The organism is Actinomadura sp. WAC 06369 (assembly GCF_003947565.1).
Lineage (GTDB): Bacteria > Actinomycetota > Actinomycetes > Streptosporangiales > Streptosporangiaceae > Spirillospora > Spirillospora rifamycini.
The window spans coordinates 57672-102220 of the sequence record NZ_QHJN01000011.1; the positions used below are offsets into that span (position 1 = coordinate 57672).

At 74.4% G+C, this 44549-nt stretch carries 39 protein-coding genes (1 of these 39 only partly in view); 22 read left to right on the forward strand and 17 right to left on the reverse strand.

All coding sequences use genetic code 11. From position 1 onward, the window contains the following. Both DMH08_RS05060 and DMH08_RS05065 read right to left on the reverse strand, forming a co-directional pair. Positions 1-1160, reverse strand: the 5' portion of a protein-coding gene (locus DMH08_RS05060) for a vWA domain-containing protein (protein WP_125612015.1). The gene continues 901 nt to the left of window position 1, outside the view; only the first 1160 of its 2061 coding nucleotides appear in the window; its start codon is at positions 1158-1160; the stop codon falls past the left edge of the window. Between the two features lie 42 nt (positions 1161-1202). After that, the gene (locus DMH08_RS05065) at positions 1203-2612 is read right to left on the reverse strand and encodes a sigma 54-interacting transcriptional regulator (RefSeq protein ID WP_125612017.1); all 1410 of its coding nucleotides are present in this window, start codon (positions 2610-2612) and stop codon (positions 1203-1205) included. A gap of 358 nt (positions 2613-2970) precedes the next feature. Between DMH08_RS05065 and DMH08_RS05070 the strand changes: the two genes are divergently transcribed. From DMH08_RS05070 to ilvA, 3 genes are read left to right on the forward strand one after another with little or no spacing between them, the layout of a single operon-like run. Further along, entirely contained in the window at positions 2971-4134 is a 1164-nt protein-coding gene (locus tag DMH08_RS05070) for an FIST signal transduction protein (protein ID WP_026402193.1), read from the forward strand. Further along, positions 4131-5096: an ROK family protein gene (locus DMH08_RS05075; protein ID WP_026402192.1), complete on the forward strand. Its 966-nt coding sequence runs from the start codon at positions 4131-4133 to the stop codon at positions 5094-5096. Before DMH08_RS05070 ends, DMH08_RS05075 begins: the two co-directional genes overlap by 4 nt. 30 nt (positions 5097-5126) lie before the next feature. Further along, a complete protein-coding gene (gene ilvA, locus DMH08_RS05080) occupies positions 5127-6335 on the forward strand; it encodes a threonine ammonia-lyase (protein WP_026402191.1) in 1209 nt (402 codons plus the stop codon). Between the two features lies 1 nt (position 6336). Here ilvA and DMH08_RS05085 read toward each other — a convergent pair whose 3' ends face one another. From DMH08_RS05085 to hppD, 5 genes are all read right to left on the reverse strand, one after another. Beyond that, on the reverse strand, positions 6337-7758 hold the full coding sequence (locus tag DMH08_RS05085; RefSeq protein ID WP_125612019.1) for a M1 family metallopeptidase: 1422 nt from the start codon (positions 7756-7758) through the stop codon (positions 6337-6339). A 152-nt stretch (positions 7759-7910) separates the two neighbouring features. After that, positions 7911-9491, reverse strand: coding sequence for a M1 family metallopeptidase (locus DMH08_RS05090; protein WP_125612064.1), 1581 nt, complete (start codon positions 9489-9491; stop codon positions 7911-7913). Positions 9492-9558: 67 nt separating this feature from the next. Continuing rightward, positions 9559-10464 carry an RDD family protein gene (locus DMH08_RS05095; RefSeq protein WP_125612021.1) on the reverse strand — a complete coding sequence of 302 codons (906 nt, stop codon included), beginning with the start codon at positions 10462-10464 and terminating at the stop codon, positions 9559-9561. Positions 10465-10567: 103 nt separating this feature from the next. Next, on the reverse strand, positions 10568-11440 hold the full coding sequence (locus tag DMH08_RS39955) for an RDD family protein (RefSeq protein ID WP_158642251.1): 873 nt from the start codon (positions 11438-11440) through the stop codon (positions 10568-10570). A 108-nt stretch (positions 11441-11548) separates the two neighbouring features. After that, a complete protein-coding gene (gene hppD, locus DMH08_RS05105; RefSeq protein WP_051300579.1) occupies positions 11549-12640 on the reverse strand; it encodes a 4-hydroxyphenylpyruvate dioxygenase in 1092 nt (363 codons plus the stop codon). Positions 12641-12777: 137 nt separating this feature from the next. On the opposite strand from hppD, the gene DMH08_RS05110 reads away from it, so the two are divergent. Further along, entirely contained in the window at positions 12778-13293 is a 516-nt protein-coding gene (locus tag DMH08_RS05110) for an Lrp/AsnC family transcriptional regulator (RefSeq protein WP_125612025.1), read from the forward strand. 126 nt (positions 13294-13419) lie between these two features. Here DMH08_RS05110 and greA read toward each other — a convergent pair whose 3' ends face one another. Together greA and DMH08_RS05120 are read right to left on the reverse strand one after the other, a co-directional pair. Beyond that, a complete protein-coding gene (gene greA / locus DMH08_RS05115; protein WP_026402186.1) occupies positions 13420-13923 on the reverse strand; it encodes a transcription elongation factor GreA in 504 nt (167 codons plus the stop codon). A gap of 305 nt (positions 13924-14228) precedes the next feature. After that, entirely contained in the window at positions 14229-14642 is a 414-nt protein-coding gene (locus tag DMH08_RS05120; protein WP_051300577.1) for a DUF4307 domain-containing protein, read from the reverse strand. Positions 14643-14829: 187 nt separating this feature from the next. Here DMH08_RS05120 and mca point away from each other — a divergent pair, with 187 nt between their 5' ends. The 3 genes from mca to DMH08_RS05135 are packed head-to-tail and all read left to right on the forward strand — an operon-like array spanning position 14830 to position 16769. After that, positions 14830-15684 (forward strand): mycothiol conjugate amidase Mca, encoded by an 855-nt coding sequence (gene mca / locus DMH08_RS05125; RefSeq protein WP_026402184.1) that lies wholly within the window; start codon positions 14830-14832, stop codon positions 15682-15684. Then, on the forward strand, positions 15684-15908 hold the full coding sequence (locus DMH08_RS05130) for a hypothetical protein (RefSeq protein ID WP_233617401.1): 225 nt from the start codon (positions 15684-15686) through the stop codon (positions 15906-15908). Before mca ends, DMH08_RS05130 begins: the two co-directional genes overlap by 1 nt. Before the next feature lie 42 nt (positions 15909-15950). Beyond that, complete coding sequence (locus DMH08_RS05135) at positions 15951-16769, forward strand: tetratricopeptide repeat protein (protein WP_125612031.1); 819 nt, start codon at positions 15951-15953, stop codon at positions 16767-16769. 25 nt (positions 16770-16794) lie between these two features. On the opposite strand, the gene DMH08_RS05140 is transcribed toward DMH08_RS05135, so the two are convergent. After that, the gene (locus DMH08_RS05140; protein WP_125612033.1) at positions 16795-17271 is read right to left on the reverse strand and encodes a pyridoxamine 5'-phosphate oxidase family protein; all 477 of its coding nucleotides are present in this window, start codon (positions 17269-17271) and stop codon (positions 16795-16797) included. An 88-nt stretch (positions 17272-17359) separates the two neighbouring features. Between DMH08_RS05140 and DMH08_RS05145 the strand changes: the two genes are divergently transcribed. The 5 genes from DMH08_RS05145 to DMH08_RS05165 all read left to right on the forward strand — a co-directional run bounded on the left by DMH08_RS05145 (position 17360) and on the right by DMH08_RS05165 (position 25279). Beyond that, positions 17360-18292, forward strand: coding sequence for a ribonuclease Z (locus tag DMH08_RS05145; RefSeq protein ID WP_125612034.1), 933 nt, complete (start codon positions 17360-17362; stop codon positions 18290-18292). 37 nt (positions 18293-18329) lie between these two features. Continuing rightward, complete coding sequence (locus tag DMH08_RS05150; RefSeq protein ID WP_125612036.1) at positions 18330-19691, forward strand: dihydrolipoyl dehydrogenase family protein; 1362 nt, start codon at positions 18330-18332, stop codon at positions 19689-19691. Between the two features lie 31 nt (positions 19692-19722). Further along, positions 19723-21708, forward strand: a complete 1986-nt coding sequence (locus tag DMH08_RS05155) for a thioredoxin domain-containing protein (protein WP_125612038.1) — start codon at positions 19723-19725, stop codon at positions 21706-21708. Positions 21709-21923: 215 nt separating this feature from the next. Beyond that, complete coding sequence (locus DMH08_RS05160; protein ID WP_026402178.1) at positions 21924-23123, forward strand: C40 family peptidase; 1200 nt, start codon at positions 21924-21926, stop codon at positions 23121-23123. Between the two features lie 161 nt (positions 23124-23284). Next, the gene (locus DMH08_RS05165; RefSeq protein ID WP_199747627.1) at positions 23285-25279 is read left to right on the forward strand and encodes a sensor histidine kinase; all 1995 of its coding nucleotides are present in this window, start codon (positions 23285-23287) and stop codon (positions 25277-25279) included. Positions 25280-25301: 22 nt separating this feature from the next. Here DMH08_RS05165 and DMH08_RS05170 read toward each other — a convergent pair whose 3' ends face one another. Beyond that, positions 25302-25907, reverse strand: a complete 606-nt coding sequence (locus DMH08_RS05170) for a response regulator transcription factor (protein ID WP_026402176.1) — start codon at positions 25905-25907, stop codon at positions 25302-25304. A gap of 111 nt (positions 25908-26018) precedes the next feature. Between DMH08_RS05170 and DMH08_RS05175 the strand changes: the two genes are divergently transcribed. From DMH08_RS05175 to DMH08_RS05205, 7 genes are all read left to right on the forward strand, one after another. Beyond that, on the forward strand, positions 26019-26750 hold the full coding sequence (locus DMH08_RS05175; RefSeq protein WP_199747628.1) for an ABC transporter ATP-binding protein: 732 nt from the start codon (positions 26019-26021) through the stop codon (positions 26748-26750). Further along, a complete protein-coding gene (locus DMH08_RS05180; RefSeq protein ID WP_125612070.1) occupies positions 26750-29167 on the forward strand; it encodes an ABC transporter permease in 2418 nt (805 codons plus the stop codon). Before DMH08_RS05175 ends, DMH08_RS05180 begins: the two co-directional genes overlap by 1 nt. Positions 29168-29218: 51 nt before the next feature. Beyond that, positions 29219-29740: a hypothetical protein gene (locus tag DMH08_RS05185; RefSeq protein ID WP_026402175.1), complete on the forward strand. Its 522-nt coding sequence runs from the start codon at positions 29219-29221 to the stop codon at positions 29738-29740. A gap of 135 nt (positions 29741-29875) precedes the next feature. Beyond that, positions 29876-30499 carry a hypothetical protein gene (locus DMH08_RS05190; RefSeq protein WP_233617402.1) on the forward strand — a complete coding sequence of 208 codons (624 nt, stop codon included), beginning with the start codon at positions 29876-29878 and terminating at the stop codon, positions 30497-30499. Positions 30500-30742: 243 nt separating this feature from the next. After that, complete coding sequence (locus DMH08_RS05195; protein WP_051300606.1) at positions 30743-31537, forward strand: isoprenyl transferase; 795 nt, start codon at positions 30743-30745, stop codon at positions 31535-31537. 111 nt (positions 31538-31648) lie between these two features. Then, complete coding sequence (locus DMH08_RS05200; protein ID WP_125612040.1) at positions 31649-33019, forward strand: PhoH family protein; 1371 nt, start codon at positions 31649-31651, stop codon at positions 33017-33019. A 441-nt stretch (positions 33020-33460) separates the two neighbouring features. Further along, the gene (locus tag DMH08_RS05205) at positions 33461-34429 is read left to right on the forward strand and encodes a lytic transglycosylase domain-containing protein (protein ID WP_233617403.1); all 969 of its coding nucleotides are present in this window, start codon (positions 33461-33463) and stop codon (positions 34427-34429) included. Positions 34430-34447: 18 nt separating this feature from the next. Here DMH08_RS05205 and DMH08_RS05210 read toward each other — a convergent pair whose 3' ends face one another. From DMH08_RS05210 to DMH08_RS05220, 3 genes are all read right to left on the reverse strand, one after another. Continuing rightward, on the reverse strand, positions 34448-35839 hold the full coding sequence (locus DMH08_RS05210) for a class II fumarate hydratase (protein WP_125612042.1): 1392 nt from the start codon (positions 35837-35839) through the stop codon (positions 34448-34450). Between the two features lie 87 nt (positions 35840-35926). Next, on the reverse strand, positions 35927-37195 hold the full coding sequence (locus tag DMH08_RS05215; protein WP_084550150.1) for a serine/threonine-protein kinase: 1269 nt from the start codon (positions 37193-37195) through the stop codon (positions 35927-35929). A gap of 156 nt (positions 37196-37351) precedes the next feature. Next, complete coding sequence (locus tag DMH08_RS05220) at positions 37352-38992, reverse strand: fumarate hydratase (RefSeq protein WP_026402170.1); 1641 nt, start codon at positions 38990-38992, stop codon at positions 37352-37354. Positions 38993-39165: 173 nt separating this feature from the next. On the opposite strand from DMH08_RS05220, the gene pdxR reads away from it, so the two are divergent. Continuing rightward, on the forward strand, positions 39166-40581 hold the full coding sequence (pdxR, locus tag DMH08_RS05225) for a MocR-like pyridoxine biosynthesis transcription factor PdxR (RefSeq protein WP_125612044.1): 1416 nt from the start codon (positions 39166-39168) through the stop codon (positions 40579-40581). A 29-nt stretch (positions 40582-40610) separates the two neighbouring features. Next, entirely contained in the window at positions 40611-40841 is a 231-nt protein-coding gene (locus DMH08_RS05230) for a hypothetical protein (protein ID WP_026402168.1), read from the forward strand. Between the two features lie 94 nt (positions 40842-40935). Here DMH08_RS05230 and DMH08_RS05235 read toward each other — a convergent pair whose 3' ends face one another. Genes DMH08_RS05235 through DMH08_RS05245 form a run of 3 tightly spaced genes read right to left on the reverse strand, consistent with a single transcriptional unit; the run spans position 40936 to position 43952 of the window. Continuing rightward, positions 40936-42162 carry an MFS transporter gene (locus DMH08_RS05235; protein ID WP_125612046.1) on the reverse strand — a complete coding sequence of 409 codons (1227 nt, stop codon included), beginning with the start codon at positions 42160-42162 and terminating at the stop codon, positions 40936-40938. A 54-nt stretch (positions 42163-42216) separates the two neighbouring features. Then, on the reverse strand, positions 42217-43008 hold the full coding sequence (locus DMH08_RS05240; protein ID WP_125612048.1) for an ABC transporter permease: 792 nt from the start codon (positions 43006-43008) through the stop codon (positions 42217-42219). Then, positions 43005-43952, reverse strand: coding sequence for an ABC transporter ATP-binding protein (locus tag DMH08_RS05245; RefSeq protein WP_084550147.1), 948 nt, complete (start codon positions 43950-43952; stop codon positions 43005-43007). Before DMH08_RS05245 ends, DMH08_RS05240 begins: the two co-directional genes overlap by 4 nt. Before the next feature lie 81 nt (positions 43953-44033). Here DMH08_RS05245 and DMH08_RS05250 point away from each other — a divergent pair. After that, a partial coding sequence (locus DMH08_RS05250; protein WP_148108579.1) for a DUF1707 SHOCT-like domain-containing protein occupies positions 44034-44549 on the forward strand: 516 nt, incomplete at its 3' end.

Here is a 44549-nt window from a genome sequence, read left to right on the forward strand (position 1 = left end):
AACACCCGCCGCAGCGCCGTCTCGCCGAGCCGCCGCACCGCCTTCGGCGTCAGTTCGAGCTTGCCGCGGTTGCGGCGCAGGTAGCCCTGCCGCTCCAGCTCCGCCTCGATCCGCCGGAGCGCCTGCAGGTCGTCGACGGCGCGGCGGCCCAGCGCGCGCCGCACGGCGTCCTCGTCGATGTCGTCCAGCCGCGCGCCCGGGTACTCCTGCCCCAGCGCGGCCTCCAGCTCGGCGAGGTCGGCGAGTTCCGCCAGCGCGGACGTCGCGTCGCCCATGCCCAGCGGGTCGTCGCCGGTCATCGGCTCGGCGCCGCCCCAGCCGAGGTCGGGGCGGCGGGTGCGCAGCGCGTCGCCCAGCCGCGTCATCTCCATCGCGAGGCCCGCGTCCTTCATGGCCTCGTCCATCAGCCCGGCCAGCTCCGCCCGCTGCTCGGGGCTGAGCGACGCCATCAGCCGGTCCATCGCGGCGGCGCGCCGGGCCAGCGCGTCCACCAGCTCCTCGAGGTTCTCCGGACGGTCGGGGAAGAACTCCCCGTACTCGTCCATGAAGCGGTCGAAGTCCTCCTGGGTGTGCTCGCCCCGGGCGTCCTTCTCGAGCATCCCGTTCAGCGCGGCCATCATGTCCTTGACGCGCCGCATCTGCGCGGGGTCCTGGCTCTGCAGGGCCTGCTTCATCCCCTGGAACTGCGCGTCGAGCACCTCGCTGCGCAGCAGGTCCTTCAGCTTCTCGAACGTCGCCCGCGCCGCGTCCGACGCCCACTCGTAGTTCGCCAGCCGCCGCACGGCCTGCGACGTGTCGTCCGGCAGCGTGTCCAGCTCGGCCTCGCGCAGCCGCGCGTCGTCGCTCGGGTCGGGGAACAGCTCGGCGCGCTCCTGCCCGACGGCGGTGTCGAGCAGCGCCCGCGCCTGCTCCAGGGTGCCGTCCAGCCGGCCCCGGTCGCGCAGCGCGCGCCGCCGCTCCCGGACCTCGCGGAGCAGGTCGTCCAGCCCGCGCCCGTCGCGGCCCGGCAGCCCGCGGCGCAGCAGGTCGCGCAGTGCGTCGCCCGCCCGCGTCCCGTCCAGGACCGCGTCGCCCACGGCGTCGAGGGCGCCGCGGACGTCGTAGGGCGGGGCCAGCGGGTCGGGCCCGTCCTCGTACGCGCCGTACCGGTATCGGCTCACAGTCGCGCCCCCAATCGGTGGCCCTCAGGTGCGGTAGGTGCCTCAGGTGCGGTAGGTGGACGTCCCGTCGGCGGCGTCCTTCGACAGCCGCCGGGTGAGGAACAGCCCCTCCAGGGCGAACTCCAGCGCGGCCGCCGCCTGCCCGGGGGAGTCCCCGGACATGCCGAGCCGCTCCATCATCCGCGCCAGGCCCGGGATCTGCCCGACGCGGCGCAGCAGCTCCGACGCCGGCACCAGCTCGCCCGACTCCACGCTGTCGCCCGCGTCGAACTTGTCCAGCAGCCCGCTCAGGTCGGCGGCGCCGAGCGTCCGCCGGTAGGTCTCGGCGACGGCCCGCCGCAGCAGGTGCTCCAGCACCTCCTGCTCGCGGCCCTCCTCGCTGACCTCGAACTCCACCTTGCCGAGCAGCGCGGGCACGACCGCGGGCAGGTCGCACACCCGCGCGACCGCGCGCTCCTCGCCGGTCAGCGCCGCCCGCCGCACCGCGCCCGCCGCGACCGTCTCGGCGCCCGCCAGCGCGAACCGCGCCGACACGCCGGACCGCGCGTCGACCGCCGTCGACTCGCGGACCAGCCGGGTGAACCGGCCGATCACCTCGACCAGGTGGTCGGGCACCTCGGCGGGCACCCCGCCGAGGTCGGCGAAGTCGGACTCCTGCCGGATGAGCTCCAGCTCGGCGTCCAGCTCCAGCGGGTAGTGGGTGCGGATCTCCGCGCCGAACCGGTCCTTCAGCGGCGTGATGATCCGGCCGCGGTTGGTGTAGTCCTCGGGGTTGGCGCTCGCGACGAGCAGGACGTCCAGCGGCAGCCGCAGCGCGTAGCCGCGGATCTGGACGTCGCGCTCCTCGAGCACGTTGAGCAGCGCGACCTGGATCCGCTCGGCGAGGTCGGGCAGCTCGTTGATGGAGAAGACGCCCCGGTTCGTCCGCGGGACGAGCCCGAAGTGCACGGTCTCGGGATCGCCGAGCGTCCGGCCCTCGGCGACCTTGATCGGGTCGACGTCGCCGATGAGGTCGCCGACGCTGGTGTCGGGCGTCGCGAGCTTCTCCCCGTACCGCTCGTCCCGGTGCTTCCACGCCACCGGCAGCCCGTCCCCGAGCTCCTCGGCGAGCCTGCGGCAGCGCACGCACACCGGCGCGTACGGATGGTCGTTGATCTCGCACCCGGCGACGACCGGCGTCCACTCGTCCAGCAGGCCGGCCAGGGTGCGGATCAGCCGCGTCTTGCCCTGCCCGCGCTCGCCCAGCAGCACCAGGTCGTGCCCGGCGATCAGCGCCCGTTCCAGGTGGGGGAGGACGGTCTCGTCGAATCCGAGGATCCCGGGGAAGCGCGGCTCGCCCGATCTCAGGCGGTCGAGCAGGTTGTGCCGGATCTCGGCCTTCACCGAACGCTGGACGTGACCGCTGTTGCGCAGCTCGCCCACCGTGGTCTCGCGGGGTGTGGATGCACGCACGAGATCGACACTACGTGATGAATCGGGGGGGCGCCCCCCCAAACTTTCCCGGGTGCAAGGGGCCGCGTGGTGTGCCGTGCAGGCCGTCGTGTCCGGCGGCCACGTGGGATCGGTGTCCAACGTCGCGACGCCCGGATTTCTCGAGGCGACGGTTTACGGCGGCTTGCGTGATCGTCGCCGAGGGAGAGACCCTGAACCGGGCCACACGTCGCGCGAAGCGCCGGGGGCTTCGAGACAGCACGTGAGGATCGTCGTCCCCGTGCCGGGGGTTCCAGGGGGTCGGCCCGCTGGGCTAACACCCCCGTTCGGGGGGAGACTGGAAGGGTGAACCGAGCCCGATACACGAGGAGGCGGCGCCATGGCTCGATTCGGTGACGGGCTGGCTGTCGGCCCGGATCTGTCCAGTGCCGCCGTGACGGCGGTGGAGGAGGCGCTCGCGCCGCTGAGCGCTGCGCCCGACCTGGTCTGCGTGTTCATCAGCGGGGACGATCCGGACGAGATCGAGGCGGCGGCGCACGGGGCGGCGCTGGCCGCGGGGCCCGCGGTGATGATCGGGTGCAGCGGCGCCGGGGTCATCGGCGCCGGGCGCGGGGTGGAGGAGACGGGCGCGGTGAGCGCGTGGGCGGCGGTGCTGCCCGGCGCGCGGATCGACCCGTTCCGCCTCGAGACGCTGCGGTCCGACGACCGGTTGATCGTCGTCGGGATGCCCGAGGGGCAGGACGACGACGTGGTGGGCGTGCTGCTCACCGACCCCTACAGCTTCCCCGTGGACGCGTTCGTCGAGCGTTCGGACGACGCCCTGCCGGGGCTGCCGCTGGTCGGCGGGCTCGCGGAGGGCACCGGGCCGGGGACGGTGCGGCTGTTCGTCGACGGCGAGGTCCACTCCGACGGGGCCGTCGGCGTGGTGATCGGCGGGTCGGTGGCGGCGGCGACGCTGGTCAGCCAGGGGGCGCGGCCGATCGGGCCCGACATGGTCGTGACCCGCGCCGAGGAGAACGTCCTCTACGAGCTGGCGGGCACCCCGGCGCTGGAGAAGCTCGAGGAGATCGTCATCGGGCTGCCCGAGGACGAGCAGGAGATGGCGGGACGCGGACTGCTGATCGGTGTCGCGATGGACGAGTACGCCGACGAGCACGAGCACGGCGACTTCCTCGTGCGCGGCGTCGTCGGGGCCGACACCGAGAACGGCGCGATCGCGATCGGGGACGTCGTCGACGTGGGCCGCACGGTCCGGTTCCAGGTGCGGGACGCGGGCGCCGCCGAGGAGGACCTCGCGGCGCTGCTGGAGCGGTTCGACATGGCGCCGGTCGAGGGCGCGCTGCTGTTCTCCTGCAACGGGCGCGGGAAGGCGATGTTCGCCGACTCCGACCACGACGCGAAGGTGCTGGACCGCGCGTTCGGGCCGGCGGGCGTCGGCGGGTTCTTCGCGGCCGGGGAGATCGGGCCGGTGTCGGGGCGCAACCACGTGCACGGGTTCACGGCGTCGATCCTGGCGTTCGGCCGCGCGGGGGACCACGCGTGACCGACACCGCTCCCGCGACCCGTCCGGTCCTCGCGATCGACATCGGCGGGACGAAGCTCGCCGCGGCGCTCGTCGAGGAGAGCGGGCGCATCGTCGCCTACGACCGGGCCCCGACGCCGAACGCGCCGGACCGCGACGCCGAGGACCTGTGGCGGGCGCTCGACGCCCTCCTCGACAAGGTCGTCGCGGAGGGCGGCGCGCCCGACCTCGCGGGCGTCGGGGTGGGCTGCGGCGGCCCGATGACGTGGCCCGCGGCGGAGGTGTCGCCGCTGAACATCCCCGCGTGGCGGGGGTTCCCGCTGCGCGGGCGGCTCCGCGAGCGGCACCCGGGCCTGCCCGTCCGGGTGCACAACGACGCGATCTGCGTCGCGATCGGGGAGCACTGGCGCGGCGCGGGCCGCGGCCGCGCGAACGTGCTGGGCATGGTGGTGTCCACGGGCGTCGGCGGCGGGCTCGTCCTCGGCGGGCGGCTCGTCGACGGCGCCAGCGGCAACGCCGGGCACGTCGGGCACGTGGTCGTCGACCCGGACGGGCCGCGGTGCGGCTGCGGCGGCCGCGGGTGCCTGGAGGCGGTCGCGCGGGGCCCCGGCCTCGTGGCGTGGGCCCGCGAGCACGGCTGGCGGGCGGACGAGCCCGGCGGGACCGGCGTCGAGCTGGCCGCGGACGCGCGGGACGGCGAGCCGGTCGCGGTCGCGGCGATGCGGCGCGCCGGGCGGGCCCTCGGCATCGCGATCGCGTCCGCGACGCACCTGTGCGACCTGGAGGTCGTGGCGATCGGCGGCGGGGTCTCGCAGGCGGGGCCGCTGCTGTTCGACCCGCTGCGGGAGGCGTTCGACGCGCACGCCCGGATGGAGTTCGCGCGCCGCCTGGAGATCGTCCCGGCGGCGCTCGGGCAGCCCGCGGGCCTCATCGGCGCCGCCGCGCTGATCTTCGCTCCCGGCCGTTACTGGAACGCGGACTGAGCCGTTACCGGGCCGTGGGAAGATCGGCGCATGGCTCCCGTGACCCTCGACGACGTCCGCGCCGCCCGGGATCTGCTCACCGACGTGATCGTCCCGACGCCGCTGATCCGGTCCCGGGCGCTGTCCGAGGCGATCGGCGGCCCGGTGCTGCTGAAGTGCGAGAACGTGCAGCGCACCGGCTCGTTCAAGATCCGCGGGGCGTTCGTGCGGATCGCGCGGCTCAGCGACGCCGAGCGGGCCCGCGGCGTCGTCGCGGCCAGCGCGGGCAACCACGCGCAGGGCGTGGCGCTCGCGGCGTCCATCCTCGGCTGCCGGGCGACGGTGTTCATGCCGGCGGGGGCGCCGCTGCCGAAGGTCGCGGCGACCCGCGGCTACGGCGCCGAGGTGATCTTCCCGGGCCCGACCGTGGACGACTGCCTCGTCGCGGCCGACACCTACGCCAAGGAGCAGGGCGCGATCCTGATCCACCCGTTCGACCACCAGGACGTCGTCGCCGGCCAGGCCACGATCGGCCTGGAGATCCTGGAGCAGTGCCCGGACGTCCGGACGGTCGTCGGGCCGGTCGGCGGCGGCGGGCTGATGGCGGGCGTCGCAGCCGCCATCAAGGGCGTCGAGAAGGACGTCAAGGTGGTGGGGGCGCAGGCGAAGCGCGCGGCGGCGTTCCCGCCGTCGCTGGCCGCCGGGCGCCCCATGCGGATCGAGACGCAGGCGACGATGGCGGACGGCATCGCCGTGGGCCGTCCGGGCGACCTCACCTACGAGCTGTTCACCGAGCTGGTCGACGCGGTCGTGACCGTGTCGGAGGAGTCGATCTCGCAGGCGCTGCTGCTGTGCCTGGAGCGGGCGAAGCAGGTCGTGGAACCCGCCGGGGCGGCGGGCGTCGCGGCGCTGCTCGAACACTCCTACGCCGTCCGGACGCCGGTGGTGGTGCTGCTGTCGGGCGGCAACATCGACCCGCTGCTGCTGTCGAAGGTGCTGCGGCACGGCCTCGCCGGCGCGGGCCGCTACCTGGTCGTGCGGTGCCGCCTCAAGGACCGTCCCGGCGCCCTGGTGACGCTGCTGGGCGAGCTGGCGGAGCTGGGCGTCAACGTGCTGGACGTGATGCACGAGCGGATGGCCGCGCGTCTCCACGTGGAGGAGGCCGAGGTCCTCATGCACCTGGAGACGCGCGGCGCCGACCATTCCGAGGACGTGATCGGCCGCCTCCGCGAGAAGGGCTACACCCTCACGCTGAGCTGACCTACAGCGCGGGCTTGCCCGGCGAGTACAGCCAGGTCTTCGCCCACGCGCCGAGGTCCTCGCCGGAGACCCGCTCGGCGAACCGGACGAAGTCCTCGGTGGAGGCGTTGCGGCCCTCGTAGGCGGACGGCCACGCCTTCAGGAACCGGAAGAAGTCGCGGTCGCCGATCTCCGCGCGCAGCATGTGGACGGCCATCGCGCCCCGGTCGTACACGGCGCCGTGGAAGATGTTGTCGCGGCCCGGGTCGGACACGACCGGCGTCCACAGGCCGTCGTCGGCGGGGGCGGCGTACACCTCGTCGAACGACGCCTGGACGGGCTTGCCCTCGAACTTCTCCGCGTACAGCCACTCGGAGTACGTCGCGAGGCCCTCGTTCATCCAGATGTCGGCCCAGCGCTCCGGCGTCACCGAGTCGCCGAACCACTGGTGGGCCTGCTCGTGCGCGACGAGCCCGGCGCTCGGGATCGCGCCCGGACGGTGCCCGAGGTCGTACACGGGCCGTCCCTGCGTCTCCAGCGCGTACCCGAAGCCGCCCTTGACGACGATCCCGCCGGTCGACCGGAACGGGTACCGCCCGTACATCGCCGACTGGAAGTCGAGGACGTCACCGGTCAGCTCGTGGAACTTCTTCGCGTTCTCCGGCGAGACGCCCTGCCGCTCGTCGGTCGCCGTCAGGTTCGGGACGCCCCGGTCCGTGCGGCCCTCGAGCACGTCGTACCGCCCGATGGCGATCATCGACAGCTCGCTCGCCATCGGCGCGCGCATGTCCCAGCGGGTCGTGGTCTTCCCGCGGCTCGTCCAGACGCCGCGCAGGTCGCCGTTCGACAGGGTCGTGAGGCCCTTCGGCGCCGTCAGCGTGAAGGTGTAGGTCGCCTTGTCGGTCGGGTGGTCGTTCACCGGATAGACCGTCGCGGCGCCGAACGGCTGGTTCACCATCACCGCGCCGTCCGTCGTGGGGATCCAGCCGGACGTGCCGAGCGCCGGGTCGTCGACCGTCTGCGGGACGCCCGCGTACGCGACCGTCACCGTGAAGGCCCGGTTGCGCCGCAGGCCCCGGTCCGGGGTGATCTCGAGTTCCTGCGCGCCGGTCCGCGCGAACCTCGCCTTCCGCCCGTCCACCTTCAGCGAGGAGATCTTCAGCGGGCCGAGGAAGTCGAGGTTGAACCGGGACAGGTTCTGCGTGGCCTTCGCCCGGATCCGGGTGACCGCCTCGATCCCCTTGGTCTTCGGGTCGTACTCCAGCCGCACGTCGTAGTGCCGGACGTCGTAGCCGCCGTTGCCCATGTCGGGGAAGTACGGGTCGCCCGCGCCGGGCGCGCCGGGGGTGAACCGGGCGGCGGCGCCCGCGGGCGCCGCCGTCACCAGGACCGCCGCCGCGGCGCCCAGCGCCACCGCCGTCACGGCTCTGTGCGCTCTGCTCATGGACCTCGCCTTCCTTCGACGCCTCTGTCGCGATCAAGAATTTCCTCGCCGGGGCGCCGGATCAAGCGCGGGACGATCTCATCTTGCGATCATCACGGCCGGGAAAGGCCAAGGTCGGGTCAAGGGCGGGCGCCCGGAGGGCGTCCGCCGGGTCAGCGCGGCGGGCGGCCGCGCTCGTAGAGCCACGCCCGGAAGAGGGAGTCGAGCCGCTTCCCGGAGACCCGCTCCGCCGTCTCGACGAACTGCGGCGTCGTGGCGTTCGTGTTCTTCTTCTCCTTCGTCCACGTCTTGAGGATCTCGAAGAACGCCGCGTCGCCGACCTCGGTGCGCAGCGCGTGCAGCGTCATCGCGCCCCGGTCGTACACGGACCGGTGGAACATGTCCTTGCGGCCGGGGTCGCCGGGCGGGACGTCCCACAGCTCGTCCCCGCCGGTCTCGTACAGCCGGTCGAACTGCTCCTGCGGTGCCGGGCCGCCGGACCGCTCGCCCCAGATCCACTCCGCGTAGGACGCGAAGCCCTCGTTCAGCCAGATGTCCTTCCACCGCGTGACGCTGACGCTGTCGCCGAACCACTGGTGCGCCAGCTCGTGCGCGATGAGCGTCGGCGTCACGCCGTACGACCCGTACACCGGCCGGGTCTGCGTCTCCAGCGCGAACCCGACGGCCGCGTTGTCGACGATCCCGCCCGACGACGCGAACGGGTACGGCCCGAACAGCTTCGAGAACTCCTCGGTGACCCGGATGTTCTCGCGGTGGAAGCCGTCCAGGCTCGTCGACGAGGACGGGTCGGCGGCGGAGATCACCGGGACGCCCGACGCGGTGGTGCCGTTGCGGAACGCGAACTCGCCGACCGTCACCGTCGCCAGGTAGGTCGCCATCGGGTTCGCGACGTGCCACTTCGAGGTCGTGGTGGCGCGCGCGCCGATCGGGCTGACCGCCGGTCCCGGCGCGCCGCCGGGCTCGCCGGGCGTCCCGCCGGGGGTCCCGGGGGTCCCGGGGTCCGGCTCCTGCGGCGCGCCGGGCGGCCCGCCGCCGGGGGACCCGCCGCCCGGCAGCGACTCGGGGGTCCCGTTCGCGACCGCCGTCAGGCCCGCCGGCACGGTGATCTCGAAGTCGAACAGGGCCTTGTCGGACGGGTGGTCGTTGCTCGGGAACCAGGTCTGCGCGCCGCTCGGCTGGCACGCGACGAACACGCCGTCGGGCGTGCGGATCCACCCGTAGGTGCCGAGGACCGGGTCGTTCACCGGCTCCGGCGTCCCCGAGTACGCGACGACCGCGGTGAACTCCGCGCCCTTCTCCAGCGGCTCGGCCGGCGTGATTTCCAGCTCCCCCTGGGCCCGCTGCGTCCGCGCGGGCGCGCCGTTCACCGTGACCTCCGCGACCTTCAGGTCGGTGAGGTCGAGGTTGAACCGGGCGAGCCGCGCGGTCGCCTTCGCGGTGATCGTCGCGGTCCCGGACAGCTGCTCGGCGGCGTCCGGCATGATCGTCAGCTTCAGCCCGTAGTGCTGGACGTCGTACCCGCCGTTCCCGTCGCCCGGGACGTACGGGTCCCCGGCGCTGGTGGGCCCCGCCGGGCCGGTCGCGGCGGCGCCCGGCGCCCGCTCGGGGGCGTCCCCGCCCGGGAGCTGGCACGCGGTCAGCGTCCCGGCGGCGGCCAGGGCGGCCACCCCCGCGACGCCCCGGAGTGCGGCGCGCGCGCCTGGACGACGGGGGCTGCGGTCGTGTCCGGCCATGTTCACGCCGTCAAGCCTGCCCGGACGGGGACGCGCCCGGCAACTCGGATACCCGGCGGAACCGCCGTCAGCGCATGGCGTAGGGGTTCGGCGCCCGCGGATCGGCCTTGACCACGACCGTCCGGGCGATCTTGTCGTGCAGCGCCTGCCTGCGCCGGTCCCACAGGATCCACAGGACGTCGATGAACCCGATGCACCCGCAGATCCCCCCGAGCACGCTGTAGAACGCCGACCGCGCCGCCGCCTGGCTCGTCGCGATCGGCCCGCCGTCCTCCTCCCGCACCACCCGGATCCGCAGGAGCATCTTCCCGAGCGTCTGCCCCCACTTGGCGTGCATGAGCCAGAAGTAGAGGAAGCCCACGATGATGGCGATCAGGTTCGTCCACACCTGCATGCCGTTGTAGGCGTACTCGCCGGGCTCGGGGTCGACGACGGTGTCCCAGTTGACGAACGGCAGCGAGATCAGCCCGGAGATGATCGACAGGACGACGAGGTCGACGATGCCCGCCCCGAGCCGCGCCCACCGGCTCGCCAGCCCGGCCGCCGGGTCGATGTACTCGTTCGGCCCGCCGCCGTATCCGGGAAGCCCGCCGTACTGCTGACCGCCGGATGGGCCGCCGCCATAGGACCCCGGGTACGGCGGAGGCTGCTCCCCGTACCCCTGCTCCCCGTACCCCGGTTGCCCGTACCCGCCCTGGCCGTACTGCTCCTGCCCGTGGCCCGGCTGCCCATAGCCGGGTCGGCCGTATCCGGGTTGGCCGTACTGCCCCTGTCCCTGCCCATAGCCGGGTTGCCCGTACCCCGGTTGCCCGTACCCGGGCTGCCCCTGTCCCGGCTGGTCGGGCCGGTCGGGGCCGGGCTCGCCGGGCTGCTCGGGCGGGGGTCCGTGCCCCTGCCCCTGCGGCCGCTGCTCGGGCGGCGGCCAGTCCTCCGGTTCTCCCCCGGAGCCGGGGTCGTTCGGCCGATGCGTCATGACGTTGACCTGGGCCGAGGCGCCCCCCTCCAAACGTGGCCGCGTCCGGGGCGCGGGAATGTTTACCGGCGGCTGAGCAAAGGTTGTCCGGAAGGTCCCGGCGTCATGACTTCTTGTACGGGTCGGCCGTCCACGGCGTCACCTTCACGACGACCGTTCCGGCGACCTTGTCGTGGAGCGACTGGCGCTGCCGGTCCCACAGGATGAACGCGTTGTCCAGCGTGGCGAGGACGCTGACGGGGAAAGCGGCGGCGGGCACCGTGAAGTTCAGGACGACCGTGACGATCGAGATGCCGTACACGAACGCCTGGCGGCCCGCGACCTGCCCCCAGCGCACCGCGGAATGGTCGGCGGCGCTCACCAGCCGGATCCCGCACGCCCGCTTGCCGAGCGTCTGCCCCCATTTCGCCTGCGTGATCGTGTAGTAGGCGAAGCCGACGACGAAGACGATCACGTATCCGGTGAGCAGCACCGGGATGTTGTAGACCTCCATCGGGTCCGTGATCGGCTCGCCGGACTCGACGATCTCGGTGAACCGGTCCCAGCGGATGGCCGCCAGCATGATCGGGACCATGAGGACACCGAGGATGAGGCTGTCGAGGATGGCCGCGCCGAGCCGGGCCCAGCGCCCGGCCAGCATGTCCTCGGGCGCCATGTGGCCGGGCGGCGGCCCGTATCCCGGAGGCCCGTATCCCGGAGGCCCGTAGCCGGGCTGCCCGTGGCCCGGCCGGCCCTGCGGCGGGACGCCGTAGGGCTGCTGCCCCGGGTGCTGCGGGGGCGGTCCGGGCGCCGCGAACCCCTGCTGCCCCGGGGCCGCGCCGTAGACCCCCTGGTAGGGCGGCGGACGGTCGTCGGCCGGGGCCTCGGGCGCGGGCGCCGCGGCGGCGTCGGGGTTCTTCGAGAGGTCGGGCGCGGAGGCGTCCGGGCCCGCCCGCTCGTCGTCGCCGGGGCCGGGGTTCTGTGGCGGTTCGCTCATGGGCACACAGTGTGCCCGTTTCCGGACGTCCCGGGCACCGCCGCGCGAGCGGCCGTCCGGCCCCGGACACGACCGGACCCGGTCCGGCGCGTCCGGGGCCGAGCGCCGTCAGAGGTTGCCGCGGCGCTCCTGCTCGCGCTCGATCGCCTCGAACAGCGCCTTGAAGTTGCCCTTGCCGAACCCGAGCGAGCCGTGCCGCTCGATCAGCTCGAAGAACACCGTGGGGCGGTCCTGCACCGGCTTGGTGAAGATCTGCAGCAGGTAGCCGTCCTCGTCGCGGTCGACCAGGATGCGCCGCTTCTGCAGCTCCTCGACCGGGACCCGCACCTCGCCGATGCGCTCGCGCAGCTCGGCGTCCTCGTAGTAGGAGTCGGGGGTGTCGAGGAACTCGACGCCCGCCGCCCTCATCTGGTCGACGGCGGCCAGGATGTCGTTCGTGGCGAGCGCGATGTGCTGGACGCCCGGCCCGCCGTAGAACTCCAGGTACTCGTCGATCTGCGACTTCTTCTTGCTCTCGGCGGGCTCGTTCAGCGGGAACTTCACCTTGCGGGTGCCGTCCGCGACGACCTTCGACATCAGCGCCGAGTACTCGGTGGCGATGTCGTCGCCGATGAACTCCGCCATGTCGGTGAAGCCCATGACCCGGTGGTAGAACTCGGCCCACTCGTCCATGCGCTCGACGTTGCCGACGCAGTGGTCGATCGCCTGGAAGTACCGCTTCTCCGGCGGCTCGACGATCGGGCCGGCGGCGGCGAAGCCCGGCAGGTAGGGGCCGGTGTAGTTCGAGCGGTCGACCAGCGAGTGGCGGGTCTCGCCGTAGGTGCGGATCGCGGCGATCGTCACCTTGCCGTGCTCGTCCTCCAGGACGTGCGGCTCCTCGATCCCGGTCGCGCCCCGGGCGAGCGCGTGCCGGTAGGCCGCCTCGACGTCGGGGACCTCGATCGCCAGGTCGACCACGCCGTCGCCGTGCTCGGCGACGTGCCGGCCGATGTCGGTGCCGGCCTTCACCGGCCCCCGGAAGACGAACCGGGCGCCGCCCGACTCCAGCACGTGCACCGCCTCGTCCGGGCTGCCGTTCTCCGGGCCCCGGTAGGCCACGCGGCGCATCCCGAAGGCGGTCGAGTAGTAGTGCGCCGTCTGCTTGGCGTTGCCGACGGCGAAGACGACGGCGTCCATGCCCTTGACCGGAAACTCATCCATGCCACCCAATGTCCATAGTCGCCTACAAGGTGCGCAAGAGAGTCTCAGATCACTGGGCAATCTGTAGAGTGATGCGGCAGACCGGTCAAACTATCTGTGCAATGTGACCACGACCACAACAACCCCGGGAGGGCACCGTGCCGATCGACGACCTGGACGGCCGGGTGATCGAGCTGTTCACCGCCGAGCCGCGGATCGGGGTGCTCGAGGCGTCCCGCCGCCTCGGCGTCGCGCGCGGGACCGTCCAGGCCCGGCTCGACCGGCTCGTCCGCGACGGCGTGATCGCCGGGTTCGGCCCCGAGATCGACGCGGCCGCGCTCGGGTACGGCGTCACGGCGTTCGTCACCCTCCAGCTCCGGCAGGGCGGCGGCCACGACCCGGTCGCCGCGCGCCTCGCCCAGGTGCCCGAGGTGATCGAGGCCCACACCATCACCGGGCCGGGCGACATGCTGTGCCGCGTCGTCGCGCGCAGCAACACCGACCTGCAGCGCGTCATCGACGCGATCGTGGAGGTCGCGGGCGTCGAGCGGGCGTCGTCCGTCATCTCGCTCGTCACCCAGGTGCCGTACCGGACGCTGCCGCTGGTCCGCGCCGCGTCCGGACGCCCGCAGGCGGAGCGCGCGGGAGGGGCGCGGCCCCGGCCGCCCCGCTGACGCGTCCGTCCGGCTCCGCCGGGAAGGGCCGGGAAGGGCCGGGAAGGGCCGGGAACGCGAGCGGCCCGCCGCCCCGGAAACGGGGACGACGGGCCGAACTGCGTTCTCCCGGCGGTGGGTGGCCGCTCAGGCGGCGCCGTACGGGGTGGCGTCGAGGATCTCGACGGTCATGTTCCGGCCGTTCGGCAGCGTGTAGGTGGCCTTCTCGCCGACCTTCTTGCCGTTGATCGCGGAGCCGAGCGGGGAGTTGGGGGAGTACACGTCGATGGGGGCGCCGACCTCCTCGCGGGACGCCAGCAGGAAGGTGACCTCCTCGTCGTCGCCTTCGAACGTGACCGTGACGGTCATGCCGGGGCCGACGAGGCCCTCGGTGCGCGGCGCCTCGCCGACGCGGGCGTTCTCCAGGATGGCCTGGAGCTGGAGGATCCGGCCCTCGATCTTGCCTTGCTCCTCCTTGGCCGCGTGGTAGCCGCCGTTCTCGCGCAGGTCGCCTTCCTCCCGCGCCGCCTCGATCTTCTGAGCGATCTCGATGCGGCCCGGGCCCGACAGGTGGTCCAGCTCCGTCTTGAGCCGGTCGTACGCCTCCTGGGTCAGCCAGGTGACGTCCTTGTCAGCGCGGGTCTCGGTCACGGGTACTCCTCATCACATGGTTCGATCCTCGCTCGCCCACCGGTGGGAGAGCGTCATCGACATGAAGTGCGGCCGGGTGAAACCTCTAGCCTATCCGGTGTGTGCGGGTAAAGGTTCCCTGAACTCGTCGTCGGCAATCCGCCAATCACGGTTCGGCATCGGCCGCGGTATTCGCACGGGTGCGCCGGGCCGTTTCGCCGCCGCGATCCCCATGCCCAGGCCGGACGCGTCCATGCGCCGGCCGGTCACCGGTCCTCAGCGCCCGCCGGGCCCGCCGGTTCCACGGACGTCCGCCCGGCCTGCGCTCATCCGGTCGTCTTGGCGCACTGGTGAATGCGCGCGCCGGTCGCCTCCCGCGGCGTCCGCAGCGTCTCGGTCCCCGTCGCGCCGGACTTTCCGGCGGGCACCAGGATCGTCTTCTCCGCGAGAATGTTGAAGTCGGTGTCGAACGCGTCGATCGTGCACCGCACGGGGTCGCCCTCCGGCTTCGCCACCGAATAGCTGATCTTCACGGTGTTCTCGGTGATGTCGTAGGCGACCGTCTGCGACGCGACGCCCGGGGTCGTCGAACCGGCGAACCCCGCGATGATCCCGAAGCCGCCGGCGGCGAGCACCACCAGCACGCCGATCACCACCAGGCCGATCCGTCCCCGGACGGTCCTCGCCCGGTCGGTCGGTTCCTCGGCGGGCGCTGCGGCGTCGGACACGCTCGTGGTCATGGCGGGAATCTCCGTGCGGGGTGCGACGTTGTCAGGGACAATTCTCGTCTGTCGTGGCGCGTGCTCCGAACCGGGGCCGCTTTTCACGGCCCGCCGTGTTCGCTGAGAGGGAGATCCCCAGGTGTCCGAGGTCATCGACGGTACGACGCTCGACCGCCCGTCCGGCGGGAACGAGCCGCTGCGGCTGATGGCGGTGCACGCCCATCCCGACGACGAGTCCAGCAAGGGGGCGGCGACGATGGCGCGCTACGTCTCCGAGGGCGTCGAGGTGCTGGTGGTCACCTGCACCGGCGGCGAGCGCGGCGACATCCTGAACCCCGCGATGGACCGGCCGGAGGTCAAGGCCGACATCGGCCGGGTCCGCAACGAGGAGATGGCGCGGGCCCGCGAGATCCTCGGCGTCCGGCAGCGCTGGCTCGGCTTCGTCGACTCCGGCTTCCCCGAGGGCGACCCGCCGCCGCCCCTGCCGGAGGGCTGCTTCGCGCTCGAACCGCTGGAGAAGGCCGCGGCGCCGCTCGTCCGGGCCGTCCGGGAGTTCCGGCCGCACGTGCTGCTGACCTATGACGAGAAGGGCGGCTACCCCCACCCCGACCACGTCAAGACCTACGAGATCTCGGCGGAGGCGTTCGACGCGGCGGGCGACCCCGACCGGTACCCGGGCGAGGGCGACCCGTGGCAGCCGCTCAAGCTCTACTACCACATGACGTTCAACAAGGAGCGGATCGTCGCCCTGCACACGGCGATGCTCGAGCGGGGGCTCGAATCGCCGTACCACGACTGGATGGAGCGCTTCGACGAGCGCCCGCAGCTGTGGGACGTCACGACCCGCGTGCCCTGCGCCGACCACTTCGAGACCCGCGACAAGGCGCTGCTCGCCCACGCCACCCAGATCGACCCGAACGGGTTCTGGTTCGTCGTCCCGCTGGACGTCCAGCGCGAGGCATGGCCCACCGAGGACTACCATTTGGCCAGGTCCCTGGTCGACACCGAGCTGCCGGAGGACGACCTGTTCGCCGGCATCCGGGAGAGGGTGTGTCTGTAGTGCTTCCAGTCCTCGCCGATGACTATCCCCTGAACGACACCACGGTCTCCCCGGGTGTGCTCGGCTTCGCGTTCTTCGTCGCGTTCTTCGTCGCCCTGTTCTTCCTCATCCGGTCCATGAACAAGCGGCTGCGCAACATCAACGCGCCCCGCGAGGCCGACCTGAAGCAGGAGGCGTGGGAGCGCCGCCAGGCCGCCGCCGGAGGCGCGAAGCCGGCCGAGTAGCGGACGGGTTGGAGTGCGGCGCGTCCGGGGAGGACCCTCGACGTGCGCGCGAACTTCGAGGACTCCTACCGGGAGCTGGAGCCGGCGGCCGCCCGGCTGCTGCGGCTGCTCGCCCTGCAGCCCGCCGACGGCATCGGGCTCCCGGCCGCGGTCGTCCTGGCCGACCGGCCCGAGGACGAGACGCTCGCCCAGCTCCGGGCGCTCGCCGACCACGGGCTGGCCGTCGACGCCGGCGGCGGCCGCTACACGCTGCCCGGCCCGGTCCGGGTCCGGGCCGCCGAGCACGCCGCGGCCGAGGACGACCCCGGCGAGCGCGATGCCGCGCTCCGCCGCGTCCTCGACCACTACCTCGCGTCCGCGCCCGGCACCGGCCTCGAGGAGCACGGCCTCGCGCTGCTCGACCGCGAGCGCCGCGCCGAGGCCGTCGAGACCCTGGAGGAGGCGCTGCGGGACGCCGAGCACGGCGGCGACCGCCGCACCGTCCTGCTGGCCCGCCACCACCTGGGCCGCGCGCTGACCGCCGCCGGCGCCGTCGACCGCGCCATCGAACTGCTCGGCCCGCTGCCCGAGGAGTTCGCGGCCCTGCCGGACCCCGACGAGTACGACCGGGGCCGCGCCCTCCTCGGCCTCGGCGAGGCGTACCTGCACGCCGGCCGCCCGGTGGCGGCGGTGAACTTCTTCGGCCAGGCCCTCGACGCCGTGCGCACGCTGGACGCCCCCGACCTGGAGGCCGACGCGTACGCCCACCTCGCCGAGGCGGCCCGCCGCCGCGGCGACGGGACCGCCGAAACCGCCGCCCGCGAAGCCGCCGAGCGCGCGGCCCGGGAGGGGCGAACCCCCAGCGGGCCCCCGCCGCGCTGACGGCGTCCGGCGGAGGCCGGCGAGGTCACGCCTTGCGGTGGTCCCAGCTCACGACGTCCTCGGGGTCCATCACGATGAGGACGCGCTTCGACATCGCCTGCTCGATGCCCGCCTCGATCGCGGGGTCGATGGGCTCGCCGATGGCGGGGACGGGCAGGCCCGCCATGCGGGACCCGACGACGCGGCCGACCTTGAGGAGCTCGTCGCGGTCCTCGATGACGAGGCCCCGCCCGTTCAGCTGGACGCCGCGCAGCTCGTTGTACTCGACGCCGTCCTCGACGAGGCACGTCATCGCGGGGTTGCGGCGCAGGTTCACGACCTTCTGCGACGACTTGTAAGTCGTAAAGGCGATCTTGCCGTCGAGGAGCGCGTAGAACATCGTGACCAGGTGCGGGCTGCCGTCCTTGTTGAGCGTGGCGACCTGCACCTTGAAGCTTTCGGCGAGGTACGAGGCGACCTCGTCCGGCGTCATCCTGATCCTGTCGCGCTTGCCACCGGCCATGTGACGGCTCCCTCTGTAGACGGCGCTGAAGACGGGCCGCCAGGATAACCGGGTGCTTACCGGCGGATCGGGGCGGCACCATGGACAGATGTCCGCACGCGACCTGACCGTGCTGGGGTCCGCCAGCGCGGTGCCGACGAAGGCCCGCAACCACAACGGCTACCTGCTGCGCTGGGACGGGCACGGCCTGCTGTTCGACCCCGGGGAGGGCACGCAGCGGCAGATGACGCGCGCGAGCCTGTCGGCGCACGACGTCACGTGGATCTGCGTGACGCACTTCCACGGGGACCACTGCCTCGGAGTGCCGGGGGTCGTGCAGCGGATCGCGCGGGACGGCGTCGAGCACCCGGTGCGCGCGGCGTTCCCCGCGAGCGGCGCGCGGTACTGGGAGCGGCTGCGGCACGCGTCGGTGTTCCGGGACACCGACGTCGTCGTCGAGCGCCCGGTGTCGGGCGACCGCACGGCGCTCGACGTCGGGGACGCGCCGTTCACGCTCGTCGCGCGGCGGCTGTCGCACCCCGTCGAGGCGTACGGCTACCGGCTGGCGGAGCCCGACGGGGTGACGATGCTCCCGGAGCGCCTGGCCGCGCGGGGCGTCCGGGGCCCGGACGTGCGGCGGCTGCAGGAGGACGGGCGGGTGACCGGGGCCGACGGGTCCGTGGTGACGCTCGAGGAGTGCAGCGTGCGGCGCCGCGGGCAGAAGTTCGCGTTCGTGATGGACACCCGGATGTGCGACGGGGTCGGCGAACTGGCCGACGGCGCGGACATGCTCGTCATCGAGTCGACGTTCCTCGACGCGGACGCGGGGCTCGCGGCCGAATACGGCCACCTGACGGCGGCGCAGGCCGGGAAGGTCGCGGCGGGCGCGGGGGTGCGCCTGCTGGTGCTCACGCACTTCTCCGAGCGGTACCGGGCCGACGAGGAGCACCGGTTCCGGGACGAGGCGGCGGCCGTGTTCGACGGGGAGATCGCGCTGGTGCGCGATCTCGACCGGATCGCGATGCCGCGGCGCCGCACCTGACGGGTGACACCCCCGGATCCGGGGCAGGATGGCGATCATGACCGAGGAAGTGGACGTCGTCGTCATCGGGCTCGGGCCGGGCGGCGAGGACGCGGCGGGGCGGCTCGCCGAGGCGGGCCTGTCGGTGGTCGCGGTGGAGTCGCGGCTGGTCGGCGGCGAATGCCCGTACTACGCGTGCATCCCGACCAAGATGATGGTGCGGGCCGCGGGCCTGGTGGCGGAGGGCGAGCGGATCCCGGGGATGGCGGGCGACGCGGCCGTCCGGCCGGACTGGACGCCCGTCGCGGCCAGGATCCGGGACGAGGCGACGGACTCGTGGGACGACACGGTCGCGGCCGACCGGCTCACCGGGAAGGGCGTCGAGCTGGTCCGGGGCCGCGGGCGGATCACCGCGCCCCGGGAGGTGGCGGTCGACGGGCGGACGTTCCGGGCGCGGCGCGGCATCCTGCTCAACACCGGCACGTCGCCCGCGTCGCCGCCGATCGAGGGGCTGGACGGCACCCCGTACTGGACGAACCGGGAGGCGGTGCAGGCCACGGAGGCGCCCGCGTCGATGGTCGTCCTCGGCGGCGGGGTCGTCGGGGTGGAGCTGGCGCAGGCGTTCTCCCGGTTCGGGACGCGGGTGACGGTGGTGCAGGCCGAGGACCGGCTGCTGGCCCGCGAGGAGCCCGAGTCGAGCGAGCTCGTCCGGCGGGTGTTCGAGCGGGAGGGCATCGGCGTCCGCACCGGGCTGCGCACCGACCGCGTCGCCTATGACGGGCACGAGTTCACCCTGCACGCGGACGGCGGGGCCATCGTCGCGGACCGGCTGCTCGTCGCGACCGGCCGGCGCCCGAACCTGCGGGGGCTCGGCCTGGAGCACGTCGGCCTGGACGAGGACGCCCGCGCGGTGCCGGTGGACGGCAACATGCGGGCGGCCGACGGGGTGTGGGCGGTCGGCGACATCACCGGCAAGGGCCAGTTCACGCACGTGTCGATGTACCAGGCGGCGATCGCGGTGCGCGACATCCTCGGCGAGGAGGGCTCCCCGGCGTCGTACCGGGCGGTGCCGCGGGTCACGTTCACCGAGCCGGAGATCGGCGCGGTGGGGCTGACGGAGGCGCAGGCGCGGGACCAGAACCTGCCGGTCCGCACCGGGACGGTCGAGCTGTCGGCCTCGTCGCGGGGGTTCATCCACAAGTCGGGCAACGACGGCTTCATCAAGCTGGTGGAGAGCACCGAGTGGGGCGTGCTCGTCGGCGCCACCGCCGCGGGCCCGGCCGGCGGGGAGATCCTCGGGGCCCTCGCCGTCGCCGTCCACACGGAGGCCAAGGTCACCGCCCTGCGGGAGATGATCTACGCCTATCCGACCTTCCACCGCGCCATCGAGTCCGCCGTGGCGGCCCTCCGGGAAGGGTGAGGCGGCGCCCGGATCGGGCAGGATCGGGGGCATGAACCGGCTCAAGGACGCGACCAGCCCGTACCTGCTGCAGCACGCCGACAACCCGGTGGACTGGTGGGAGTGGTCCGACGGCGCCTTCGCCGAGGCCCGAGAGCGCGACGTGCCGATTCTCCTCTCCGTCGGTTACGCCGCGTGCCACTGGTGCCACGTGATGGCCCACCAGTCCTTCGAGGACGCCGAGACGGCGCGGCTGATGAACGAGCTGTTCGTCAACGTGAAGGTGGACCGCGAGGAACGGCCCGACGTCGACGCCGTCTACATGGAGGCCACGCAGGCCATGACGGGCCAGGGCGGCTGGCCGATGACGGTGTTCATGACCCCGGACGGCCACCCGTTCTACTGCGGGACCTACTTCCCCCGCCCCCAGTTCCGGTCGCTGCTGCAGGCCGTCCACAAGGCGTGGACGGAGCAGCGCGACGAGGTCGCCGGGCAGGGGCAGAAGGTCGTGGAGGCGCTGAGCTCCGGCGGTCCCGGGCTCGGCGGCGGCGAGGCCCCGGACGGCGAGCGGCTCGCGCACGCCGTGCAGGTGCTCGCGTCGTCCTACGACGCGGCCCGCGGCGGGTTCGGCGGGGCGCCGAAGTTCCCGCCGTCGATGGCGCTGGAGTTCCTGCTGCGCCACCACGCCCGGACGGGCGACGCGCAGGCCCTCGCGATGGCCGGGCACACCCTGGAGGCGATGGCCCGCGGCGGCATGTACGACCAGCTCGGCGGCGGGTTCGCGCGGTACTCGGTGGACGCGGCGTGGGTCGTCCCGCACTTCGAGAAGATGCTGTACGACAACGCCCTCCTCGCCCGGGTGTACGCGCACTGGTGGCGGCTGACGGGGTCGTCGTTCGCGCGGCGGATCGCGCTGGAGACGTGCGACTGGATGCTGCGCGACCTGCGGACCCCCGAGGGCGGCCTCGCGTCCGCGCTGGACGCCGACAGCGAGGGCGTCGAGGGCAAGTACTACGTGTGGACGCCCGCGCAGCTCCGCGAGGTCCTCGGGGACGACGACGGCGCGTACGCCGAGGGCCTGTTCGAGGTGACGGGGACGTTCGAGCACGGCACGTCCGTCCTGCAGCTCCTCGCCGACCCCGACGACCCCGGGCGGTACGGGCGCGTCCGGACGGCGCTGCTGGAGGCGCGCTCGCGGCGGGTCCCCCCGGCGCGCGACGACAAGGTCGTCGCGGCGTGGAACGGCCTCGCGGTCGCGGCGCTCGCCGAGTGCGGGGCGATGTTCGACCGGCCGGATCTGGTCAGGTCCGCCGAGGAGATCGCCGCGCTCCTCGTCGCGGTGCACGAGCGCGACGGGCGCCTCGCGCGGACGTCCCGGGACGGTGCGGCGGGCGCGAACGCGGGCGTCCTGGAGGACTACGCCGACGTCGCCGAGGGCCTCCTCGCGCTGCACGCCGTCACCGGCGACCCCGGCCGGATGCGGCTGGCGGGGGAGCTGCTGCACACCGTGCTGGAGCGGTTCACCGACGGCGAGGGCGGCTTCTACGACACCGCGGACGACGCGGAGCGGCTGTTCCGGCGCCCGCAGGACCCGACCGACAACGCGACGCCGTCCGGGCAGTTCGCGGCGGCGGGCGCGCTGCTGTCGTTCGCCGCGCTGACCGGCTCGGACCGGCACCGGGAGGCGGCGGAGCAGGCGCTGGCCCCGGCGGCGGCGCTCGCCGCGCGGCACGCCCGCTTCGCGGGCTGGGGCCTGGCGGTGGCCGAGGCCCTCGCGACGGGCCCGGTGGAGATCGCGGTGATCGGCGGCCGGGACGACCCGCGCACCCGCGCCCTGCACCGCACCGCGCTGCTGGCGGTCGCGCCGGGCGCGGTCGTGAGCGTGGGGGAGCCGGGGCAGGACGGGGTACCGCTGCTGGAGGGCCGCCTCCCGGTCGACGGCGCACCGGCCGCGTACGTGTGCCGCGGGTTCGTCTGCCGCCTCCCCGTAACGTCCACAGACGCCCTGAAACGCGAACTCCGCGGCCAATTGAAGTAACCGTCCACTTTGTGGGAATGTGGCGTTGATCTCCCGCTGCCGTGGTGTTACCTATTGGTAGCACTATCGGGGGCTTACCCGATGGGGGAAGACGGACGAGGGTGCTCGGCGCGGGGCCGGGTATCCGGACGGCGGACGCCGTGCGGGCCTCCGCCCGTGCGGGCACGGCCCAGTCCGGGTCCGAGCCCGGAGCCCGACCGACGAGGAGCGTGCCAGTGCGAAAGCCGAACCGCCGGGTGCTACCGACGATCATCGGCGTTTCGGTCGCGGCGACGCTGGGCGCGAACGTCACGGTGCTGCTGGTGCGGGGCGGGCCCGCCGCCGGCCCGGCGCCCGCGGCGCCCGCCCGCGCGGACTACGTCGCCGCCGCGGGCAGCTTCGACGACGTGTCCCCCGAGGCGGTCGCGCCGCTCGGGAAGCGGCTCGAGCCGCACGTGCTGGTCGCGGCGCCGGCCACGCTGGCGCCGGCGCTGGTGCAGAAGGTGCGCGCCGCCAAGGGCGTGCAGGGCGTCGAGGTCGTCGACGCCGTCCAGGGCGTGGTCGCGGGCGAACGCGTCGGGGTGCTCGGCGTGAACCCGTCCACGTTCCGCGCCTACACGCCCGAGCCGACGGCGAAGTCGGACGACCTGTGGCGCAACATCGCGGGCGGCGACGTCGCGATCTCGTTCACGATGGGCAACGACGGCGGGGTGCGGCTCGGGAGCCGGGTCCCGGTCGGCGGCGCGAAGGTGCAGCAGACGATGCGGGTCGGCGCGTACGCGACGATGGGCATCCCCGACGTCGACGCGGTCATCACGCACGAGGCCGCGGAGCGGCTCGGCGTGCCGACGGGCAACGCGATGCTGATCAGCGTGCCGAAGGCCGACCCGAAGGCGTTCATCAAGAAGCTGAAGAAGGGGCTGCCGAAGGGCGCCAAGGCCGTCCCGGTCACGCCCGAGCTGGAGACGCCGTCCGCCGGGTCGGTGCCGGAGTCCAACGGCCGGGTGATGACGGCCGGGCAGGTGCGGACGGTCATCGAGGCGGCGGCGAGCCGGCGCGGCTGGCCGTACGTGTGGGGCGGCGAGTCCGAGGCCGAGGGCGGCTACGACTGCTCCGGGCTGATGCAGTACGCGTTCGCCCGCGCGGGCATCACGCTGCCGCGCGTCGCCGCCGACCAGGCCCGCGCCGGCTGGGTCGTCCCCTACGAGAAGGCCGAGCCGGGCGACATGCTCATCTGGGCGAACGACCCGACCGCCCCGGGCTACATCTCGCACATCGCGCTGTACATCGGCGAGGGCAAGATGATCGCCGCGCCGCGGCGGGGCACGGTCGTCCAGGTGCAGAACGTCTACACGAAGAACATGAAGGGCGCCGTGCGGGTGAACCCGCAGCGCGCCAAGCAGGTCGCGGACCAGATCGCCGCCAGCATCGGCTGACGGGTCACGGCGGGCGGCCGAGGAACTCTGCTGCGGGAGCGCAAGAAGCCGCGGACACGGAGGGCGATCCGCCGAGCGCGTTCTTCCGCTCCTTCCCCACCTGACCGTCAGGAGGCGGGGGTGGGAGACTGCTCCGGCAGGGGCGTTTCGGGAGGAAACCGGTGTCCGAGAGCGGGCGCGCACGGCTCATCGCCGGTGCCGTCATGGCCGCCTTCGCCGGCGTCCACGTCCTCGCGGCGCCGTCGCGCACCGGCGGACCGGTCGCGGCGGCGGCCGCGGCCGTCCTGGTCCTCGGCGTGCTCGCCGCCGCGCTGGCCCGCCTCGCACGGCCGCGCGGCCCCCGGACGGCCGCGATGGCCGCCGCCCAGGCGGCGCTCGCGTACGGGGCGGTCGCGTGCGGCGCGTCCGCGGGCCTCCTCGGCTTCCCGACCGGGACCCTGCTGCTGTCGCGCGGCCGCGCGCTCGCCGTCCCGGTCGTGGCGACCGGCGCGGCGATCGAGGCCGCCCGGGGCGGGGCGCCCGCCGACGCCGCGATCACCATCGGGCTGATGGGCCTCGTCGTCTACGGCCTCGTCCGGCTGGCGGAGCGCGTGGACGACACGGCGGCGGCGCGGCTGCCGCTCACGATGGCGGCGATCGAGCGGGAGCGGCTGCGGATCGCGGCAGAACTGAACCGGGGCCTCGGGGAGGGGCTGGCGGCCGTCACCGAGGGCAGCCGCCGGGCGCTCGACCGGCCCGCCGAGATCGACGCCGTCCTCCCGGTCGCCCGGCGGGCGCTCAACGACGCGCGCGCGGCGGCGGCCGACTTCCGGAGCATGTCCCTCGCCCCCGAGGCGGCGGCGGCGCGCGCGCTGCTCGAGGCGGCGGGCGTCCGGACGGACGTGCGCAGCGGCCACCGCGAGCCCCTCGGGCCCGCCGGGGCGCTGCTGGCGCTCGTCCTGCGCGAGGCGGTCACGGACGTCGTCCGGGAGGGCCGCGCGGAGCACTGCGCCATCGAGACCTCGGAAGACGGCGGCCTGGTGCGGCTGCGCGTGACGAACGACGGCGTCCGGACGGCGGCCCAGGGCGCGAAGGCGCTCGCGCCCGCGGCGGAACGCGTCCGGTCGGCGGGCGGCGCGTTCGCCGCCGGGCTCGCCGCGGACGGGCGGTTCACCGTCGACGCGGCCGTCCCGGCGGGCGAGCGGCCGGTGGCGCTGCCGGACCGGACCGCCTACCGGATGTCGGTGACGCTGCTCGCGACCGTGGTCGCCGCCTTCGTCGGCAAGCTCCTGCTGCAGCTCTCCGGGGAGGCCGCCGCCTGGCCCGGACCGGTGGCGACGTTCGGGCTGGGCGTGACCGGCCTGCTCGCGGGCGTCCTGCTGGTCGCGCTGCCGCTGCGGGCGGCCGTCCTCCCGGTGGCGGCGGCGATGGCGGCCGCCGGGGCCGCCGCGCACCTGCTCGGCCACGGCGCGGCCGCCGCCGGCAACGCCGCGGTCAGCACGCTCGTGTCCGGTCTGGTGGTGTACGGGCTGGTCAAGCTGGCGCGGTCGGTGCGCGACCTGCGCGCGGCGGGGGAGGAGCTCGCCCGCGCCGCGACCGTCCAGGAACGGCTGCGCGCGGCCCGCGACCTGCACGACCTGCTCGGCCACACACTCGCCGCGATCCTGCTGAAGTGCGAGCTGGTCCGGCGGCTGGCCGCCGCCGACCCGGCGCGGGCGCGGGCCGAACTGGCCGAGGTCGTCGACATGGCGGCGCGGGCGCGGGCCGACCTGGCCGCGGCCGCGGGCGGCGCCGCCGGCCTGACGCTGGACGGCGAGGTGCGGTCGGCACGCTCGGTCCTGGGGGCCGCGGGCGTGGACGTCGAGACCGACCTGCGGCACCCGGAGCTGGACGCGGCCGCGTCGGCCGTGCTCGGCACGGTCCTGCGGGAGGCGGTGACGAACGTGCTGCGCCACAGCGGCGCCGGGCGCTGCGCCATCGCGACGGCGGGGGACGGTGCCACGGTGCGGCTCACCGTCGAGAACGACGGCCTCGACCCCCGCGCGCCCCGCACACCGCCCGGCTCCGGCCTGGGCAACCTCGCCACCCGCTTGGCCTCGCACCAGGGCACGCTCAGCGCGCGCGCCGACGGCGAAGGCCGCTTCCGGCTGGAAGCGACCATCACAAGCCCCGCCTGACGCCCGTCCGATGCGGGCGCGTTCAGAGCCAGCCCGCCTCGCGCGCTATGCGGGCCGCGTCCGTGCGGTTGCGCGCGTTGAGCTTCGCGACGACGGCCGTCAGGTAGTTCCGGACCGTCCCGGCCGACAGGTGCAGCCGTGCGGCGATCTCCGGCGCCTCCGCGCCCTCGGCCGCGAGCCGCAGGACGTCGGTCTCGCGGGGGGTGAGCGGGTTGTCGGCGAGGTCCCACGCGGTGAGCGCGAGCCGCGGGTCGAGGACCCGCTCCCCGGCCGCGACCTTGCGGATGCCGTCCGCGAGCTCCTCCGGCGGCGCCGTCTTCAGCAGGAACCCCCGCACGTGCGCGGTCAGCGCCCGGCGCAGGTGCCCCGGACCGCCGTGCCCGGTCAGGACGAGCACGGCGACCGCGGGCGCCGCCTCGTGCAGGGCCGCCGCGGCCGCCAGCCCGTCCATGCCCGGCATGCCGATGTCGAGGACGGCGACGTCCGGTTCGGCCCGCGCCGCCGCCGGGAGCACCTCGTCGCCGCGCTCGACCTCGGCGACCACGGCCAGGTCGGGCTCCAGGTTCAGCAGGGCGGCGAGGGCGCTGCGGACGACGTGGTGGTCGTCCGCCAGAAGCACCTTGATCACGCTTTAGGTGTATCAGTCCGGCGCCGTCACGGTACGACCCATGACGAGGTCACGGGTGCCAGGTGATCACGTCTCTGGTCCGCGAACGCCCAGGTCAGAAGACTCGGGGGTATGGAAACAGCGGTACGGATGGACACGGTCAGCAAGGTCTACGGCCGGGGCGCGGGCGCGGTCGCGGCGCTGCGCGAGGTGACGGCGGAGCTGCCGCGCGGCCGGTTCACGGCGATCATGGGGCCGTCCGGCTCCGGCAAGAGCACGTTCCTGCACTGCGCGGCGGGCCTCGACACCCCCACGTCCGGCAGCGTCCGGCTCGGCGACACGGAGCTGTCGTCGATGAGCGAGACGAAGCTGACCGAGCTGCGCCGCCGGCGCGTCGGGTTCGTGTTCCAGTCGTTCAACCTGGTGCCGTCGCTGACCGTCGAGCAGAACGTGGCCCTCCCGCTGCGGCTCGCCGGCACCCGGCCGGACCGGGCGCGGCTGCGGGACGTCCTCGACCGCGTCGGGCTCGCCGACCGCGCCCGGCACCGGCCCGCGGAGCTGTCGGGCGGCCAGCAGCAGCGCGTCGCGATCGCCCGCGCCCTCGTCACCCGGCCGGAGGTGCTGTTCGGGGACGAGCCGACGGGCGCCCTCGACACCATGACGGCCCGCGACGTCCTCACCCTGCTGCGCGACGCCGTGGACGGCATGGGCCGGACGGTCGTGATCGTCACGCACGACCCGGTCGCCGCGTCCTACGCCGACACGGTGGTGTTCCTGGCGGACGGCCGGATCGCCGACCGGCTCGACGACCCGTCCAGCGACCGCGTCGCGGCCCGCATGACGCGGCTGGGGGCGTGGACCTGATGCCGGCGATCGCGCTCGCCACGCTGCGGCACCGCCGCGCCGGGTTCGCGGGGGCCTTCGCGGCGCTGCTGTGCGCCGCCGCGCTCGTCTGCGCCTGCGGCGTCCTCCTCGACACCGGCCTGCGCGGGTCGGTCGAGCCCGAGCGGTACGCGGGGGCGCCGGTCATCGTGGCCGGCGACCAGTTCGTCCACCGGACGGAGGTAAAGAAGGGGAAGGAGAAGCGCAAGTCGAAGGCGATCGCGGAGCGCGCCTGGCTGCCCGCGGCGGTCGCGGACCGGGTCGCCGCCGCGCCCGGGGTGCGGCGCGCCGTCGCCGAGGTCGTGTTCCCCGCCGAGATCGGCGATCCGGACGGCGCGTCGTGGGGGCACGGCTGGGAGTCGGCCGCGCTGACCCCCTTCACGCTGCGGGACGGGCGGCCGCCCGCGGCCCCCGGCGAGATCGTCGTCGACGCCCGGACCGCCCGCGCGAACGGGCTGCGCGTCGGCTCGGACGTGCGCGTGGCGTCCACGGCGGACGGCACCTACCGCGTCGTCGGCGTGACCGCGGAGTCGCTCGACCACCAGGCCGCGCTGTTCTTCTCGGCGGAGCAGGCCCGCCGCCTGGCCGGCCGGGACGGCCGGGTCGCGGCGATCGGCGCGTGGGGCCCCGAACGGGCGGTGCGGGACGCGGTGCGCGGCACGTCCGCGACCGTCCGCACCGGGACGGACCGGGGCAGGGCCGAGTTCCTCGGCGCGGAGGAGGCGCGGATCGACCTGATCAGCATGGGCGGCGCGCTCGGCGGCACGTCGCTGCTCGTCGCGGTCCTCGTCGTGTCCGGGACGTTCGCGCTGTCGGTGCGGCAGCGGGAGCGGGAGATCGCGCTGCTGCGCGCGGTCGCGGCCACGCCCAGGCAGGTCCGCCGGATGATCGGCCGCGAGGCGCTGCTCGTCGGGCTCGCCGCGGCGCCGCTCGGCGCGGCCTGCGGACTCCCGCTCGCCTTCTGGCTGCGGGACCGGTTCCGCGGCCTCGGCGCCCTCCCGCCGAACCTCGACCTGGTCGTCGGCCCGGTCCCGCCGCTCGCCGCCGTGCTCGCCACGGCGGCCGCGGCCGTCGCCGCCGCCCGCGTCGCCGGGCGCCGCACCGCGCGGGTCCGTCCGGTCGAGGCCCTCGGGGACGCGGCGCTGCGCCCGGCCCGCCTCGGCGCGCCGCGCGTCGCGGCCGGGCTCGCCGCGGCGGCCGGCGGCGCGGTCCTGACGCTCGTGCTCGCGAACCTGGACACCGAGGCCGCGTCGAGTCCCGTCACGGTCCTCACCGCGCTCGTCTGGACGGTCGCGGTCGCGCTGCTCGGCCCCGCGCTGGCCCGCGCCGCCGTCGCCGTCCTGGCGGTCCCGCTGCGGCGCCTTCCCGGCGGCGGGCACCTCGCCGCGGCGAACCTCGCGATGGACGCGCGGCGGGTCGCGTCGGTCGTCACCCCGCTCACCCTCATGATCGGGCTGACCGCCACGATCCTGTTCGCGCAGACGACCCTCGGGCACGCGGCGACGCGGCAGGCGGAGCGGGGGACGGTCGCGGACCACGTGGTCGGCCCGCGCGTGCCGCACGCGGCGGCCGAGGAGCTGCGCGCGGCGCCCGGCGTCACCGCCGTCACCGAGGTCGTGCGCGGCACGGTCCGGGTGGGCCTGGAGAACTACGCCGTCCAGGGCGTGACACCGGAGGGCCTGCGGCACACCCTGGACCTGGACGTCCGCGCGGGGTCGCTCGACGCTCTGGGGCCGTCGACGGTCGCGGTGAGCACCACGGCCGCCGACCGGCTCGGCGTGGGGCCGGGGGACCGGCTGCCGCTGACGCTCGGCGATGGCACGCCGATCGAGCCGACGGTCGTCGCGGTGTACGGGCGCGGCCTCGGGTTCGGCGACCTCACCCTCGCCCACGAGGTCGTCGCCGCGCACGTCGACGACCCGCGCGGCACCCTGCTCGTCGCGGGCGCGCTCCCGGACGGCGTCCCGGCCGCCGGCGCGGGGGCCCTCGCCGAGGCGCGGGCCGCGGCGAACGCCCAGGTCAACTATGTCGCGATGGCGCTGATCATCGCGTTCACCGCCATCGCGGTGGTGAACACCCTCGCGATGGCGACCGCGGACCGGGCCCGCGAGCTGGCCGCGCTGCGCCTCGCCGGGGCGACCCGCCGCCAGCTCCTGCGGATGCTCGGCTGGGAGACCGGCTCGATGGTGCTCGTCGCGGGCGTCCTCGGCACCGCGATCGCCTTCGCCGTCCTGACCGCGTTCGCGCGCGGGATGACCGGCGGGGCCCCGCACGTCCCGCCGGGCGTCCATCTGGCCGTCCTGGCGTTGGGCGGCGCGGCGGCCCTGGCCGCCACCGCCCTGCCCGCCCGGCTCGTGATGGCCGTGCGGCCGGCCGCGGCCGTCGGCGCGCGGGAATGATCAAGGCCGGGTGGCTGGCGCCATCCCCCGCAGGGTTGTAATTTTGATTACATGAGTACGAGCGAAGCGGTGGAGGAGCTGCGGGGCTGGTTCTCCGGGCGGCTTCCGGAGGACTGGTTCGAGGGGAGGATCGAGATCGTCCTCGACCGCGAGGAGGTCGGCGTGGTGGGCCGCCTCCGCGAACCCGGCGCCGCCGCGGACGTCTCCGCGGCGGAGCGCGCCGCGCTCGTCGCCGGGCACGTCCGGCGGTTCCGGGCCGACACCCGCGACGAGCGCATCGCCATCGCGCGCGAGGCCGAGCGGCGGTTCGGGCGCAAGGTGTCGTGGGGCGTCGACTGCGGCGGGGAGCGGGAGATGTTCACCACCCTGTCCGTGCCCGTCATGACCCGGCTGCGGCAGCCCGAGCGCCGCGTCCTGGACACCCTCGTCGAGGCCGGCGTCGCCCGCAGCCGCAGCGACGCGCTCGCCTGGTGCGTCCGGCTCGTCGGCCGCAACACCGACGAGTGGCTGACCGAGCTGCGCGCCGCCCTCGAGCACGTCGAGCGCGCCCGCGCCGCCGGTCCCAAGCCCTGACCGCGGCCCCCGGTCCGCGGCGCGACCCGCCGGAGCGGTTTCATTGCCCGATCCCGGGCTCCGGTGGATGTGATCATGGTGGTGACCTCGCCTAGGGTGCGGGGATACCGCCGTGATCGGAAGGGGGCCGGGGGCGTGAGGACGCTGCGCTGCCTGGACGGCTCCGCCCTCACCGTGCTGCCCGTGCCGTCGTTCGACCGCGGCGGCGCCCCCTACGAGGTCACCCTCGAGCTGCGCCGCGACGGCGCCGTGTTCGGCGCGGTCGGGGAGCGCTGCGGCTACTTCCTCGCCGACGCCGCCGCCCGGCTGGCCGCCGCCCGCGCCGACGGCTCCCCGCAGGCCGCCCGCTGGCCCGACCCCGACGACCGCTTCCCCGGCCGGGACGCCGGACGGGACGGCGCCGCCGCGCGCGACCCCGAACTGTTCGCGTTCCGCTACCGCGACCGCGGCGACGTGATGAGCACCGGCGAGCTGCGCTGCACCGTGCGGACGTCCTCGCTGTGGGTCGGGCGGCAGCAGTCCGCCGCCGGGCGCTGGCGGGTCGCGCGGCGCGCCGTGCTGGAGGCGTGGGGCGCGGGCGGCCGCGGCGTCCGCGCCGTCCTCACCTCCACCGAGCTGGTCCGGTTCCTCGACGGCCTGCTCGTCGAGGCCGACCGCCTGCAGCGGCGCTCGCAGACCCGCCGGACCGGTCCGATCCCGGCCGTCCAGAGCTTGGCCGGAGCGGGCCGAACCGGACGAAACCGGCGCCCCGCGCGTTAGCCTCAGAGCAGCGGGACGGCCGGAGAGGTGCCGGAGAGGTGCCGCCGTCGCGCCATAATTGAGCGTCCTTCCCGCACGGGACGACCGCTCGAAGGGACGCCCACCATGGGGATTCGGCGAACGCGCAGGAACCGGGACGGCGCGCGCGGGGACCGCGTGCGCGGAGGCCCCCTGGGCGGGGGCCGCAAGGGCGGGGACGCCGTGCGCGAGCGCATCGCGGGCGCCGGCACCGGCGACGGCCCGCTGTCCACCGCGGTCCGCCGCAGCGGCCCGTACGCGGCGTTCCGCGACGTCGTCTACCGGATCTACGAGCGCCGCGTCGAGTCGTCCCTGCCGACCGACGTCACGCCCCGCCACGTCGGCGTCATCCTGGACGGCAACCGGCGCTGGGCCCGGTCGATGGGCCTCGCCGACGTCAACACCGGGCACCAGGCCGGCGCCCGGAAGATCTCCGAGCTGCTGCACTGGAGCACCGAGGCGGGCGTCGAGTTGGTCACGCTCTGGCTGCTGTCGACCGACAACCTCAACCGCCCCGCGAACGAACTCGAACCGCTGCTGCGGATCATCGAGAACACCGTCCGCGGCCTGGCCGCCGAGGGATGGCACGTCAAGCCGGTCGGCGCCCTCGATCTGCTGCCCGCCGAGACCGCCCGCGTCCTGAAAGACGCCGCCGAAGCCACATCGAACGCCCCGGGCCTGATTGTGAACGTCGCGGTTGGGTATGGGGGTAGGCGTGAGATCGCTGATGCGGTGCGCTCTCTGCTCGTCGAGCAGGCGAGCCGTGGCACCAGCATCGAGGAACTCGCCGAGTCCCTCGACGTGGAGCACATCGCGGAGCATCTCTACACGCGCGGCCAGCCGGACCCCGACCTGGTCATCCGCACGTCGGGGGAGCAGCGTCTCTCCGGCTTCATGCTCTGGCAGAGCGCCCACTCGGAGTTCTACTTCTGCGAGGTCCACTGGCCGGACTTCCGCAAGGTGGACTTCCTGCGGGCCATACGCTCGTATGCCGCGCGGCACCGGCGCTACGGTACCTGACGGTCGGCCTCCGACCCCCACCGCCCAAGGCCGCCCCCGGACCGGGGGACGCGGCCGCACGGGGGCGGACTGCGGCGCCACCGGTAGTTCCCCCATAGTCAGGGAGATCGAGTGGCCACAACCTCCGCGCGCCGCCCCGGCTCGACCGGGACCGCTTCCGGGACCTCCGTTCCGGACCCGCGGCGCACGTACGTCCTCGACACCAGCGTCCTGCTCGCCGACCCGGGGGCGATGACCCGGTTCGCCGAGCACGAGGTCGTACTCCCCATCGTCGTCATCTCCGAGCTCGAGGCCAAGCGGCACCATCCCGAGCTCGGGTACTTCGCCCGGCAGGCGCTGCGCACCCTGGACGACCTGCGGCTCGCGCACGGCCGGCTGGACGAGCCGCTGCCGATCGAGGGCCCGGACGGCGACGTCGGCGGCACGCTCCGCGTCGAGCTGAACCACTCCGACCCGAGCGTCCTCCCGGACGGCTTCCGGCTCGGCGACAACGACACCCGGATCCTGTCGGTGGCCGGGTGGCTCGCGCGCGAGGGCCGCGACGTCGTCCTGGTCTCCAAGGACCTGCCGATGCGGGTGAAGGCGTCCGCCGTCGGCCTGGCCGCCGAGGAGTACCGCGCCGAGCTCGCCGTCGTCGAGTCCGGCTGGACCGGGATGCGCGAGCTGGAGCTGCCGGGCGGCGTCGTCGACGACCTGTTCGAGGCGGGCCGGGGCGAGATCGCGGAGGCGCGCGACCTGCCGTGCCACACCGGCCTCCGGCTGCTGTCGGAGCGCGGGTCCGCGCTCGGCCGCACGCTGCCGGACAAGTCGGTGAAGCTGGTGCGCGGCGACCGGGAGGTGTTCGGGCTGCGCGGCCGGTCCGCCGAGCAGCGGATCGCGCTCGACCTGCTCATGGACGAGGACGTCGGCATCGTCTCGCTCGGCGGCCGCGCGGGCACCGGGAAGTCCGCGCTGGCGCTGTGCGCGGGCCTGGAGGCCGTGCTGGAGCGGCGGCGGCACCGCAAGGTCGTCGTCTTCCGGCCGCTGTACGCGGTCGGCGGGCAGGAGCTCGGCTACCTGCCGGGCTCCGAGAACGACAAGATGTCGCCGTGGGCGCAGGCCGTCTACGACACGCTGTCGGCCGTCACGACCCCGGACGTCATCGAGGAGGTCCTCGACCGGGGGATGCTGGAGGTGCTCCCGCTCACCCACATCCGCGGCCGGTCGCTGCACGACTCGTTCGTCATCGTCGACGAGGCGCAGTCGCTGGAGCGCGGCGTGCTGCTCACGGTCCTGTCGCGCATCGGCGCGGGCTCCCGGGTGGTGCTGACGCACGACGTGGCGCAGCGCGACAACCTGCGGGTCGGCCGCCACGACGGCGTCGCCGCGGTGGTGGAACGTTTGAAGGGCCACCCGCTGTTCGCGCACATGACGCTGACGCGCTCCGAGCGCTCGCCGATCGCCGAGCTGGTGACCGACATGCTGGGCGACGTCACGGGCTGACCCGCCGTCGCGTAGCGTGCCGCCCCGGTGACCGTGCGGTCGCCGGGGCGGTGTCGTCCGCGCCACACCGCCCTGTACCGACCGTGATCGACGCACGCCCGTGAGTTGATCTGTGGCGAAGGTCACAGGGTGCCGGAGAGCGTCACCGAACCGCAGGTCGGACGGCGGTTTCCGGGGCGTGACCGGGAAGTTGACAACGCGGTCTCCGTCGGCTCATGTCTCGTTTCGGTTGCGGAGCGGCCCTCGGCCTCGGGCATTGTGGCTCCCCGTAAGCACCCCCAGAGCGGTGCACCGGGCCGCCGCGCCGCCCCGCACGCGGGACGCACGGCGCCCCGGACCGCTCCGGGCCGCGGCCGTCCCGCCTTCGGACGGCACGGGCGGCGGGGGGTGGAAGCCGCTCGCGCGCGTGCCCATGCGCGCGCGACCGTCGGAAGGACCGCCTTGTCCGGAGACCGTCCCGGGTCCCCTAGGCGAGACGAACGACAGCACCCGCGCCCGCTCCCGCACGAGGAGGACGTCCGCGTCGCCGGACCGTCCCCCGCGGCCGAGCCCGGGACGGCGGGCGGCGCACCGGGCGGCGACACGCTCGGCCTCGCGGCCGTCCCCGGCGACCCGGAGCGACCGGCCGACCCGAACGACACCGCATGGGACCTGCCCGTCGCCGAGCCGCCCGCGGCGGCCCCCCGCCGGACGGGCGGGCGCGGCGGGCGCCGCCGGGCCGCGGGGAAGGGCTCGGCGCGCCGCAACGGGCTCCGCGCTGCCGCGATCGCCGCGGGCGCGGCCGTCGTGGTCGGCGGCGGGACGGTCGCCGCGTTCGCGCTGACCGGCGACGGCGAGACCACCGTCGGGCCGGCCCGGCCGCTCGCCGACGCCGCCCCCACCCCCACGATCGACCCGAAGGTCCTGGAGAAGCTCCGGCACGAGAAGGCGCTCGAACGGGCCGCCCAGCAGGTCCGGCAGGACGGCGGCGAGAAGCTCGAGCTCCAGGCCGTCGGCAAGCCGCTGCCCACCAAGAAGCCCACGCCGACGAAGTCGCCCGCGAAGCGCGACGACGACGACGGCGGTGGCGGCGGCTCCACCGCCAAGGTCACCGACCCGGTGCCCGCCGGCGAGGCCCAGCAGATCGCCAAGGCGATGCTCCCCGACTTCGGCTTCAGCGGCGACGGCCAGTTCGGCTGCCTCGTCAAGCTGTGGGACAAGGAGAGCAGCTGGAACGTCCACGCCGACAACCCCTACTCCGACGCGTACGGCATCCCGCAGGCCAACCCCGGCTCCAAGATGGCCTCCGCCGGTCCCGACTGGCAGAACAACGCCCGCACCCAGATCAAGTGGGGCCTCGGCTACATCAAGGACCGGTACGACACCCCCTGCGGCGCCTGGAACAACTTCCTGGACAACGGCTCGTACTGACCCCGGGACGGGCGCCCCTCAGCGGGCGCCCGTCATCCCGAGGACGTCCAGGGCCGCGTCGAGCTGCTCCAGCGTCAGCCGCCCGGCGTCCACGTGGCCCCGCTCCAGCACCACCTCGCGGATCGTCCTGCGCTCCGCGAGCGCCTGCTTGGCGACCTTCGCCGCCTCCTCGTAGCCGATGTACCGGTTGAGCGGCGTGACGATCGACGGCGACGACTCCGCGTACTCGCGCATCCGCTCCGCGTCGGCCTCGATCCCCGCGACGCACCGGTCCGCGAGCAGCCGCGACGCGCTCGCCAGCAGCGTGACCGACTCCAGCACGTTCCGGGCGAGCATCGGCAGCATCACGTTCAGCTCGAAACTGCCCGACGCGCCGCCGAACGCGACCGCCGCGTCGTTCCCGATCACCTGCGCCGCGACCTGCGCCACCGCCTCCGGGATCACCGGGTTCACCTTCCCCGGCATGATCGACGAACCGGGCTGCAGGTCCGGCAGCCGGATCTCCGCGAGCCCCGCCCGCGGCCCCGACCCCATCCAGCGCAGATCGTTCACGATCTTGGTGAGGCTCACCGCGACCGTCCGCAGCGCGCCGCTCGCCTCCACCAGGCCGTCCCGCGCGCCCTGCGCCTCGAAGTGGTCGCGCGCCTCGGTCAGCGGCAGCCCCGTCGCGCGCGCCAGCTCCGCGACCACCCGCGCCGCGAAGCCGTCCGGCGTGTTGATCCCGGTGCCCACCGCGGTCCCGCCCAGCGGCAGCTCCGCCAGCCGCGGCAGCGCCGCCTCCAGCCGCTCCACCCCGTGGTTCACCTGCGCCGCGTACCCGCCGAACTCCTGGCCGAGCGTCACGGGCGTCGCGTCCATCAGGTGCGTCCGGCCCGCCTTCACGACGGTCGCGAACTCGCGGGACTTCGCGTGCAGCGCGTCCCGCAGGTGCCGCAGCGCCGGGATCAGCTCGTCCACCACCGCCCCGGTCGCCGCGACGTGGATCGAGGACGGGAAGACGTCGTTCGACGACTGCGACGCGTTCACGTGGTCGTTGGGATGCACCGGGCGTCCCAGCCGCTCCTCGGCGAGCGTCGCCACGACCTCGTTCGCGTTCATGTTCGACGACGTGCCCGAGCCCGTCTGGAACACGTCGATGGGGAACTGGTCGTCCCACTTCCCCTCCGCGACCTCCCCGGCCGCGTCCGCGATCGCCGCGGCGAGATCGTCCTCCAGCACTCCCAGCTCGGCGTTCACGACCGCCGCCGCGGCCTTGATCCGGCCGAGGGCCGCGATGTGCGCGGGCTCCAGCGTCCGCCCGGAGACCGGGAAGTTCTCCACGGCCCGCTGGGTCTGCGCCCGCCACTTGGCCGACGCCGGAACCCGGACCTCCCCCATGGAGTCGTGCTCGATCCGGAAATCCTCGGTCATCTACGACACCTCCCGCCGGGGTCCTTCCCCGCTCCTCTCGGGACAGCCGTCCCCGGAGCGGGGACATTCCCCCGCGGGCCGTGACCTTCAGCCCCCGATGGTCCGCGTCACGGTGAGGTTCTTGCGCTCGCCCGGCGCGCCCCCCGGCTCGTGCCGCCCGTTCACCCATACGTCGCACGCCGAGGCGTCGTAGAGCACCGCGTTCAGCCGCTGGTGGTCGTACTTGCGCGCCTCGCCGCGGGCCAGCGTCTCGTCGCTGAGCACCGTCATCGCCTCGCCCGGGACCGACACGAAGATCTTGCAGGCGCCGCTCTTCGCCCGCACCACCAGCGTGCTGGACGCGACGCCCGCCGGGACGCCCGCGCCCGCCGCGCCGCTCGCCGTCGCGGGCGGCGTCGCCGGGGACTCCGGCCCCTCCCGCATCATCCCGACGATCAGCGCCGTCGCGCCGACCCCGCAGGACGCGACGGTCGCCGCGACGAGCGCCGCCACGACCGTCAGCCGGTACCGGGGCGTCGCCGGGCGCCGTCCCGACCGCGGCCCGGACATCGCCCGCTCCAGCCGGTCCGCCGCCCGCGCGTGGCTGAGCCGCCGCGTCGGGTTCTTCTCCAGCAGCCCGGTGATCACCGGCCCGAGCGTCCCCGCGTTCGCCGGAACCGGCGCCGGCTCGTTCGCGAGCGCGCTGAGCGTCGCCATCACGTTGTCGCGCTCGAACGGCGGCCGCCCCTCCAGCGCGGCGTACAGCGTCGCGCCCAGCGACCACAGGTCCGACCGCGGCGTGGCCTTCTCGCCCGCCGCGACCTCGGGCGCGACGTACGCGGGGGAGCCCATGAAGTGCCCGGTCTTCGTCAGGCTGGCCGACCCCGACGAGAACGCGAGCCCGAAGTCGGTGAGCACCACCCGGTCGCCGTCCAGCAGGACGTTGCTCGGCTTGAGATCGCGGTGGACGATCCCGGCCCGGTGCGCGGTGCCCAGCGCGTCCAGCAGCTTGCGGCCGATGTGCCCGACCCGGTCGGGCGGCAGCGGCCCGGACCGCTCGATGAGCTCCTCGAGGCTCGGCGCCTCGATCAGCTCCATCACGATCCAGGGCCGCCCCTGCTCGATGACGACGTCGTACACCTCGACGATCGAGGGCGTGCGCAACTGCGCCGGGGCCCGCGCCTCCCGCAGGGTGCGCCGGTAGAAGACGACCCGGTCGTCCTCGGAGAGGTCCTCGGGGAGCCGCAGCTCCTTGATCGCCACGGCGCGGTCGAGGAGCTCGTCGTGGCCTCTCCACACGGTGCCGTTGGCACCTTGGCCTATTTCCGAGACCAGCCGGTAGCGCGTCGCGAGAACGAGGCGCTCAGACTGTGACATGGGCGAAAAGATACCGGAGTAGCCATCCGGTCATCCGGCAGTCTCACGACGAAGTTGGATTTGGGGGCGATACCGTGATCTATCGCCCCCACCCCACCCCGCCCACCCTCGCAAAACCCGACTTTCTTCCCCGGACCGGAGGGCGACCGCGGTGCGTCAGCGGCGGCCGATGGTGAGGACCGGGCCCGAGGTGTCGGCGAAGAAGTCCTCGCCCTTGTCGTCCACGACGATGAACGCCGGGAAGTCCTCGACCTCGATCTTCCAGACGGCCTCCATGCCCAGCTCGGGGTACTCGAGGACCTCGACCTTCTTGATGCAGTCCTGGGCGAGGCGGGCGGCGGGGCCGCCGATGGAGCCCAGGTAGAAGCCGCCGTGCGTCTTGCAGGCGTCGGTGACCTGCTGGGAGCGGTTGCCCTTGGCCAGCATGACGAACGAGCCGCCGGCGGCCTGGAACTGCTCGACGTAGGAGTCCATCCGCCCGGCGGTGGTGGGGCCGAACGAGCCGGACGCGTAGCCCTCGGGCGTCTTGGCGGGGCCCGCGTAGTAGACGGCGTGGTCGCGCATGTACTGCGGCATCGGCTCGCCCGCGTCCAGCCGCTCCTTGATCTTGGCGTGCGCGATGTCGCGGGCGACGACGAGGGGACCGGTGAGGGAGAGCCGCGTTTTCACCGGGTACTTCGACAGCTCGGCGCGGATCTCGTCCATCGGCCGGTTCAGGTCGATCTGGACGACCTGGTCGTCGAGCTGGTCGGCGGTGGTGTCGGGCAGGTACTTCGCGGGGTCGGTCTCGAGGCGCTCGAGGAAGACGCCCTCGGCGGTGATCTTGGCGAGGGCCTGCCGGTCGGCGCTGCACGAGACGGCGATGGCGACCGGGCAGGACGCGCCGTGGCGCGGCAGCCGGATCACGCGGACGTCGTGGCAGAAGTACTTGCCGCCGAACTGGGCGCCGATGCCGAGCTTCTGCGTCAGCTCGAACACCTGCTGCTCGAGTTCGACGTCGCGGAAGCCGTGCCCCAGGGGGGAGCCTTCGGTCGGCATCGAGTCGAGGTAGTGCGCCGACGCGTACTTCGCCGTCTTCAGCGCGTACTCGGCGGACGTCCCGCCGACGACGATCGCCAGGTGGTACGGGGGGCACGCGGCGGTGCCGAGGGAGCGGATCTTCTCCTCGAGGAAGGACATCATCCGCTTCGGGTTCAGGACGGCCTTCGTCTCCTGGTACAGGAACGACTTGTTCGCGCTGCCGCCGCCCTTGGCCATGAACAGGAACTTGTAGGCGTCGCCGGGCGCCGCGTACAGCTCGATCTGCGCGGGGAGGTTGCTGCCGGTGTTCTTCTCGTCCCACATCGAGACGGGCGCCATCTGCGAATAGCGCAGGTTCAGGCGCGTGTACGCGTCGTAGACGCCGCGCGAGACGTGCTCCTCGTCCCGGCCGTCGGTGAGGACGTGCTGGCCCCGCTTGCCCATCACGATCGCGGTCCCGGTGTCCTGGCACATCGGGAGGACCCCGCCGGACGAGATGCCCGCGTTCTTCAGCAGGTCGAGGGCGACGAACCGGTCGTTCGGCGACGCCTCCGGGTCGTCCAGGATCTTGCGGAGCTGCGCGAGGTGGGCGGGGCGCAGCAGGTGCGAGATGTCGCGCATGGCGGTCTCGGTGAGCAGCCGCAGCGCCTCCGGCTCGACCTGCAGGAACGTTCGTCCGTTCGCCTCGAAGGTGGAGACGCCCTCGGTGGTGAGCAGGCGGTAGTCGGTGTCGTCCGTTCCGAGCGGCAGCAGGTCGGTGTAGGAGAACTCAGGCATCTCAGGCAGATCCTCGCGCGATTCCGATAGGGGCCGCCTCACAGGGTACGACTCCGGTCCGGCGGAGCGGCGGGGGCGTCGGAAGGTCCGCCGAAGAAGGCGACGATGTCGTCAGATCATGGACCAATGGCCGGTCCGTGACACAAGTCATACCTTCGGACGCTGAACGAGGTGTGACCGACCTTCATCTCCCACTCGACCGGTCCGCGGGGCGGCTGGCGGCGCAGATCGCCGCCGGTTTCCGCGCGGGCGTCCGGTCCGGCCGGCTGACCGCCGGGACCAGGCTGCCGTCGAGCCGAGACCTCGCCCGGGACCTGGCCGTGTCCCGCGGCGTCGTCGTCGCCGCCTACGAGCAGCTCACCGCCGAGGGCTTCCTGGTCGCCCGGCGCGGCGACGGCACCCGGATCGCGCCCCTGGCCCGCCCCGACGACCGCCCGACCGCCCCGCCCGTCCGGTCCGCGCCCCCCGTGCCGGCCGCGCGCACCCCCGTCGAGCACGACCTGCGGCCCGGCAGCCCCGACCTGGCGGCGTTCCCCCGCGACCGCTGGCTGGCCGCCGAACGCGCCGCGCTGAAGGCGCTGCCGGACGACGCCCTCGCCTACCCCGACCCCGCCGGGGCGCTCGTCCTGCGCACCGAGCTGGCCGGCTACCTCGGACGCGTCCGCGCCGCGCACACCGACCCCGGCCGGGTCGTCGTGACGAACGGGGTGGCGCACGCGCTGTCGGCGCTGGTCCGGCTGCTGCGCGCGGACGGCCGCGCCGTGCTCGCCGTCGAGGACCCGACGAGCGTCCGGCAGCTCCCGATGCTGCAGGCCACCGGCGTCCGGCTGGTGCGGGTCCCGGTGGACGGGCAGGGCATCGACGTCGCGGCCCTCGCCCGGACGGACGCGCGCGCGGTGCTCGTCACGCCCGCGCACCAGTACCCGACGGGCGTCGTCCTGTCCCCGGCCCGGCGCGCCGCCCTGATCGCGTGGGCGCGGGACGCCGACGGGCTGGTCATCGAGGACGACTACGACGCCGAGTTCCGCTACGACCGGGAGCCCGTCGGCTGCATGCAGGGGGTCGATCCGGAGCGGGTCGTGCTGCTCGGGTCCGTCAGCAAGGCGCTCGCGCCCGCGATACGGCTCGGCTGGGCGGCCGTCCCGCCGCCGCTCGCCGCCCGCCTGCGGACGCACCGCCTGCACACCGACCTCGGCACGCCCGTCCTGCCGCAGTACACGCTCGCCGAGTACCTGCGCTCCGGCGGCTACGACCGGCACCTGCGCGCCATGCGGCGCCGGTACCGGGCCCGGCGGGACGCCCTCGCCGACGCGGTCCGGCGGCACGTCCCGGGCGCCCGTGTGCACGGCGTTTCGGCGGGCATCCACCTCTACGTGGAGCTGCCCCCGGGCTGCGACGAGGAGCGGGTGGTCGCCCGCGCGTCCCGCGCCGGGCTGTCGGTCGCGGGCGCCCGCCCGATGTGGTCGCCCGGCCGGGCCGCGCACGCGCCGCCCGCGCTCGTCCTCGGCTACGCCGGGCTGGGGGAGGGGCGCCTGGTCAAGGCGGCGGAACTGCTCGGTCAAGCGGTTGCAGCGGGGGCTCACGGGTAGGACAACGGTTCCCGGTGTAGGAGGTACGGATGAGTCTGGAAGAGGCGGCGCGGCAGCTCAAGATGGCCGTGCACGACGGGCAGGTCGCCTTCGACTGCGTGGGGCTGGGCGACCTCGCGCGGGCGCAGGAGCACGCGGTGACCCTGCGTGCGGCGGCCGACGCCGCCGAGGTCGCGCTCGCCCGGGCGATCCAGGACATGACCCCCGAGGAGGCGCAGGCGGAGGGCGAGCGGGCCGTCGCCGCGCTCGAGGAGGGCTGACCGGGTCCGGCGAGACCGGAGCACCGGGCCCCCGCGGCGGCCGCCCCGGGGGCCCGACCGTCCCCGGCGGCGGCCCCGGCCGGTGCCCGGACGGTCAGGGCGCCGTGGGCTCGGGACGGCGCGGCGCCGCGGCGTCCGGCGCGTCCGTCCCGGCCGGGGCGGGGGCGAAGCCCTTCGCGGTCGCGAACACGACCAGCACCAGGAGCGCCGGGACGGCGAACGCGAACCGCAGGCCGTGGTCCGCGCTCAGCGGCTCCACCGCCCCCACCACGGCCGCGCCCAGGACGAACCCGACGTAGTTGAAGATGTTGACCCGGGCCACGGCGACGCCGAGGCCCGTCGGGTCGACCCGTCCGGCGGCCGTGAACGACACCGGCGCGATCACGCTGAGGCCCAGCCCGGCGACGGCGAACGCCGCGATCGCGAACGGCGCGTTCGGCGCCGCGACCACGCCGGCCATCCCGGCGAGGCCCACCGCGCCGCCCAGCCGCACCACCGGCACCGCGCCGGAGCGGCGCACCGCCAGGTCGGCGACGGCCCGGCTGGCCACCATCGCGACCTGGTAGGCGACGTAGCCGAGCGGCGCCACCCAGTCCGCCCCGCCCAGCTCGTCGTCGAGGTACTTCGCGCCGTAGTTGGAGATCGCCGAGTCGGCCAGGTACGCCACCGCCATCGCCGCGCCCACCACCAGGATCGGGCGCCACGGCACCCGCCGCCCGGCGGCCTTCAGCTCCGCGGCGGACGGCCCGTCGCCCTCCTCGGCGCGCCGGTACAGCCCGTGCCCGGTGGCCAGCGACGCCGCGATCCCGACGGCGGCGGCGATGCCGAACCCGGCGGGCAGCGGCAGGTCGACGCCGTTGGCGAGCGACGCCCACAGCCCGCCGAGGATCCCCGCGACGCTCCACACCGCGTAGAAGCCGGTGATCAGGCTCATCCCGTACCGGCGCTCCACCGCGACGGCCTGCGCGTTCATCGACGCGTCCACCGCCCCGACGAACAGCCCGAACAGCGCCACCGCCGCGTACAGCGCGAGGTCGTCGTCGCCGGTCAGCCCGATCAGCACGATCGTCACGGCCACCGCGGGCTGCGACACCCGCAGGACGGGCCCGCTGCCGACCCGGCGGAACAGCGCCCCGGACGCGACGCTGCCCGCGCCCGCGACCAGCGGCACCATCAGCAGCACCAGCGACAGCGTCGCGTCGCTCAGCCCGTGCGCGTCCTGGATCCGCGGCACCTGCGTCACCAGCGACGCGAAGCACAGCCCCTGGACGGCGAACGCGGTGTAGGCCGACGCGCGCGCCCGGCGGTCCCTGGTGTCCATGCGCCCCCGCTAACGTGAGGAAGATTCGCGTCAGCGTAGAGAGCGGGGAACCCGTCAGTCAATGAGGCGGCGGCGCATCCCCCGCACCGCGATCACCCACATCAGCGCGGCGAACCCGGCCAGCACCGCCAGATGCCCGAGGTCCGCCAGCGGCTCGATCCCGAACACCATGTGCCGGACCAACTGCACGCAGTGGTACAGCGGATTCAGCTTCGACGCCGTCTCCGCCCACGCCGGCAGCGCGTCCACCGGGAAGAACGTCCCCGCGATCAGGAACAGCGGCGTCACCACGCCCGTGATCACGTAGTCGAACGAGTTGATCGACGGCACCACCGACGACGTCCACATCCCGAACAGGCCGAACCCCAGGGCCGTGAAGAACGTCGCGACCGGCACCAGCAGCATCCCGAACGACGGGTCCAGCCCGAAGAACAGCGCCACCAGCAGCGGCGTGCACGAGTACACCGCCGACTTCGCCGCGATCCACGACGCCTCCGCCGTGACCAGCTCGTGCACGTCCACCGGCGCCGCCAGCATCCCGTCGTAGGTGTGCTGGAACACCCGCCGGATGTAGCCGTTGAACATCCCCGGGAACACCGACGTGAACAGCGCCGCCGTCCCCACCACGCCCGTCGCCACGAAGTCCAGGTACCGGTAGTCGCCGATCACCGCGACCATCGACCCGAACCCGTAGCCGAAGCACAGCAGGAAGAACGTCGGCTCCACCATCGACGCGAACGACTGCGACGTCCAGTACCGCTTGAACAGCGCCAGCTCGTGCCGCCACACGCCCCGGATCGGCGCCATCTCGAACCGGCGCAGCCGATCCGCCTGCGCGCCGCTCATTCCACGCTCTCCCCGGTCAGCACCACGAACACGTCCTCCAGGTTGGCCGCGCGGCGGACGCCGTCCGCCCCCAGCTCGTCCGCCAGCGACGGCGCGATCGTCTCGGCCTTCAACACCGACACCGACGGGCCCGTCCGCCGCGTCGGCAGCCCCGCGCCCCGCGCCAGCCGCTCCACCTCCGCCAGCCGGTCCGGCGGCCCGTAGTGCTCCACCGCCCGCTCGCCCGCGTACTCGCCGACCAGCTCCGCCGGCGTCCCCCGGGCGATCACCCGGCCGTGCGACATCAGCGCGCACTCGTCCGCCAGCCGCTCGGCCTCCTCGATGTAGTGCGTCGACATCAGCACCGTCGTGCCCCGCGCCCGCAACCCGTCGATCAGCCCCCACAGCTCCGCCCGCACCTGCGGGTCGAGCCCCACCGTCGGCTCGTCCAGCAGCACCAGCCGCGGCCGGTGCACCAGCCCCCGCGCGATCAGCAGCCGCCGCCGCATCCCGCCCGACAGGTCGTCCACCTTCGTGCCCTGGCGCTCCGTCAGGTGCGCGATCGCCAGCGCGTCGTCGACCGCCCCGCGTCGCTCCTTGCGCGGCACCCGGTACAGGTGCGCGAACACCTCCAGGTTCTCCCGGGCCGTCAGCTCCTCGTCGAGGTTGTCCTGCTGCGGGACGACCCCCATCGCCGCCCGCGCGCGCTTGGACTCCCGCGGCACAGGGAACCCCAGCACCTCGATCGTCCCCGCGGTCGGCACCGCCTGCGCCGTGAGCATCTTCATCGTCGTCGACTTCCCGGCCCCGTTCGGGCCGAGCAGCCCCAGGCAGATCCCGGACGGCACCTCCAGATCGAGCCCGTCCACGGCGGTGAAGCCGCCGAACCGCTTCACGACCCCCCGCAGGCTGATCGCCGCCGCCGACCCGGCCCCGACCGCCTCCGGTGCACGTTGCAAGGTCATAGGGGCACCCTAAGTAGTGACGCGGACAAATCCCCACCCTTTTTCCGCGGTCCCCGCCGCTGCGCCCGTTAACCTCTAGGGGTGGACATCCCCTCCCGCCCGGCCGCCGAACAGGCGACGCGCGTCCGCGACCTGCGCGCGTCCGACGCCGACCGGGAACGCGTCGCCGCCGTCCTCGGCGAGGCCCTCGCGGACGGCCGCCTCACCATGGCCGAGCACTCCGAACGCACCGCCGCCGCCTACGCCGCCCGCACCCTCGGCGAACTCACCGGCCTCACGGGCGACCTCTCCCCCGAGGAGGCCCAGCCGATCCTCGTGGACGACCGCCCCGTCTCCGTCGTGTTCGGCCGCACCCGCCGCGAGGGCCGCTGGGTCGTCCCCGTCAAGCTCCCCCTCGTCGCCCTCTTCGGCACCGTCGAGCTCGATCTGCGCGAAGCCGTCCTGCAGCGCCGCCACATCGTCCTCGACTCGCTCGTCCTCGCGGGCCGCGTCCGCCTGCTCGTCCCCGACGGCGTCCGCGTCGACGTCACCGGCCGCACGATCCTCAGCCCCCGCGACCTCGATGGTGGGGCCGTCGGGGGCGGGGCGGGTGCGGAC

Coding starts and splice junctions, on each gene's coding strand:
- DMH08_RS05070 (WP_026402193.1), top strand. CDS start 2,971: ATGGCTCGATTCGGTGACGGGCTGGCTGTCGGCCCGGATCTGTCCAGT.
- ilvA (WP_026402191.1), top strand. CDS start 5,127: ATGGCTCCCGTGACCCTCGACGACGTCCGCGCCGCCCGGGATCTGCTC.
- DMH08_RS05085 (WP_125612019.1), bottom strand. CDS start 7,758: ATGAGCAGAGCGCACAGAGCCGTGACGGCGGTGGCGCTGGGCGCCGCG.
- DMH08_RS05090 (WP_125612064.1), bottom strand. CDS start 9,491: ATGGCCGGACACGACCGCAGCCCCCGTCGTCCAGGCGCGCGCGCCGCA.
- DMH08_RS05095 (WP_125612021.1), bottom strand. CDS start 10,464: ATGACGCATCGGCCGAACGACCCCGGCTCCGGGGGAGAACCGGAGGAC.
- DMH08_RS39955 (WP_158642251.1), bottom strand. CDS start 11,440: ATGAGCGAACCGCCACAGAACCCCGGCCCCGGCGACGACGAGCGGGCG.
- hppD (WP_051300579.1), bottom strand. CDS start 12,640: ATGGATGAGTTTCCGGTCAAGGGCATGGACGCCGTCGTCTTCGCCGTC.
- DMH08_RS05120 (WP_051300577.1), bottom strand. CDS start 14,642: ATGACCACGAGCGTGTCCGACGCCGCAGCGCCCGCCGAGGAACCGACC.
- mca (WP_026402184.1), top strand. CDS start 14,830: ATGGCGGTGCACGCCCATCCCGACGACGAGTCCAGCAAGGGGGCGGCG.
- DMH08_RS05140 (WP_125612033.1), bottom strand. CDS start 17,271: ATGGCCGGTGGCAAGCGCGACAGGATCAGGATGACGCCGGACGAGGTC.
- DMH08_RS05145 (WP_125612034.1), top strand. CDS start 17,360: ATGTCCGCACGCGACCTGACCGTGCTGGGGTCCGCCAGCGCGGTGCCG.
- DMH08_RS05150 (WP_125612036.1), top strand. CDS start 18,330: ATGACCGAGGAAGTGGACGTCGTCGTCATCGGGCTCGGGCCGGGCGGC.
- DMH08_RS05155 (WP_125612038.1), top strand. CDS start 19,723: ATGAACCGGCTCAAGGACGCGACCAGCCCGTACCTGCTGCAGCACGCC.
- DMH08_RS05175 (WP_199747628.1), top strand. CDS start 26,019: ATGGAAACAGCGGTACGGATGGACACGGTCAGCAAGGTCTACGGCCGG.
- DMH08_RS05180 (WP_125612070.1), top strand. CDS start 26,750: ATGCCGGCGATCGCGCTCGCCACGCTGCGGCACCGCCGCGCCGGGTTC.
- DMH08_RS05185 (WP_026402175.1), top strand. CDS start 29,219: ATGAGTACGAGCGAAGCGGTGGAGGAGCTGCGGGGCTGGTTCTCCGGG.
- DMH08_RS05210 (WP_125612042.1), bottom strand. CDS start 35,839: ATGACCGAGGATTTCCGGATCGAGCACGACTCCATGGGGGAGGTCCGG.
- DMH08_RS05215 (WP_084550150.1), bottom strand. CDS start 37,195: ATGTCACAGTCTGAGCGCCTCGTTCTCGCGACGCGCTACCGGCTGGTC.
- DMH08_RS05220 (WP_026402170.1), bottom strand. CDS start 38,992: ATGCCTGAGTTCTCCTACACCGACCTGCTGCCGCTCGGAACGGACGAC.
- DMH08_RS05230 (WP_026402168.1), top strand. CDS start 40,611: ATGAGTCTGGAAGAGGCGGCGCGGCAGCTCAAGATGGCCGTGCACGAC.
- DMH08_RS05235 (WP_125612046.1), bottom strand. CDS start 42,162: ATGGACACCAGGGACCGCCGGGCGCGCGCGTCGGCCTACACCGCGTTC.
- DMH08_RS05240 (WP_125612048.1), bottom strand. CDS start 43,008: ATGAGCGGCGCGCAGGCGGATCGGCTGCGCCGGTTCGAGATGGCGCCG.
- DMH08_RS05245 (WP_084550147.1), bottom strand. CDS start 43,952: ATGACCTTGCAACGTGCACCGGAGGCGGTCGGGGCCGGGTCGGCGGCG.